The organism is Ralstonia sp. 25mfcol4.1, from assembly GCF_900104095.1.
Classification (GTDB): Bacteria; Pseudomonadota; Gammaproteobacteria; order Burkholderiales; family Burkholderiaceae; genus Cupriavidus.
Genome location: NZ_FNJO01000014.1, coordinates 110,835 through 165,404, shown reverse-complemented (window position 1 = coordinate 165,404; position 54,570 = coordinate 110,835). Strand labels below are relative to the sequence as shown.

The 54,570-nt window shown below is 64.1% G+C and carries 62 protein-coding genes and 1 pseudogene (1 of these 63 cut by a window edge); 56 read left to right on the top strand and 7 right to left on the bottom strand.

Annotated elements, in window-relative coordinates; genetic code table 11:
* Positions 1 to 368, top strand: a pseudogene (gene tuf / locus BLQ58_RS22625) (elongation factor Tu); the annotation flags it as partial.
* A gap of 79 nt (positions 369 to 447) precedes the next feature.
* Complete coding sequence (rpsJ, locus tag BLQ58_RS22620) at positions 448 to 756, top strand: 30S ribosomal protein S10 (RefSeq protein WP_006160488.1); 309 nt, start codon at positions 448 to 450, stop codon at positions 754 to 756.
* A gap of 107 nt (positions 757 to 863) precedes the next feature.
* Here rpsJ and BLQ58_RS22615 read toward each other — a convergent pair whose 3' ends face one another.
* Positions 864 to 1,877: an AraC family transcriptional regulator gene (locus BLQ58_RS22615; protein ID WP_092602212.1), complete on the bottom strand. Its 1,014-nt coding sequence runs from the start codon at positions 1,875 to 1,877 to the stop codon at positions 864 to 866.
* Between the two features lie 322 nt (positions 1,878 to 2,199).
* Between BLQ58_RS22615 and BLQ58_RS22610 the strand changes: the two genes are divergently transcribed.
* The 34 genes from BLQ58_RS22610 (at position 2,200) to dsbD (ending at position 23,206) form a co-directional block, all read left to right on the top strand.
* Positions 2,200 to 3,429, top strand: coding sequence for a dienelactone hydrolase family protein (locus tag BLQ58_RS22610; RefSeq protein WP_092602210.1), 1,230 nt, complete (start codon positions 2,200 to 2,202; stop codon positions 3,427 to 3,429).
* Between the two features lie 81 nt (positions 3,430 to 3,510).
* A complete protein-coding gene (locus BLQ58_RS22605) occupies positions 3,511 to 4,299 on the top strand; it encodes an SDR family oxidoreductase (protein WP_092602208.1) in 789 nt (262 codons plus the stop codon).
* A gap of 30 nt (positions 4,300 to 4,329) precedes the next feature.
* The gene (locus BLQ58_RS22600; RefSeq protein ID WP_092602206.1) at positions 4,330 to 5,571 is read left to right on the top strand and encodes a styrene monooxygenase/indole monooxygenase family protein; all 1,242 of its coding nucleotides are present in this window, start codon (positions 4,330 to 4,332) and stop codon (positions 5,569 to 5,571) included.
* Between the two features lie 16 nt (positions 5,572 to 5,587).
* Entirely contained in the window at positions 5,588 to 6,088 is a 501-nt protein-coding gene (locus BLQ58_RS22595) for a flavin reductase family protein (RefSeq protein ID WP_092602226.1), read from the top strand.
* A 268-nt stretch (positions 6,089 to 6,356) separates the two neighbouring features.
* On the top strand, positions 6,357 to 7,001 hold the full coding sequence (rplC, locus tag BLQ58_RS22590; protein WP_066731279.1) for a 50S ribosomal protein L3: 645 nt from the start codon (positions 6,357 to 6,359) through the stop codon (positions 6,999 to 7,001).
* Positions 7,002 to 7,013: 12 nt separating this feature from the next.
* Positions 7,014 to 7,634, top strand: coding sequence for a 50S ribosomal protein L4 (gene rplD / locus BLQ58_RS22585; protein ID WP_092602204.1), 621 nt, complete (start codon positions 7,014 to 7,016; stop codon positions 7,632 to 7,634).
* Entirely contained in the window at positions 7,631 to 7,945 is a 315-nt protein-coding gene (rplW, locus tag BLQ58_RS22580) for a 50S ribosomal protein L23 (protein WP_061956557.1), read from the top strand. Before rplD ends, rplW begins: the two co-directional genes overlap by 4 nt.
* Positions 7,946 to 7,947: 2 nt before the next feature.
* On the top strand, positions 7,948 to 8,778 hold the full coding sequence (gene rplB / locus BLQ58_RS22575; RefSeq protein ID WP_092602202.1) for a 50S ribosomal protein L2: 831 nt from the start codon (positions 7,948 to 7,950) through the stop codon (positions 8,776 to 8,778).
* A 22-nt stretch (positions 8,779 to 8,800) separates the two neighbouring features.
* Positions 8,801 to 9,076, top strand: a complete 276-nt coding sequence (gene rpsS / locus BLQ58_RS22570; protein WP_092602200.1) for a 30S ribosomal protein S19 — start codon at positions 8,801 to 8,803, stop codon at positions 9,074 to 9,076.
* A 9-nt stretch (positions 9,077 to 9,085) separates the two neighbouring features.
* Positions 9,086 to 9,415: a 50S ribosomal protein L22 gene (gene rplV / locus BLQ58_RS22565; RefSeq protein ID WP_092602198.1), complete on the top strand. Its 330-nt coding sequence runs from the start codon at positions 9,086 to 9,088 to the stop codon at positions 9,413 to 9,415.
* A gap of 9 nt (positions 9,416 to 9,424) precedes the next feature.
* Positions 9,425 to 10,222, top strand: a complete 798-nt coding sequence (gene rpsC, locus BLQ58_RS22560) for a 30S ribosomal protein S3 (protein ID WP_092602196.1) — start codon at positions 9,425 to 9,427, stop codon at positions 10,220 to 10,222.
* A 2-nt stretch (positions 10,223 to 10,224) separates the two neighbouring features.
* On the top strand, positions 10,225 to 10,641 hold the full coding sequence (gene rplP / locus BLQ58_RS22555; RefSeq protein ID WP_006576240.1) for a 50S ribosomal protein L16: 417 nt from the start codon (positions 10,225 to 10,227) through the stop codon (positions 10,639 to 10,641).
* 10 nt (positions 10,642 to 10,651) lie between these two features.
* Complete coding sequence (gene rpmC / locus BLQ58_RS22550; RefSeq protein WP_039007569.1) at positions 10,652 to 10,846, top strand: 50S ribosomal protein L29; 195 nt, start codon at positions 10,652 to 10,654, stop codon at positions 10,844 to 10,846.
* Entirely contained in the window at positions 10,843 to 11,121 is a 279-nt protein-coding gene (gene rpsQ, locus BLQ58_RS22545) for a 30S ribosomal protein S17 (RefSeq protein ID WP_066731249.1), read from the top strand. The genes rpmC and rpsQ overlap by 4 nt, the downstream gene beginning before the upstream one ends.
* A gap of 272 nt (positions 11,122 to 11,393) precedes the next feature.
* On the top strand, positions 11,394 to 11,762 hold the full coding sequence (gene rplN, locus BLQ58_RS22540) for a 50S ribosomal protein L14 (RefSeq protein ID WP_006576237.1): 369 nt from the start codon (positions 11,394 to 11,396) through the stop codon (positions 11,760 to 11,762).
* A gap of 9 nt (positions 11,763 to 11,771) precedes the next feature.
* Entirely contained in the window at positions 11,772 to 12,080 is a 309-nt protein-coding gene (gene rplX, locus BLQ58_RS22535; RefSeq protein ID WP_066731247.1) for a 50S ribosomal protein L24, read from the top strand.
* 25 nt (positions 12,081 to 12,105) lie between these two features.
* Positions 12,106 to 12,648 (top strand): 50S ribosomal protein L5, encoded by a 543-nt coding sequence (gene rplE / locus BLQ58_RS22530; RefSeq protein ID WP_008642941.1) that lies wholly within the window; start codon positions 12,106 to 12,108, stop codon positions 12,646 to 12,648.
* A gap of 9 nt (positions 12,649 to 12,657) precedes the next feature.
* Positions 12,658 to 12,963: a 30S ribosomal protein S14 gene (gene rpsN / locus BLQ58_RS22525; protein ID WP_008642942.1), complete on the top strand. Its 306-nt coding sequence runs from the start codon at positions 12,658 to 12,660 to the stop codon at positions 12,961 to 12,963.
* Between the two features lie 27 nt (positions 12,964 to 12,990).
* Positions 12,991 to 13,386: a 30S ribosomal protein S8 gene (rpsH, locus tag BLQ58_RS22520; RefSeq protein ID WP_019451029.1), complete on the top strand. Its 396-nt coding sequence runs from the start codon at positions 12,991 to 12,993 to the stop codon at positions 13,384 to 13,386.
* A gap of 9 nt (positions 13,387 to 13,395) precedes the next feature.
* Positions 13,396 to 13,929: a 50S ribosomal protein L6 gene (gene rplF / locus BLQ58_RS22515; RefSeq protein ID WP_092602194.1), complete on the top strand. Its 534-nt coding sequence runs from the start codon at positions 13,396 to 13,398 to the stop codon at positions 13,927 to 13,929.
* Between the two features lie 11 nt (positions 13,930 to 13,940).
* Complete coding sequence (gene rplR, locus BLQ58_RS22510; protein ID WP_066731243.1) at positions 13,941 to 14,297, top strand: 50S ribosomal protein L18; 357 nt, start codon at positions 13,941 to 13,943, stop codon at positions 14,295 to 14,297.
* Positions 14,298 to 14,318: 21 nt separating this feature from the next.
* Positions 14,319 to 14,837, top strand: a complete 519-nt coding sequence (gene rpsE / locus BLQ58_RS22505) for a 30S ribosomal protein S5 (RefSeq protein ID WP_066731242.1) — start codon at positions 14,319 to 14,321, stop codon at positions 14,835 to 14,837.
* A 10-nt stretch (positions 14,838 to 14,847) separates the two neighbouring features.
* Positions 14,848 to 15,030: a 50S ribosomal protein L30 gene (gene rpmD, locus BLQ58_RS22500; RefSeq protein ID WP_008642953.1), complete on the top strand. Its 183-nt coding sequence runs from the start codon at positions 14,848 to 14,850 to the stop codon at positions 15,028 to 15,030.
* A gap of 19 nt (positions 15,031 to 15,049) precedes the next feature.
* Positions 15,050 to 15,484, top strand: a complete 435-nt coding sequence (gene rplO, locus BLQ58_RS22495) for a 50S ribosomal protein L15 (RefSeq protein WP_008642954.1) — start codon at positions 15,050 to 15,052, stop codon at positions 15,482 to 15,484.
* Positions 15,485 to 15,533: 49 nt separating this feature from the next.
* Entirely contained in the window at positions 15,534 to 16,877 is a 1,344-nt protein-coding gene (gene secY / locus BLQ58_RS22490) for a preprotein translocase subunit SecY (RefSeq protein ID WP_092602192.1), read from the top strand.
* Between the two features lie 30 nt (positions 16,878 to 16,907).
* Entirely contained in the window at positions 16,908 to 17,126 is a 219-nt protein-coding gene (gene infA / locus BLQ58_RS22485; protein ID WP_019451035.1) for a translation initiation factor IF-1, read from the top strand.
* A 31-nt stretch (positions 17,127 to 17,157) separates the two neighbouring features.
* Positions 17,158 to 17,274, top strand: a complete 117-nt coding sequence (rpmJ, locus tag BLQ58_RS22480; protein ID WP_008642959.1) for a 50S ribosomal protein L36 — start codon at positions 17,158 to 17,160, stop codon at positions 17,272 to 17,274.
* 19 nt (positions 17,275 to 17,293) lie between these two features.
* The gene (rpsM, locus tag BLQ58_RS22475) at positions 17,294 to 17,659 is read left to right on the top strand and encodes a 30S ribosomal protein S13 (protein WP_011299299.1); all 366 of its coding nucleotides are present in this window, start codon (positions 17,294 to 17,296) and stop codon (positions 17,657 to 17,659) included.
* Between the two features lie 24 nt (positions 17,660 to 17,683).
* Positions 17,684 to 18,085 carry a 30S ribosomal protein S11 gene (gene rpsK, locus BLQ58_RS22470; protein ID WP_066731240.1) on the top strand — a complete coding sequence of 134 codons (402 nt, stop codon included), beginning with the start codon at positions 17,684 to 17,686 and terminating at the stop codon, positions 18,083 to 18,085.
* A 282-nt stretch (positions 18,086 to 18,367) separates the two neighbouring features.
* Positions 18,368 to 18,991 carry a 30S ribosomal protein S4 gene (gene rpsD / locus BLQ58_RS22465; protein WP_092602190.1) on the top strand — a complete coding sequence of 208 codons (624 nt, stop codon included), beginning with the start codon at positions 18,368 to 18,370 and terminating at the stop codon, positions 18,989 to 18,991.
* A 175-nt stretch (positions 18,992 to 19,166) separates the two neighbouring features.
* Complete coding sequence (rpoA, locus tag BLQ58_RS22460; protein ID WP_066731234.1) at positions 19,167 to 20,147, top strand: DNA-directed RNA polymerase subunit alpha; 981 nt, start codon at positions 19,167 to 19,169, stop codon at positions 20,145 to 20,147.
* 158 nt (positions 20,148 to 20,305) lie between these two features.
* Positions 20,306 to 20,701 (top strand): 50S ribosomal protein L17, encoded by a 396-nt coding sequence (gene rplQ / locus BLQ58_RS22455; RefSeq protein WP_008642987.1) that lies wholly within the window; start codon positions 20,306 to 20,308, stop codon positions 20,699 to 20,701.
* Positions 20,702 to 20,801: 100 nt separating this feature from the next.
* On the top strand, positions 20,802 to 21,182 hold the full coding sequence (gene cutA, locus BLQ58_RS22450) for a divalent-cation tolerance protein CutA (RefSeq protein WP_092602188.1): 381 nt from the start codon (positions 20,802 to 20,804) through the stop codon (positions 21,180 to 21,182).
* Between the two features lie 29 nt (positions 21,183 to 21,211).
* On the top strand, positions 21,212 to 23,206 hold the full coding sequence (gene dsbD, locus BLQ58_RS22445) for a protein-disulfide reductase DsbD (RefSeq protein WP_254776065.1): 1,995 nt from the start codon (positions 21,212 to 21,214) through the stop codon (positions 23,204 to 23,206).
* A 38-nt stretch (positions 23,207 to 23,244) separates the two neighbouring features.
* Here dsbD and BLQ58_RS22440 read toward each other — a convergent pair whose 3' ends face one another.
* The 3 genes from BLQ58_RS22440 to yihA all read right to left on the bottom strand — a co-directional run bounded on the left by BLQ58_RS22440 (position 23,245) and on the right by yihA (position 26,514).
* Positions 23,245 to 24,528, bottom strand: coding sequence for a magnesium transporter CorA family protein (locus BLQ58_RS22440; RefSeq protein ID WP_092602184.1), 1,284 nt, complete (start codon positions 24,526 to 24,528; stop codon positions 23,245 to 23,247).
* Positions 24,529 to 24,545: 17 nt separating this feature from the next.
* Complete coding sequence (hemB, locus tag BLQ58_RS22435) at positions 24,546 to 25,544, bottom strand: porphobilinogen synthase (protein WP_092602182.1); 999 nt, start codon at positions 25,542 to 25,544, stop codon at positions 24,546 to 24,548.
* Positions 25,545 to 25,830: 286 nt separating this feature from the next.
* Positions 25,831 to 26,514, bottom strand: coding sequence for a ribosome biogenesis GTP-binding protein YihA/YsxC (gene yihA, locus BLQ58_RS22430; RefSeq protein ID WP_092602180.1), 684 nt, complete (start codon positions 26,512 to 26,514; stop codon positions 25,831 to 25,833).
* Between the two features lie 327 nt (positions 26,515 to 26,841).
* On the opposite strand from yihA, the gene BLQ58_RS22425 reads away from it, so the two are divergent.
* From BLQ58_RS22425 to msrQ, 8 genes are all read left to right on the top strand, one after another.
* Positions 26,842 to 27,501: a c-type cytochrome gene (locus BLQ58_RS22425; RefSeq protein WP_092602178.1), complete on the top strand. Its 660-nt coding sequence runs from the start codon at positions 26,842 to 26,844 to the stop codon at positions 27,499 to 27,501.
* A 198-nt stretch (positions 27,502 to 27,699) separates the two neighbouring features.
* Complete coding sequence (locus BLQ58_RS22420) at positions 27,700 to 29,952, top strand: cytochrome c biogenesis protein ResB (RefSeq protein ID WP_092602176.1); 2,253 nt, start codon at positions 27,700 to 27,702, stop codon at positions 29,950 to 29,952.
* A 106-nt stretch (positions 29,953 to 30,058) separates the two neighbouring features.
* Entirely contained in the window at positions 30,059 to 31,282 is a 1,224-nt protein-coding gene (gene ccsB, locus BLQ58_RS22415) for a c-type cytochrome biogenesis protein CcsB (protein WP_092602174.1), read from the top strand.
* Between the two features lie 196 nt (positions 31,283 to 31,478).
* Positions 31,479 to 31,904 (top strand): COG4315 family predicted lipoprotein, encoded by a 426-nt coding sequence (locus tag BLQ58_RS22410; RefSeq protein ID WP_092602172.1) that lies wholly within the window; start codon positions 31,479 to 31,481, stop codon positions 31,902 to 31,904.
* 35 nt (positions 31,905 to 31,939) lie between these two features.
* The gene (locus BLQ58_RS22405) at positions 31,940 to 32,473 is read left to right on the top strand and encodes an RNA polymerase sigma factor (protein ID WP_092602170.1); all 534 of its coding nucleotides are present in this window, start codon (positions 31,940 to 31,942) and stop codon (positions 32,471 to 32,473) included.
* Entirely contained in the window at positions 32,470 to 33,303 is an 834-nt protein-coding gene (locus BLQ58_RS22400) for an anti-sigma factor family protein (RefSeq protein WP_092602168.1), read from the top strand. The genes BLQ58_RS22405 and BLQ58_RS22400 overlap by 4 nt, the downstream gene beginning before the upstream one ends.
* A 106-nt stretch (positions 33,304 to 33,409) precedes the next feature.
* Positions 33,410 to 34,420, top strand: coding sequence for a protein-methionine-sulfoxide reductase catalytic subunit MsrP (msrP, locus tag BLQ58_RS22395; protein WP_092602166.1), 1,011 nt, complete (start codon positions 33,410 to 33,412; stop codon positions 34,418 to 34,420).
* Positions 34,420 to 35,118: a protein-methionine-sulfoxide reductase heme-binding subunit MsrQ gene (msrQ, locus tag BLQ58_RS22390; RefSeq protein ID WP_092602164.1), complete on the top strand. Its 699-nt coding sequence runs from the start codon at positions 34,420 to 34,422 to the stop codon at positions 35,116 to 35,118. Before msrP ends, msrQ begins: the two co-directional genes overlap by 1 nt.
* 59 nt (positions 35,119 to 35,177) lie before the next feature.
* Here msrQ and lysA read toward each other — a convergent pair whose 3' ends face one another.
* Positions 35,178 to 36,440 (bottom strand): diaminopimelate decarboxylase, encoded by a 1,263-nt coding sequence (gene lysA / locus BLQ58_RS22385; RefSeq protein WP_092602162.1) that lies wholly within the window; start codon positions 36,438 to 36,440, stop codon positions 35,178 to 35,180.
* A 14-nt stretch (positions 36,441 to 36,454) separates the two neighbouring features.
* The gene (locus tag BLQ58_RS22380) at positions 36,455 to 36,706 is read right to left on the bottom strand and encodes an LPS translocon maturation chaperone LptM (protein ID WP_254776063.1); all 252 of its coding nucleotides are present in this window, start codon (positions 36,704 to 36,706) and stop codon (positions 36,455 to 36,457) included.
* A gap of 132 nt (positions 36,707 to 36,838) precedes the next feature.
* On the opposite strand from BLQ58_RS22380, the gene cyaY reads away from it, so the two are divergent.
* Entirely contained in the window at positions 36,839 to 37,174 is a 336-nt protein-coding gene (cyaY, locus tag BLQ58_RS22375; RefSeq protein WP_092602158.1) for an iron donor protein CyaY, read from the top strand.
* A 70-nt stretch (positions 37,175 to 37,244) separates the two neighbouring features.
* Here the strand turns inward: cyaY and BLQ58_RS22370 are convergent, their stop codons facing one another.
* The gene (locus tag BLQ58_RS22370) at positions 37,245 to 39,623 is read right to left on the bottom strand and encodes a penicillin-binding protein 1A (protein ID WP_092602156.1); all 2,379 of its coding nucleotides are present in this window, start codon (positions 39,621 to 39,623) and stop codon (positions 37,245 to 37,247) included.
* 464 nt (positions 39,624 to 40,087) lie between these two features.
* On the opposite strand from BLQ58_RS22370, the gene pilM reads away from it, so the two are divergent.
* The 11 genes from pilM to BLQ58_RS22315 all read left to right on the top strand — a co-directional run.
* Positions 40,088 to 41,158, top strand: coding sequence for a type IV pilus assembly protein PilM (pilM, locus tag BLQ58_RS22365; protein WP_092602154.1), 1,071 nt, complete (start codon positions 40,088 to 40,090; stop codon positions 41,156 to 41,158).
* 18 nt (positions 41,159 to 41,176) lie between these two features.
* Positions 41,177 to 41,824, top strand: a complete 648-nt coding sequence (locus BLQ58_RS22360) for a PilN domain-containing protein (RefSeq protein WP_092602152.1) — start codon at positions 41,177 to 41,179, stop codon at positions 41,822 to 41,824.
* A gap of 2 nt (positions 41,825 to 41,826) precedes the next feature.
* On the top strand, positions 41,827 to 42,501 hold the full coding sequence (locus tag BLQ58_RS22355) for a type IV pilus inner membrane component PilO (RefSeq protein WP_092602150.1): 675 nt from the start codon (positions 41,827 to 41,829) through the stop codon (positions 42,499 to 42,501).
* A gap of 26 nt (positions 42,502 to 42,527) precedes the next feature.
* On the top strand, positions 42,528 to 43,037 hold the full coding sequence (locus tag BLQ58_RS22350; protein WP_092602148.1) for a pilus assembly protein PilP: 510 nt from the start codon (positions 42,528 to 42,530) through the stop codon (positions 43,035 to 43,037).
* A complete protein-coding gene (gene pilQ, locus BLQ58_RS22345) occupies positions 43,034 to 45,163 on the top strand; it encodes a type IV pilus secretin PilQ (RefSeq protein WP_092602146.1) in 2,130 nt (709 codons plus the stop codon). Before BLQ58_RS22350 ends, pilQ begins: the two co-directional genes overlap by 4 nt.
* Before the next feature lie 214 nt (positions 45,164 to 45,377).
* Positions 45,378 to 45,977 carry a shikimate kinase gene (locus BLQ58_RS29555; protein ID WP_092602224.1) on the top strand — a complete coding sequence of 200 codons (600 nt, stop codon included), beginning with the start codon at positions 45,378 to 45,380 and terminating at the stop codon, positions 45,975 to 45,977.
* Entirely contained in the window at positions 45,974 to 47,080 is a 1,107-nt protein-coding gene (gene aroB, locus BLQ58_RS22335) for a 3-dehydroquinate synthase (protein WP_092602144.1), read from the top strand. Before BLQ58_RS29555 ends, aroB begins: the two co-directional genes overlap by 4 nt.
* A gap of 55 nt (positions 47,081 to 47,135) precedes the next feature.
* A complete protein-coding gene (locus BLQ58_RS22330) occupies positions 47,136 to 48,296 on the top strand; it encodes a deoxyguanosinetriphosphate triphosphohydrolase (RefSeq protein WP_092602142.1) in 1,161 nt (386 codons plus the stop codon).
* Between the two features lie 69 nt (positions 48,297 to 48,365).
* Positions 48,366 to 49,100: a transposase gene (locus BLQ58_RS22325; RefSeq protein WP_092602140.1), complete on the top strand. Its 735-nt coding sequence runs from the start codon at positions 48,366 to 48,368 to the stop codon at positions 49,098 to 49,100.
* A gap of 389 nt (positions 49,101 to 49,489) precedes the next feature.
* Positions 49,490 to 54,157, top strand: coding sequence for a glutamate synthase-related protein (locus BLQ58_RS22320; protein WP_254776069.1), 4,668 nt, complete (start codon positions 49,490 to 49,492; stop codon positions 54,155 to 54,157).
* Positions 54,158 to 54,269: 112 nt separating this feature from the next.
* Positions 54,270 to 54,570 carry the 5' end (the start) of a glutamate synthase subunit beta gene (locus BLQ58_RS22315; protein ID WP_092602136.1) on the top strand. The gene runs 1,163 nt beyond the window's last position, so 301 of the gene's 1,464 nt are visible here — the first part of the coding sequence; it begins with the start codon at positions 54,270 to 54,272; its stop codon lies beyond the right edge, outside the window.

Below are 54,570 nucleotides of genomic sequence, written 5' to 3'. Positions count from 1 at the left end.
ACAACGTGGGCCTGCTGCTGCGCGGCACGAAGCGCGAAGACGTTGAGCGTGGTCAAGTCCTGTGCAAGCCGGGCTCGATCAAGCCGCACACGCACTTCACGGGTGAGGTCTACATCCTGTCGAAGGACGAAGGTGGCCGTCACACGCCGTTCTTCAACAACTACCGCCCGCAGTTCTACTTCCGTACGACCGACGTGACTGGCTCGATCGAGCTGCCGAAGGACAAGGAAATGGTCATGCCGGGTGACAACGTGTCGATCACCGTCAAGCTGATCGCCCCGATCGCCATGGAAGAAGGCCTGCGCTTCGCAATCCGCGAAGGCGGCCGTACCGTCGGCGCCGGCGTTGTGGCAAAGATCCTCGACTAAGCAACCTTCCTGGGACATGCCTGCAGGCATGTCCCCTATAATCCGGGCTCACTGCCCATCGCTCTTTTAAGGAACAATCATGCAGAACCAGAAGATCCGTATCCGCCTGAAGGCTTTCGACTATCGCCTGATCGACCAGTCGGCCGCCGAAATCGTGGATACCGCCAAGCGTACCGGCGCGATCGTCAAGGGCCCGGTGCCCCTGCCGACCCGCATCCAACGCTTCGACATCCTGCGTTCGCCGCACGTCAACAAGACCAGCCGCGATCAGTTCGAGATCCGCACTCACCAGCGCCTGATGGACATCGTCGATCCGACGGACAAGACCGTCGACGCGCTGATGAAGCTCGACCTGCCGGCCGGCGTGGACGTCGAGATCAAGGTGTAAGTATGTTTCGGACCGCTCCGGCGGCCTGATGCAGCAAAAAACGGCGAACTTCGGTTCGCCGTTTTGTTTTTGTGGGCCGTTACCGTTCCTTGGGCAAGATCAACCGATCAGCCCCGCCCGCGCCGCCGCAACGTCTCGGCCGGGCACTCTCCAAACGTACGCCGATACTCGGCGCTGAACCTCCCCAGGTGGGAAAATCCCCAGCGCAACGCAGCGGCCGTGACCGACGATAGCGTCGTGTCATTGAGCAGATCCTGCCGTACCCGTTCCAGCCTGACCGTGCGCAGATAGGCCATGGGGCTGAGGCCGCGATGTTCGCGGAATCCGGCATAGAGGCTGCGCAGGCTGACACCGGCCATCTCGGCCAGCTGCGCTGGCGTCAACGCCGCGTCGGCATGCGCATGGATATATTCCTCGACCACTTTCACATGGCGCGGCGCCAGCGGCTTGCCGTGCTGGCGCAACGTTTCCGACAGGCTGTGCGGCTGGCAGGTCAGCAGCGTCCCGATCACCAGTTGTTCGAGCTGGCAGGCTGTCAGTGGATGGCTTGCCGCCTCGGGCGTGCACGCGAGGGCTTCGGCCAGGTAATGGATCAGCGCGTGCCAGCCGGCGCCGCGCCAGGCCATGTCCAGCTGAAAGCGCAGCGGCTGGTACGGCTTGTGTCCCAGGTAGGCGCTGCAGACCCGCTCCAGCGCGCTGCGTTCGATGCGGACGATCAGCTGATCGTTGTCGGCGCTCCAGCGCATGCGCAGCGGCTCGCTCGGGGTCAGCACCGAGGCCAGTCCTACGTCGGAAACGATGTGCTGTCCGCCGCAATGGATGTCGGCCTGGCCAGCCATCGGCATCTGCACCAGCAGGAAATCACCAAGGGGACCGGGGTCGATTGTCACGTCGCCGCCGTAGGCCAGCCGGTTGAAAGATACGGCGCCAAGCGGCGCGTGATGCATGCGCGCATGCAGCGCGCTGCCATGCAGGGTGAGCCGATGAGGCTTGAAGACGGCGCCGACCCGGGTGCGCGTGGTGTCCAGATCGTCGGAATCGAACACGAGTCGCGCGGGGTCGTGAAGCAGGGCACCCGCCAGCGTTGGCGCGGCCGGGGCAGTGGGGGGCAGCTGCAGCATGTCTCGCTCCTGGCGGGCCGGCCCGGGTGCTGCCGCTTCCGCTGGGGATTGGCCGTCCCCCGGCACCGCGTGCGCGCCACTTGATTCCGGCGGCGATTCTGACGGCTGGCACGGTGCGCGGCGGCGGAATCGCTGCGCACCACTATAGCGGATTCGCCAGTCCCCTCGTCGCGCGGCTTGAACAGCGACGCAGTTTCCTGCACTAATCGGATAGTCGCTGCAGCCGGCGGCTAGTTTGCTGCACTGCGGGTCTCCGATCATGAAGGCAGGGGCGGAGACCCGTCGCAGCCAAATCCACCGAATCCCACAGGAGCAAAAAGGCATGGGCCAGACCATCCAGATCGAGACCCAGGACGGCAGTTTCAGCGGATACCTCGCCACCCCGGCGGCCGGCAAGGGCCCCGGCATTGTGCTGTGCCAGGAGATTTTTGGCGTAAATACGACGATGCGCGAAGTGGCCGACTACTACGCCGAGGAGGGCTACACGGTGCTGGTGCCGGACCTGTTCTGGCGCATCGCGCCCGGCATCGAACTGACCGACCGGGGCGACGATTTCCAGCGCGCACTCGGGCTGTACCAGCAATTCGACGAGGACAAGGGCGTGCAGGATGTCGGTGCCGCCCTCGCCGCGCTGCGCCAGCGCCCGGAGTGTGTGGGCCAGACCGGCGTGCTCGGCTTCTGCCTCGGTGGCAAGCTGGCATACCTGGCGGCATGCCGGCTGCCCGACGTGGCCTGCGCGGTGGGTTACTACGGCGTGGGCATCGAGCAGGCGCTGGCCGAGGCCGACAAGATCCGCGGCCGTCTGGTGCTGCACGTGGCTGAGCGCGACGGATTCTGCCCACCCGAAGCGCAGGCACGCATCGGGCAGGCGCTGGGCGGCCGCGCCAACGTCGAGCTGTATGTCTATCCCGGCATGGATCACGCGTTCGCGCGGGTCGGCGGCGAACACTTCGACAAGGCGTCGGCGCTGATGGCGCACCAGCGGTCCATCGCGGCACTGCGCGCCGAAATGGGTCCGCATTACGACTTCTCCGGTCTGTGGGACAAGCACTGCGAATACGAATTCGCAACGCGCGACGTGGACGCGACCATGGCCACCATGGTGCCGCAGCCCTACGTCAACCACATCCCCACCATGACCGGCGGGGTCGGCTATCGCGAGCTCAAGCGTTTCTATCAGCATCACTTTGTGCACAGCAATCCGCCCGATACCACACTGATTCCGCTGTCGCGCACGATCGGCGCCAGCCAGGTGGTGGACGAGATGCTGTTCTGCTTCACCCACACCTGCGAAATCGACTGGATGCTGCCCGGCGTGCCGCCGACCGGCAAGCGGGTGGAGGTGCCGCTGATCGCCATCGTCAAGTTTCGTGGCGACAAGCTTTATCACGAGCACATCTACTGGGACCAGGCCAGCGTGCTGGTGCAGGTGGGACTGCTGGACCCCACGGGTTTGCCGGTGGCCGGCGTGGAAACGGCGCGCAAGCTGCTCGACGAAACGCTGCCGTCGAACACGCTGATGGCGCGCTGGCAGCAGAGCGAAGGCAAGTAGCCGCCCGTCGCAAGGCATCGTGCGGCACCGTCAGGGCGGCGCGCCAGAGGCCGCCCGGCATCTCAAAAGGGAGACACCATCATGAAGGGCTTGCAGGACAAGGTTGCCGTCATCTCGGGCGGGGCCACGCTGATCGGCGCGGGCGTCGCACGCGCCTTTGTGGCAGCGGGCACGCGCGTGGCGATCCTCGACATCGATGCCGAGGGCGGCGAGCGGGTTGCCGCCGAACTGGGGCCCATGGCCATGTGCGTCCACGCCGATATCACGCGCGATGATCAGGTGGGCAGTGCCGTGGCGCAGGTTGCCAGGCGGTTCGGCCGAATCGATTTCCTGGTCAACTTGGCCTGCACCTATCTGGACGACGGCTTTCGCTCCACGCGGGCCGACTGGCTGGCCGCGCTGGATGTAAACGTGGTGTCGGGCGTCATGTTGGCTCAGGCCGTGCATCCGCACATGGTGGCGCGCGGCGGCGGGGCCATCGTCAACTTCACGAGCATTTCGGCCCGCGTGGCGCAGACCGGGCGGTGGCTCTATCCGGTGTCGAAGGCGGCCATGGCGCAGCTGACGCGCAGCATGGCGATGGATCTGGCGCCCGACCACATCCGCGTCAATGCCGTGTCGCCGGGATGGACGTGGTGCCGGCTGATGGACGAAGTGAGCGGCGGCAATCGCGCGCGCACCGATGCAGTGGCCGCGCCATTCCACCTGCTGGGCCGCGTTGGCGAGCCCGACGAGGTGGCCCAGGTGGTGCTATTCCTGTGCTCCGATCACGCGAGCTTCGTGACCGGCGCCGACTATGCCGTGGACGGTGGCTACGCCGCCATGGGCCCAGAGCAGAATGTGCCGGCCATCGGCAAGCTGGCAGGCTGAACCCTTCGCACACAGACTACGGAGACAACCATGAGCCAACGCATTGCCATCGTCGGGGCCGGCCAGTCCGGACTGCAGATGGCCCTGGGCCTGCAGGCCAGGGGCTATCGGGTGACGCTGCTGTCGAACCGCACGCCGGACCAGATCCGGGCGGGCAAGGTGATGTCCAGCCAGTGCATGTTCGACCGGGCGCTGCAAACGGAGCGCGAACTGGGCCTGAACTGGTGGGACGACGCCTGCCCGCCGGTGGAAGGTATCGGCCTGGCCGTGCCCTATCCCGAGCAGCGCGGCGCGAAAGTCATCGACTGGGCGGCGCGGCTCAACCGTCCGGCACAGGCCGTGGACCAGCGCCTGAAGATGCCGGCGTGGATGGAGGCTTTCGTCGCGCGTGGCGGCGACCTGCGCATTGTCGATGTGGGCCTCGACGAGCTGGAAGACCTGGCGCGGGAGCACGACCTGGTGCTGCTGGCCGCCGGCAAGGGCGACATCGTGAGCCGGTTCGAGCGTGACGCGTCGCGCAGCCCGTTCGCCACGCCGCAGCGCGCGCTGGCGCTGACGTACGTCACGGGGATGAGGCCCGGCACGCCGTTCTCGCGCGTCTGCTTCAACCTGATCCCCGGTGTGGGCGAATACTTCGTGTTTCCGGCGCTGACGCTGTCGGGCCCATGCGAAATCATGGTGTTCGAAGGGATTCCGGGCGGCCCGATGGACCGCTGGTCCGACGCCCGTACGCCCGAAGCGCATCTTGACGAGAGCCTGCGCATCCTGCGTACCTATCTGCCCTGGGAGGCCGGGCGGTGCGAACACGTGGCGCTGACGGACGCCAACGGCATCCTGTCCGGCCGTTTCGCACCGACCGTGCGCAAGCCGGTCATGAAGCTGCCCTCGGGACGGGCGGTCTTCGGCATGGCCGATGCGGTGGTGGTCAACGACCCCATCACGGGGCAGGGCTCGAACAACGCGGCCAAATGCTGCAAGGTGTATCTGGACGCCATCCTCGCCCGGGGCGACCGGCCGTTCGATGCCGACTGGATGAACGCCACGTTCGACGCCTACTGGCAGTACGCGCAATCCGTGGTGACCTGGACCAACTCGCTGCTTACGCCGCCCCCGCCGCATATTCTCGGGCTGCTCGGCGCAGCGGGCCAGTCGCCGGCGCTCGCCGCGCGCATCGCCAACGGTTTCGACAATCCGCCCGACTACTTCCCGTGGTGGACCGATCCGACCGCCTGCCAGCAACTGATCGACGAGCAACTGGCCAAGGCCGCCTGACATGGAGCCGGCAATCATGACCCACACTGTCGCCGCGTCCGCGGTGCCCGATGCCCGCGCCTTGCGCCGGGTTTGTGGACGTTTTGCTACCGGGGTGGCCATCATCGGTGCCTGCGGCGCGGAGGGCAGGCCGATCGGCCTGACCATCAATTCGTTCGCATCGCTGTCGCTGGAGCCGCCGCTGATCTTGTGGAGCCTGGCCCGGCATTCCCCGAATGCGGGGCTGTTCGCGCCGGGCGGCGCCTTTGGCGTGAGTATCCTGCGCGCGGGCCACGGCGACCTGGCGCGCCGTTTCGCCACGCCCCAGCCAGACAAGTTCGCCGATGTTCCCCACTGGCGGTGCCCGGCCGGCGTGCCCTACCTTGACGAAGCGCTGGCCACGCTGTCATGCCGCGTCCAACGGGCCGATGCGCTGGGCGACCACCTGCTGATCGTCGGTGCCGTCACCGGATTTTCCGCCTCCGAAGGCGACCCGCTGGTGTTCTATGGCGGCGACTTCGTCCGCGTGGCCGCCTGAATTGCCCGCATCGGCGGCCATCGCGCCGCCGCAAGTCGGCTTCGCGCCGCAATTTCGCCAATTTCTGTCGCTACCTGTGGGGTCAGGCGCGGAAATCGGCAAATCATCTTGCCCTTTCCAAACCGCTGGGTTATATTGTAAGGCTACCCGTTTCTCCGGGTAGTGGGGGCCGTTTTGGTCAGCGCAATCCTTTTCGCGCAACCCGCAAATCGCACAGTTTCGTGTATCAATCAGCCCCGGCCAATCGCAGCTGGGAATGGAGCAAACCATGAGCCTTGGCCTTGTAGGTCGCAAGGTTGGCATGACCCGTATTTTCACGGACGACGGTGATTCGATTCCCGTTACCGTGGTCGAGGTCGGCGACAACCGCGTGACGCAAATCAAGACGGACGAGACCGACGGTTATACCGCGGTTCAAGTCACCTTCGGCAGCCGGCGCGCAAGCCGCGTCACCAAGCCGCTGGCGGGTCATCTCGCCAAAGCCGGCGTGGAAGCTGGCGAAATCATCAAAGAATTCCGCATCGATGCAGCCAAGGCTGCCGAACTGCAAGCTGGCGGTTCGCTGTCGGTCGACCTGTTCCAGGTCGGTCAGAAGATCGACGTGCAGGGCGTGACCATCGGTAAGGGCTACGCCGGTACCATCAAGCGCTACCACTTCGCTTCGGGTCGTGCCACCCACGGTAACTCGCGTTCGCACAACGTGCCGGGTTCCATCGGTATGGCGCAGGATCCGGGCCGCGTGTTCCCGGGCAAGCGCATGACGGGTCACCTCGGTGACGTCACCCGCACGGTGCAAAACCTCGAGATCGCCAAGATCGACGCAGAGCGCAAGCTGCTGCTGGTCAAGGGCGCCATCCCCGGTTCCAAGGGCGGCAAGGTCATCGTGACCCCGGCCGTCAAGGCCAAAGCTTAAGGAGCGCATGTAATGGAACTCAAGCTCCTCCAGGACAACGGTCAAGTCGGTGCAGGCGTTGCAGCCTCGGCCGAAGTGTTCGGCCGTGACTACAACGAAGCTCTGGTTCACCAGATCGTCGTTGCCTATCAGGCTAACGCCCGTAGCGGTAACCGCAAGCAGAAGGACCGCGAAGAGGTCAAGCACACGACCAAGAAGCCGTGGCGCCAGAAGGGTACGGGCCGTGCTCGTGCCGGTATGTCGTCCTCGCCGCTGTGGCGTGGCGGTGGCCGTATCTTCCCGAATTCGCCGGAAGAGAACTTCAGCCAGAAGGTCAACAAGAAGATGTTCCGTGCCGGTATGCGCTCGATTTACTCGCAGCTCGCACGTGAAGGTCGTATCAACGTAGTGGACGGTTTCGCTGTCGACGCACCCAAGACCAAGCTGCTGGCCGACAAGTTCAAGGCCATGGGCCTGGACTCGGTGCTGATCATTACCGACAGCCTCGACGAAAACCTCTACCTGGCTTCGCGCAACCTGCCGAACGTGGCAGTCGTGGAGCCGCGTCACGCTGATCCGCTGTCGCTGGTGCACTACAAGAAGGTGCTCGTGACGAAGGCAGCTGTCGCGCAGATCGAGGAGTTGCTGAAATGACGCAAGTAGCCAAGAACGATCATCGTTTGATGCAGGTGCTGCTCGCGCCGGTGGTTTCCGAAAAGGCAACCCTGGTGGCCGACAAGAACGAACAGGTTGTGTTCGAAGTGGCTCGCGATGCCAACAAGGCAGAAGTGAAGGCCGCCGTCGAACTGCTGTTCAAGGTCGAGGTGCAGTCCGTTCAGATCCTGAACCAGAAGGGCAAGCAAAAGCGCTTTGGCCGCTTCATGGGCCGTCGCAACCACGTCAAGAAGGCATACGTGGCGCTGAAGCCGGGTCAGGAAATCAATTTTGAAGCGGAGGCCAAGTAATCATGGCACTCGTCAAGACCAAGCCGACTTCCCCGGGTCGTCGCTCGATGGTGAAGGTGGTCAACAAGGACCTTCACAAGGGCGCCCCGCACGCTCCGCTGCTGGAAAAGCAATTCCAGAAGTCGGGTCGTAACAACAACGGTCATATTACCACCCGCCACAAGGGCGGTGGTCATAAGCACCACTACCGCGTGGTCGACTTCAAGCGCAGCGACAAGGACGGCATCGCCGCCAAGGTCGAGCGCCTGGAATACGATCCGAACCGCAGCGCGAACATCGCGCTGGTGCTGTTCGCCGACGGCGAGCGCCGCTACATCATCGCCACCAAGGGCATGGTAGCTGGCCAGGCCCTGATGAACGGCTCGGAAGCCCCGATCAAGGCCGGTAACAACCTGCCGATCCGCAACATCCCGGTTGGTACCACGATCAACAACGTGGAAATCCTGCCTGGCAAGGGCGCGCAAGTTGCCCGTGCCGCTGGTGGTTCCGCCGTGCTGCTGGCCCGTGAAGGCCTGTACGCTCAGGTTCGTCTGCGCTCCGGTGAAGTGCGTCGCGTGCATATCGAATGCCGCGCCACCATCGGTGAAGTGGGCAACGAAGAGCACAGCCTGCGTGTGATCGGCAAGGCCGGTGCCACGCGCTGGCGCGGTATTCGCCCGACCGTTCGCGGCGTGGTGATGAACCCGGTGGACCACCCGCATGGTGGTGGTGAAGGCAAGACTGCTGCTGGTCGCGACCCGGTTTCGCCGTGGGGTACCCCGGCCAAGGGTTACCGTACCCGCAGCAACAAGCGCACGGACAGCATGATCGTCCAGCGCCGCCACAAGCGCTAATCGGTAGGTAGGAGCTAAAGATATGACTCGTTCCGCAAAAAAGGGTCCGTTCTGCGACGACCACCTGCTGAAGAAGGTGGAAACGGCCGTAGCCGGCAAGGACAAGAAGCCCATCAAGACATGGTCGCGTCGTTCGACGATCATGCCTGATTTCATCGGCCTGACGATCGCCGTGCACAACGGCCGTCAACACGTGCCGGTGTACGTGACGGAAAACATGGTCGGCCACAAGCTCGGCGAATTTGCGATCACTCGCACGTTCAAGGGCCACGCGGCTGACAAGAAAGCGAAGAGGTAAGGTGCCATCATGGAAGTGAAAGCGATTCATCGCGGTGCCCGTATCTCCGCCCAGAAGACGCGTCTGGTCGCTGACCAGATCCGCGGTCTGCCGATCGAGCGCGCGCTCAACATCCTGACGTTCAGCCCGAAGAAGGCCGCCGGGATCGTGAAGAAGGTGGTCGAATCGGCCATCGCCAACGCCGAGCACAACGAAGGCGCCGACATCGACGAACTGAAGGTCAAATCGATCTTCGTCGACAAGGCAACCTCGCTCAAGCGCTTCACCGCACGGGCGAAGGGCCGCGGCAACCGCATCGAGAAACAAACCTGTCACATCACTGTGACGCTCGGCAACTAAGGAGTCACGATGGGACAGAAGATTCATCCGACTGGCTTCCGTCTGGCCGTCAGCCGTAACTGGGCTTCGCGTTGGTACGCCAACAACACGAAGTTCGCCGGCATGCTGAAAGAAGACATCGAAGTTCGCGACTTCCTGAAGAAGAAGCTCAAGAACGCATCGGTTGGCCGTGTTGTGATCGAGCGTCCGGCCCGTAATGCACGTATCACCATTTACAGCTCGCGTCCGGGCGTGGTGATCGGCAAGAAGGGTGAGGACATCGAACTGCTGAAGGCCGAACTGCAACGTCGCATGGGTGTGCCCGTGCACGTGAACATCGAGGAAATCCGCAAGCCGGAAACCGATGCGCAGCTGATCGCCGATTCGATCACGCAGCAGCTCGAGCGCCGCATCATGTTCCGTCGCGCCATGAAGCGCGCGATGCAGAACGCGATGCGTCTGGGTGCCCAGGGCATCAAGATCATGAGCTCGGGTCGTCTGAACGGTATTGAAATCGCACGTACCGAGTGGTACCGCGAAGGCCGTGTGCCCCTGCACACCCTGCGTGCCGACATCGACTACGGCTTCTCCGAAGCCGAAACCACCTACGGCATCATCGGTGTCAAGGTGTGGGTCTACAAGGGCGATCACCTGGGCCGCAACGACGCGCCCGTGGTGGAAGAGCCGCAAGAAGACCGTCGTCGTCGTCCGGGTCGCCCGGAAGGCCGCCGCCGTGAGGGCGAAGGCCGTCCGTCGGGCAACCGCCGCGGTGGTGCCGGTGCTGGTCGTCGCGCTGCGCCTGGCGCAGACGCGAAGAGTGGAGAATAAGAATGCTGCAACCTAAGCGTAGGAAGTATCGCAAGGAGCAGAAGGGCCGCAACACGGGTAAGGCTACCCGTGGTAACGCCGTGTCTTTCGGCGAATTCGGCCTGAAGGCAATGGGCCGTGGCCGTCTGACCGCTCGTCAGATCGAGTCGGCACGTCGTGCGATGACCCGTCACATCAAGCGTGGCGGCCGCATCTGGATCCGGATTTTCCCGGACAAGCCGATTTCGAAGAAGCCTGCCGAAGTCCGTATGGGTAACGGTAAGGGCAACCCGGAATACTACGTGGCTGAGATTCAGCCGGGCAAGATGCTGTACGAAATGGATGGCGTGAGCGAAGAGCTGGCGCGTGAGGCGTTCCGCCTTGCCGCCGCCAAGCTGCCGATCGCCACGAATTTCGTGGTGCGTCAGGTCGGTACGTAAGGAGATTGGGATGAAAGCATCCGAACTGCGCGGCAAGGACGCCGCAGGCCTGAACCAGGAGCTCTCCGAGCTGCTGAAGGCTCAATTTAGCCTGCGCATGCAAAAGGCCACCCAACAGCTGCAGAACACCAGCCAGCTGAAGAAGGTGCGCAAGGACATCGCGCGCGTGCAAACCGTGCTGAACGAGAAGGCGAACGCGAAATGACCGAAGCTGCGAAGACTGAAGCAAAGCTTCACCGGACCCTCGTGGGCCGCGTCGTGAGCGACAAGATGGACAAGACCGTCACGGTCCTGATCGAAAACCGCGTCAAGCATCCCCTGTACGGCAAGTACGTGCTGCGTTCGAAGAAGTACCACGCACACGACGAAGCCAACCAGTACAAGGAAGGCGACAAGGTCGAAATCCAGGAAACGCGTCCGCTGTCGCGGACCAAGTCCTGGGTGGTTTCCCGGCTGGTAGAAGCTGCGCGCGTCATCTAAGTACAACAGTACTTTGCTGACTTGCAAGTCCAGGATTATGTTGCTATAATCCTGGACTTCCGCTTTATTGCGTTCGCCTTAGCAGTACCACCCAGGCGGGCCTGTGGAGCGAGCAAGGGCTGGCATCCGGTAGTTCAGGGTGCGGGCACTACCGACTTCCAAGTTGATCAACCCAAGCGGCGCTGGCGCAATGCCTGGCTCCGACGGGACCAAGACTGACCGACGGGCTTCATATCCGAAGACCTGACGGATTAAGTTGGGAAGATAACACCATGATTCAGACAGAAAGCCGGCTCGAAGTGGCCGATAACACCGGTGCGCGCGAAGTGCTGTGCATCAAGGTACTGGGTGGGTCCAAGCGCCGCTACGCGAGCGTGGGCGACATCATCAAGGTGACCGTGAAGGACGCAGCGCCGCGCGGTCGCGTGAAGAAGGGCGACATCTATAACGCAGTCGTCGTGCGTACCGCCAAGGGCGTGCGCCGCGCTGACGGTTCGCTCGTCAAGTTCGACGGCAATGCCGCCGTACTGCTGAACAACAAGCTCGAGCCGATCGGCACCCGTATCTTCGGGCCGGTGACTCGTGAACTCCGTACCGAGCGATTCATGAAGATCGTGTCGCTCGCTCCGGAAGTGCTGTAAGGAGCCGCCATGAACAAGATTCGCAAAGGCGACGAAGTCATCGTGCTGACCGGCAAGGACAAGGGCAAGCGCGGTGCCGTCCAGGCAGTGCAAGGCGACAAGGTCGTGGTTGAAGGCGTGAACGTTGCCAAGAAGCACGCTCGCCCGAACCCGATGCTGGGCACCACCGGTGGCGTGGTCGACAAGCTGATGCCGCTGCATATTTCCAACGTTGCGCTCGTGGATGCCAATGGCAAGCCGTCGCGTGTCGGTATCAAGGTCGAAGACGGCAAGCGCGTGCGCGTGCTGAAGACGACCGGTGCCGTCCTGGCCGCTTGATTCTGGGCACAGATAGGAGTTGAGCATGACAGCACGTCTGCAAGAGTTTTACAAAGAACAGGTTGTGCCGGCGCTGATGAAGCAGTTCGGCTACAAGTCGGTCATGGAAGTGCCGCGTTTCACCAAGATCACCCTGAACATGGGCCTGGGCGAAGCGATCAATGACAAGAAGGTCATTGAACTGGCAGTCGGTGACCTGACCAAGATCGCCGGTCAGAAGCCCGTTGTGACGAAGGCCAAGAAGGCCATCGCCGGCTTCAAGATCCGTCAGGGCTACCCCATCGGCGCGATGGTGACCCTGCGCGGTGAGCGTATGTTCGAATTCCTGGACCGTTTCGTGACCGTGGCCCTGCCGCGCGTGCGTGACTTCCGTGGTGTGTCGGGCAAATCGTTCGACGGTCGTGGCAACTACAACATCGGTGTGAAAGAGCAGATCATTTTCCCCGAAATCGAGTACGACAAGATCGACGCACTGCGTGGTCTGAACATCAGCATCACGACGACGGCTAAGAACGACGAGGAAGCCAAGGCTCTCCTGAACGCGTTCAAGTTCCCGTTCCGTAATTAAGGGGTAACCGTGGCTAAACTGGCTCTGATTGAACGTGAGAAGAAGCGCGCAAAGCTCGTGGCGAAGTACGCCGACAAGCGCGCAAACCTCAAGGCCATTATTGACGACCAAGAAAAGTCGGAAGAAGAGCGTTATCTGGCGCGTCTCGAGCTGCAGAAGCTCCCGCGCAACGCTAACCCGACTCGCCAGCGTAACCGCTGCGCGATCACCGGTCGTCCCCGCGGTACCTTCCGCAAGTTTGGCCTGGCGCGTAACAAGATCCGCGAAATCGCCTTCAAGGGCGAAATCCCGGGTCTGACGAAAGCCAGCTGGTAATTACGCACAGGCTACAGGAGAAACAGTATGAGCATGAGCGATCCTATCGCCGATATGCTGACGCGCATTCGCAACGCCCAGGGCGTGCAGAAGGCGTCGGTGGTCATGCCCTCGTCCAAACTGAAGGTTGCGATCGCCAAAGTCCTGAAGGATGAAGGCTACGTCGACGACTACTCGGTTCAGGAAGATGGCGGCAAGGCGCAACTGACCATTGGTCTGAAGTATTACGCCGGCCGTCCGGTGATCGAGCGCATCGAGCGCGTTTCGAAGCCCGGTCTGCGCGTGTACAAGGGCCGCAGCGACATCCCCCAAGTGATGAACGGCCTGGGTGTGGCGATCATCTCGACCCCGCAGGGTCTGATGACCGACCGCAAGGCACGTGCCACTGGCGTGGGCGGCGAAGTTCTCTGCTACGTCGCGTAAGGAGCAAACATGTCCCGTGTAGGTAAGGCTCCCATCGCGCTGCCGAAAGGCGCGGAAGTAAATGTGGCGGCTGGCGTGCTCTCCGTTAAGGGCCCGCTCGGTACGCTGACGCAGCCGATTCACAGCCTCGTGAAGGCCAACGTTGCCGATGGCACGCTGACTTTCGAACCGGCTGACGAATCGCGTGAAGCAAACGCCCTGCAAGGCACCATGCGCGCCCTGGCGGCAAACATGGTCAAGGGCGTGACCACCGGTTTCGAGCGCAAGCTGAACCTGGTTGGCGTGGGTTACCGCGCTCAGCTGCAAGGTTCCGCGCTGAAACTCCAGCTTGGTTTCTCGCACGACGTGATTCACGAAATGCCGGAAGGCGTGAAGGCCGAAACGCCGACGCAGACCGAAATCGTGATCAAGGGTGCTGACAAGCAGAAAGTCGGTCAGGTTGCCGCGGAAGTCCGCGCGTACCGTCCGCCCGAGCCCTACAAGGGCAAGGGTGTTCGCTACGCTGACGAGCGCGTCATCCTGAAGGAAACCAAGAAGAAGTAAGGGGTCCAGAGATGAACAAGAAAGACGCTCGTTTGCGCCGTGCACGTCAGACCCGCGCGAAAATCGCGGAATTGAAGATCAATCGTCTGACCGTGTTCCGTACGAATACGCATATTTACGCTCAGGTGTACTCGCCGTGCGGCACGCAAGTGCTGGCTTCGGCTTCGACCGCCGAGGCAGAAGTGCGCAAGGAACTGACTGGCAGCGGTGCTACCGTTGCCGCCGCCACCCTGGTGGGCAAGCGCGTTGCCGAGAAGGCAAAGGCAGCTGGCGTGGAAACCGTCGCGTTCGATCGTGGTGGCTTCCGCTTCCACGGCCGCGTGAAGGCCCTGGCTGACGCCGCGCGTGAAGCCGGCCTCAAGTTCTAAGCGCTCAAAGAGAGATACGTCATGGCAAAGATGCAAGCAAAAGTCCAACAGGACGAACGCGACGACGGCCTCCGCGAGAAGATGATCTCGGTCAACCGTGTCACCAAGGTGGTGAAGGGTGGCCGTATCCTCGGTTTCGCTGCGCTGACCGTGGTTGGTGACGGCGATGGCCGCATCGGCATGGGCAAGGGCAAGGCCAAGGAAGTTCCGGTGGCCGTGCAGAAGGCAATGGACGAAGCCCGTCGCAAGATGGTCAAGGTCTCGCTGAAGAACGGCACGCTGCAACACGAAGTTGTTGGCCGTCACGGCGCCGCCAAGGTGCTGATGATGCCCGCCAAGGAAGGTACCGGCGTGATCGCTGGTGGTCCGATGCGCGCGATCTTCGAAGTGATGGGTGTGACGAACGTTGTGACCAAGTCGCACGGTTCGACGAACCCGTACAACATGGTTCGCGCCACCATCGATGGTCTGACCAAGATGAGCACGCCGGGCGAGATCGCCGCCAAGCGTGGCAAGTCGGTCGAAGACATCCTCGGCTAAGGTGAACGAAATGTCGCAGAAAACCGTAAAAGTGCAGCTCGTGCGTAGCCTGATCGGTACGCGCGAGGATCATCGCGCCACCGTACGTGGCCTGGGCCTGCGTCGCCTGAACTCCGTTTCGGAGCTGCAGGACACGCCCGCCGTGCGCGGCATGATCAACAAGGTCTCGTACCTGGTCAAGGTTCTGGCCTGATCGGGACTCGGAGAGCAACATGCAACTGAACAACCTGAAACCGGCCGACGGTTCGAAGCACGCCAAGCGTCGCGTCGGCCGCGGTATCGGCTCCGGCCTGGGCAAGACGGCTGGTCGTGGTCACAAGGGTCAGAAGTCGCGTTCGGGCGGCTTCCACAAGGTTGGCTTCGAAGGCGGTCAAATGCCGCTGTATCGTCGCCTGCCGAAGCGTGGTTTTACCTCGCTGACCAAGGCCTTCACCGCTGAAGTGACCCTGCGCGACATCGAACGCCTGGAAGCTGCCGAAGTGGACCTGCTGGTCCTGAAGCAAGCTGGCCTGGTGGGCGAGCTGGTCAAGAGCGCAAAGGTCATCAAGGCTGGTGAACTGTCCCGCAAGGTGACGATCAAGGGTCTGGGCGCCACCGCTGGCGCCAAGGCTGCGATCGAAGCCGCTGGCGGCCAGATCGAAGCGTAATTACGCAGTAGCATTCGCAGCATAGGCGAAGTCACAGTCGGAGCATCGTTTGGCCACGGCGAAACCCAATGCAAGCGCGCAGGCCAGGAACACGGCTAAGTACGGCGATCTCAAGCGCCGGCTGATGTTCCTGGTGCTGGCCCTGATCGTCTACCGCATCGGTGCACATATTCCGGTGCCGGGAATCGATCCGGACCAGCTTGCGAAGCTTTTCCAGAGTCAGTCGGGTGGCATCCTCGGGATGTTCAACCTGTTCTCGGGCGGTGCGCTGTCGCGCTTTACCGTCTTCGCGCTCGGCATCATGCCGTACATCTCGGCGTCGATCATCATGCAGTTGCTGACGATCGTGCTGCCGCAGCTGGAGTCGTTGAAGAAGGAAGGGCAGGCGGGGCAACGGAAGATTACGCAGTACACACGCTACGGCACCGTGGTTCTGGCCACGTTCCAGGCGTTGTCGATTGCGGTGGCGCTGGAGTCGCAACCAGGGCTGGTTATTGATCCGGGTCTGATGTTCCGGGCCACGGCGGTAATCACGCTGGTGACCGGCACGATGTTCCTGATGTGGCTGGGTGAGCAGATTACCGAGCGCGGTCTGGGCAACGGTATTTCGATCATCATCTTCGGTGGTATCGCGGCGGGCCTGCCCAATGCGATCGGCGGACTGTTCGAACTGGTCCGTACGGGTTCCATGAGCATCATCGCGGCGATCCTGATCGTGGCGATCGTGGCTGGTGTGACCTACGCCGTGGTGTTTATCGAGCGTGGCCAGCGCAAGATCCTGGTGAACTATGCCAAGCGTCAGGTCGGCAACAAGGTGTACGGCGGTCAGTCGTCGCACCTGCCGCTGAAGCTGAACATGGCAGGGGTGATTCCGCCGATCTTTGCATCGTCGATCATCCTGTTCCCGGCGACGATTGCAGGCTGGTTCACGTCTGACTCGACGGGTGCGGTTGGCCGGTTCATCAAGGACCTGGCTGCCACGCTGTCGCCGGGCCAGCCGGTCTACATCCTGCTGTATGCGACTGCGATTGTATTTTTCTGCTTCTTCTATACGGCTCTGGTCTATAACAGCCGGGAAGTGGCAGACAACCTGAAGAAAAGTGGAGCCTTCATTCCGGGCATCCGTCCGGGCGAGCAAACGACGCGCTATATCGACAAGATCCTGGTGCGCCTGACGCTGGCTGGTGCGATTTACATCACACTGGTCTGCCTGTTGCCGGAATTCCTGGTGCTGCGCTGGAACGTTCCGTTCTATTTCGGCGGAACCTCGCTGCTGATCATCGTGGTCGTCACGATGGACTTCATGGCACAGGTACAGTCCTATGTCATGTCGCAGCAGTACGAGTCGCTGCTGAAGAAGGCGAATTTCAAGGGTAACCTGACCTTGCGCTAACGAAAGCTGGGGTCGGGGCGGGCACCAGGTATGGCAAAAGACGACGTCATCCAGATGCACGGGGAGGTCCTGGAAAATCTCCCCAACGCGACGTTCCGCATCAAGTTGGAGAACGGCCACGTAGTACTAGGCCATATCTCCGGCAAGATGCGAATGAACTACATCCGGATTCTTCCGGGTGACAAGGTGACGGTTGAGCTGACTCCATATGATCTGTCTCGCGCACGTATCGTCTTCCGGACGAAGTGAAGCGAACTGGAATTGAAGGAAGAGGAAAATCATGAAAGTGCTGGCTTCTGTTAAGCGCATTTGCCGCAACTGCAAAATCATCAAGCGCAACGGTGTCGTGCGCGTGATCTGCTCGTCGGATCCCCGCCACAAGCAACGCCAAGGCTAATCGGAAAGAGGATTGACGAATGGCACGTATCGCAGGGGTTAACATCCCGAACCACAAGCACACCGAAATCGGCCTGACGGCTATTTATGGTGTCGGCCGCTCGCGCGCCCGCAAGATTTGCGAGGCCACCGGTGTACCGTTTGACAAGAAGGTCAAGGATCTGACCGACGCCGACCTGGAAAAGCTTCGTGACGAAGTGGGCAAGGTCACGGTCGAGGGTGACCTGCGTCGTGAAACCACGATGAACATCAAGCGTCTGATGGACCTTGGTTGCTATCGTGGCATGCGTCACCGCAAAGGTCTGCCGCTCCGCGGCCAGCGTACCCGCACCAACGCCCGTACCCGTAAGGGTCCGCGCAAGGCCGGCGTGGCACTGAAGAAGTAAAGCCGAAGGCAGAGGAATAGACGAATGGCAAAAGGTCCGAATAACGCCGCCCAGCGCGCGCGTAAGAAGGTCAAGAAGAACGTTGCCGACGGCATTGCGCACGTCCACGCTTCGTTCAACAACACCATCATCACGATCACCGACCGTCAGGGCAACGCCCTGTCGTGGGCGACCGCTGGTGGCCAGGGCTTCAAGGGTTCGCGCAAGTCGACCCCGTTCGCAGCCCAGGTTGCCGCCGAGAACGCCGGCCGCGTTGCGCAAGACCAGGGTATCAAGAACCTGGAAGTGCGCATCAAGGGCCCGGGCCCGGGTCGCGAATCGGCTGTCCGTGCGCTGAACGCGCTGGGCATCAAGATTTCGGTGATCGAAGACGTGACGCCGGTGCCGCACAACGGCTGCCGTCCGCCGAAGCGCCGCCGTATCTAAGCGCGAGGCTTGCCGGGGATACGATCAGGGTCTTACCCCGTATCTCCGGGTTGTGGTAGTATCCCGCGTTGGCCTGCTGCAATTTTTTGCGGCGGGCTTTCGTTTTGCGTCCGCGTCTTGAGGCTGCCGCCTCGGCAAGGGCGATGTTCATCATGCTTTTGCGTTGCCTCCGCGTGGCCTTGGTCATTGCGGATGAAGAACCATAAGCCCACCGTCCGTCACGACAGGTGACGGACTCGCGGCGCGTCCTGATGGCGCCGCGATCGATCAAAGGAAGATAAAGTGGCACGTTATACCGGCCCGAAGGCCAAACTTTCCCGCCGCGAAGGCACCGATCTGTTCCTGAAGAGCGCACGTCGCTCGCTGGCCGACAAGTGCAAGCTGGACAGCAAGCCGGGCCAGCACGGCCGCACCTCGGGTGCCCGTACGTCCGACTACGGCAACCAGCTGCGCGAAAAGCAGAAGGTCAAGCGCATCTATGGCGTGCTGGAGCGTCAGTTCCGCCGCTACTTCGCTGAAGCCGACCGCCGCAAGGGCAACACCGGCGAGAAGCTGCTGCAACTGCTGGAATCGCGCCTGGACAACGTCGTGTACCGCATGGGCTTCGGCTCGACCCGCGCCGAAGCGCGCCAGCTGGTTTCGCACAAGGCGATCCTGGTGAACGGTCAGCCGCTGAACGTGCCGTCGGCCCAGGTCAAGGCTGGTGACATCGTGTCGATCCGCGAACAGTCGAAGAAGCAGGTTCGTATCGCCGAGGCCCTGTCGCTGGCCGAGCAGTCGGGCTTCCCGACCTGGGTGAACGTGGATGCCAAGAAGTTCGAAGGCACGTTCAAGCAGGCTCCGGATCGCGCCGATATTTCGGGCGACATCAACGAAAGCCTGATCGTCGAACTGTATTCGCGTTAATCGCGGACCGAGATTCGAACGGTTCAGCGCTTGCCTTATCCACAAGGCTTCGCTTTCAGCCCGGTGCGCCACGCGGCGCGCCGGGCTTATTGCCCATCATGCGATGGGTTTTCTCAGGTTCCAAACGTCAGCCTTATCGGTGTAACGAGCCGAGGGTATTGAAAAGGACAACCTAATGCAAACAGCACTCCTCAAGCCAAAAATCATCGCCGTCGAACCGCTGGGCGACCACCACGCCAAAGTCGTGATGGAGCCGTTTGAACGTGGTTACGGGCATACGCTTGGTAACGCGCTGCGTCGCGTCCTGCTGTCGTCGATGGTCGGCTATGCGCCGACTGAGGTCACGATCGCTGGGGTCGTCCACGAGTATTCCACCATCGATGGCGTGCAGGAAGACGTCGTCAACCTGCTCCTCAACCTGAAGGGCGTGGTCTTCAAGCTGCACAACCGCGACGAAGTCACGGTGTCGCTGCGCAAGGATGGCGAAGGCGTGGTCACGGCAGCCGATATCGAGCTGCCGCACGATGTCGAGATCATCAATCCGGGTCACGTCATTGCCCACCTGTCCGCAGGCGGCAAGCTCGACATGCAGATCAAGGTCGAACAAGGCCGTGGTTACGTGCCGGGCAACGTGCGCAAGTTCGGCGACGAGTCGGGCAAGGTGATCGGCCGCATCGTGCTGGACGCCTCGTTCTCGCCGGTCCGCCGTGTTTCGTACGCCGTGGAATCGGCGCGTGTGGAACAGCGTACCGATCTGGACAAGCTCGTGATGAACATCGAAACCGACGGCGTGATCTCGCCGGAGGAAGCGATTCGCCAGTCGGCCCGTATCCTGGTTGACCAACTGTCGGTGTTTGCTGCGCTGGAAGGCACCGAGTCGGCCGCCGAGGCTGCTTCGAGCCGCGCTCCGCAGATCGATCCGATCCTGCTGCGCCCGGTGGACGACCTCGAGCTGACGGTGCGTTCGGCCAACTGCCTGAAGGCCGAAAACATCTACTACATCGGCGACCTGATCCAGCGTACCGAGAACGAACTGCTCAAGACCCCGAACCTGGGTCGCAAGTCGCTCAACGAGATCAAGGAAGTCCTGGCTTCGCGTGGCCTGACGCTCGGCATGAAGCTCGAGAACTGGCCGCCTGCAGGTCTGGAGAAGTAATTGGCGGGTGGAGCCGTCGAAAGGCCGCTCCACTGTCAACGCGCCACAGGCAATTCCGCCCGTGGCACCGTAGCACTACCGGCCCGCGCCCGAGCCCGCTTCCAGCTGGCCAAGGCGATAGAAGAGCTGGTCAAACACTGTAATCGAAAGGAATCATCATGCGTCACCGTCATGGTCTGCGGAAACTGAACCGCACCTCGTCGCACCGTCTCGCGATGCTGCGCAACATGTCCAACTCGCTGTTCCAGCACGAGCTGATCAAGACCACCCTGCCCAAGGCCAAGGAACTGCGCAAGGTTGTCGAGCCGCTCATCACGCTGGCCAAGAAGGACACCGTTGCCAACCGTCGTCTGGCTTTCGCCCGTCTGCGCGACCGCGACATGGTCACCAAGCTGTTCACCGAACTGGGCCCGCGTTACGCCACCCGTCCGGGCGGCTACACCCGTATCCTGAAGTTCGGCTTCCGTCAGGGCGACAACGCGCCGATGGCGCTGGTCGAGCTGGTGGACCGTCCGGAAATCACCGAAGCCCCGGCTGAAGAAGCTGCGGAATAAGTGATGACCGAGCCCGTCCCCGCTGACGGGTTATCGGACACAGCACTACAATCGAGCCAGGCTTCTGCCTGGCTCTTTTGTTTTGTGCCCCTATCCACGCATGACTTGTTCAGATTCCTCCCATAGCGCGACGTGCCCGGACCCGGCAGAATCGGTCTGGATGGCGATGACCAACCTGCCTGACGAGGCGTCGGCGGCGCGGGTGGCACGGGCCGTCCTGGAAGCCCGGGTCGCGGCCTGCGTGAACCGGCTGGCGCCGTGCCAGTCCGAGTACTGGTGGCAAGGCAAGCTCGAACAGGCGCAGGAATGGCCGCTGCTGATCAAGACCACGCAGGGCCAGTACGCGGCGCTGGAAGCCGTGATCCGCGCCGAGCATCCCTACGACGTGCCAGAACTGATTGCGTGGCCGCTGGCGGCGGGGCTGCCCGCCTATCTGGGCTGGGTCCGCGCGGAAGCCAGCGGGGCCGCCACCCAGTCCTGAAGCCAGAACAACATGTATCGGAACAACTCATGGGAATGACGGGGATCAGCGGAAACGGAACGTGGCTTGACGGTGCCACGCCAGCCATCGGCCAACTGCCCGGTGCGGCGTGGGGCGAACGTCCGTCGGGGCGTTCGGGGCTGCGTCATATCGTCGCAATCGCCCTGGTATTCCTCGTGTGTCTCGTGACCTGGGGCAGCGCCCGTGCGGCGTCGGAAGACGACTTCCTGCCGCCCGAACAGGCGTTCAAGTTTGCCGCCAGGCAGGTCGATCCCCAGACCATCGAAGTCCGATTCGATGTGGCCGACGGCTATTACCTGTACCGTGAGCGATTCGCCTTTGCCGCACAACCGGCTGGCGTGAAGCTGGGTACCCCGGCCATGCCGCAGGGCAAGGTGCATTTTGACGAGACCTTCGGCAAGGACATGGAGACCTACCGCGGCGCCGTCGTCGTCAAGGTACCCGTCGAACAGGCGCCGCCCGATGGCCGCTGGACGCTTGTGGTGACCTCGCAGGGGTGTGCGGACAAGGGCCTGTGCTACCCGCCGATGGAGAGCATCTACAAGGTGGGTGGGTCGGCACTGGGCAATCTATTCGGCGATCGCAGCGCGCCCGCACGGTCGACGCCCGCCGCGCCCCAGGCGGACAGTCCGGCCGGCGAACCGCGCGAGGCACCCGCCGTGCGCGGTCCGCAAATCGACGAAAACGACCGTATCGCCGGTGCGCTGGCCAGCCGCAACCTGCCGCTGATCGGCGCGCTGTTCTTCGGGCTCGGGCTGCTGCTGACCTTCACCCCGTGTGTGTTGCCGATGGTGCCCATCCTGTCGTCGATCGTGGTCGGCGAGCACGTGACGCGGGGCCGCGCTTTCGTCGTGTCGCTGGCCTATGTGCTGGGCATGGCCGTGGTCTATACCGCCGTCGGCGTGGCCGCGGGACTGGCCGGCGAAGGCCTGTCCGCCGCGCTGCAAACGCCCTGGGTGCTGGGTCTGTTCGCGTTGCTGATGATCGGCCTGTCGCTGTCGATGTTCGGCCTCTACGAGCTGCAGCTGCCGCAGCACTGGCAGACCCGGTTGACCCAGTCTTCCAACCGCAGGCAGGGTGGCCAGGTGGCTGGCGCCGTGGCGATGGGGGCGATTTCGGCCCTGATCGTCGGACCATGCGTGACCGCGCCCCTGGCTGGCGCGCTGGCCTATATCGCCCAGACCGGCGATGCCGTGACCGGCGGCGCAGCGCTGCTGGCCATGGCGCTGGGCATGGGCGTGCCGCTATTGCTGGTGGGCGTCGGCGCAGGCAACCTGCTGCCGCGCGCGGGCAAATGGATGGAGGCAACCAAGCGATTCTTCGGCTTCCTGCTGCTTGGCGTGGCGATCTGGATGGTCACGCCGGTGCTCCCGGCGTGGGTGGTGATGGTCGCGTGGGCAGCCTTGCTGATTGTCGCGGCCGTGTATCTTGGGGCGTTCGACTCGCTCGGCCCCGACCCGCGCGGGTTGTTGCGCCTGGGCAAGGGCCTGGGCCTGGTTGCCGCGCTGGCGGGCGCCATCCAGATGGTCGGCGTGGCTTCCGGTGGACGCGATCCGCTGCAGCCGCTGTCCCATCTCGGAACCTTCCCAGGCGCGTCGACGGCAGGGGCAGCCGGCAAGGACGCAGCCGTCCGTTTCGAACGCGTGCGAAGCGTTGCCGAACTGGACGCACGCGTGGCGCAGGCCGCCGCGGCGGGCCGCCCGGTGTTGCTCGATTTCTATGCCGACTGGTGCGTCAGCTGCAAGGAAATGGAAAAGCTGACGTTCCCCGACGCCAAGGTCAAGGCGCGTCTGGCCAATGTCGTGCTGCTGCAGGCCGATGTCACGGCCAACAATGCCGACGACAAGGCGCTATTGAAGCGATTCGGCCTGTTTGGGCCGCCGGGAATCATCCTGTTTGGTGCGGACGGCCGCGAGCGGCCGGTTCGCGTGATCGGCTATCAGTCGGCGAACCGCTTCCTGGACAGTCTGGAGCGTGCGTTCGGCAAGGCGCCCCAGACCTGAGTTAGCGCGCCCTGGGGCGTCGTCGGATCGGGCGGAGACTATCGGTCGAGCCAGCGTCCCAGCGCCCAGATGCCACCAATGGCGGCCACCACGCCGCCCATCAATCCGATCGACCACCAGAACCCGTTCGGCTCCTGCAGCCACGGCATGCGGGCGAAGTTCATGCCGAACACGCCCGTAATCAGCGTGAGCGGCATAAACAGGGCTGTGATGATCGTCAGGGCCCGCATGGTGCGGTTGGTGCGGTGCGCCACGGCCGAGAAGTGGATCTGCACGGCCGATTCGATCGAATCCTCAAGCCGCCGCGCGTGCGCGAGAACCCGCATGATGTGCTCCATCAGGTCGGTCAGCCGCACCAGCAGCACTTCATCGCGGCTGGCCGCGCCGGGGTCGCCGTCGCCGGCGCTGTAGCGGTTGTCCAGCAGGCTGTCGCGGAATTCCTGCAACGCGTCGCGCTGTTCCTCGCTCAGGTTTTCAAGCCGGCGCAGCTGGATACGTGCGTCAAGCAGTCCTTCCCAGCTCGAAAAGCTCTGCCTGGTGCTCAGCAGGGCGCGCTGCCAGCGGTCTAGCTGACGCGTCAGCGGCGTCCGCAGGTCCAGGTAGCGGTCAACCACCGCGTTCAGCAGCCGCAGCATCAGGTCTTCCGGGCGCGTGGGCGGGCGAACGCCATGCATCAGCGACGCAGCGCCATTGGCGCGTGCCGGTGCGGATTGCGGCGAGCCGCAGGTGTCCAGCAGCCGCTGCCTGACCTGATCGATGGTGCGAGACGGCGATGGCCGCACGGTGACCAGGACGTTGTCGAATACGAAAAAGGCCACCGGCTGCGTGTCGATGCGCGCCAGCGCGGGCAGGAAGCCCGGCGGGTACTTGCGCGAGGCCTTGCGAGGGCCGGGCGTCGGTGCCGCTTCCGGGCCCATGGGCGGCGGCGTGGCGGTGCCTGCAACCGGGGCGGCCGCCGGCGCGGCGGCCATCGCAACCGGCGCGGCGGTGTCGCCGCCGGCCTGCGCGGCATCCGCCTCGGCAAACTGCCGGCTGGTCTCGAAGGTCAGCTTGCGGAAGATCACCATGTCATACGCATTGGTCGTGTCGAAGAACGACGGATGCGCAGGGTTGGTGGCATCGGCCAGATGAAGGTCGAGGATGGGCGCGCCGGTCAGCGCCACCAGGCGGTCGCGCCACGCGCCGGGCGCGGGCGTCACCTCCTCGGTGGCAAAGTCGGCCCAGACAAAGCGCGCGGCGGCGTTGCCGGAGAGAAAGTCCCGTGCGGCGTCGAGCGTCGCGAGCGGGTGTACCTGGCTGGCCGAGAAGCCCAGTAGTTGCATGCGGCGGCGTTGGCCGGTCAGCCGGCGGCCTTCAGCAGGCGTGCGGCATCGCGGGCGAAGTACGTGAGGATGCCGTCGGCGCCGGCGCGGCGGAATGCCAGCAGCGATTCCATCATGACCTTGTCGTGGTCCAGCCAGCCGTTCTGGGCGGCGGCCTTCAGCATCGCGTATTCGCCACTGACCTGGTAGACGTAGGTCGGGTAGCGGAATTCGTCCTTCACGCGGCGCACGATGTCCAGGTACGGCATGCCCGGCTTCACCATCACCATGTCGGCGCCTTCCATGATGTCCTGGCCGACTTCGCGCAGCGCCTCGTCGGTGTTGGACGGGTCCATCTGGTAGGTCATCTTGTTGCCCTTGCCCAGATTGGCGGCCGACCCGACTGCATCGCGGAACGGGCCGTAGAAGGCCGACGCGTACTTGGCCGAGTAGGCCATGATGCGCGTGTGGATGTGGCTGGCCTCTTCCAGCGCGGCGCGCACGGCGCCGATGCGGCCGTCCATCATGTCGGACGGCGCGACGATATCGACGCCTACTTCAGCCTGCACCAGCGCCTGCCTGACCAGGATGTCGACGGTGACGTCGTTGATCACGTAGCCGTTGTCGTCCAGCACGCCGTCCTGGCCGTGGCTGGTGTACGGGTCGAGCGCCACGTCGGTCAGCACCCCGAGTTCGGGAAAGCGGTCCTTCAGCGCGCGCACGGCGCGGGGTACCAGACCCTCGGCGCGCGTGGCCTCGATGCCATCGGGCGTCTTGAGCGACGGATCGATGACCGGGAACAGCGCGATTACCGGGATGCCCAGCTTTACGCAGTCTTCGGCCACCGGCAGCAGCAGGTCCACCGATACGCGCTCCACACCGGGCATCGACGCCACGGACTCGCGCCTGTTCTGGCCGTCCAGGATGAACACCGGATAAATCAGGTTATCGGGCGACAGGCGGTTCTCGCGCATCATGCGGCGCGAGAAGTCATCGCGACGCATGCGGCGGGGACGGTACTCGGGAAACGTGGACATAGCGGAATCGGGGGAGGAGAAGTCGTGGACGGATGCGTGGCGCACGTCACCGCAGCGGGCTGCAGGCCATGAAGAAATGCGTGCGCCAAAAGAAGAAAGAACTTTTGTGCGTGCCCGCTATCATACTCGCGGACACTCTGTGTTGCTTCGCGCAGCGCGGTGTCCCCCGCTACTCCTCCCTGAGCGGGTACCCGCCCTGAACCGGTGGGAAAGTTCGTCCCCGTTGCTTGCAACGGGGCTTTTTTTTTGGTCGGTCCGGATGCGGAGGAATGGAAGTCGGGCGTACCTACGCCTGCGGGGCGCCAGCCGGCGCCTCGGGTGCCGCGGGCGGCTGGGCCTCGGGCAATGCCAGCCATCCCGCCACCACGCGCTGGGCTTCCTCGATGCCGCGCCGCTTCAGGCTGGAGAACAGCTGGGCGGTCATGGCCGGCGGATTGTCCATCTGGGCCGCATAGTCGGCCAGCATCCGCTTCGTTTCGCGCAATGCCGTGGCGTTTTCGCTATTGGTCAGCTTGTCGGCCTTGGTCAGCAGCACATGAATCGGCTTGCCGGTGGGCAGGAACCACTCGACCATCTGGCAATCGAGGTCCGTAAACGGGCGGCGCGCGTCCATCATCAGGATCAGCCCGGCCAGCTGGGTGCGGCTCTGGACGTAGTCGGACAGCAGGCCTTGCCAGTGGTACTTGGCGCTGCCCGAGACCTCGGCGTAGCCGTAGCCCGGCAGGTCGACCAGGAATCCGACCGGATCTGGCGCCTTGACGGGGGCCACGGTGAAGAAGTTGATATGCTGCGTGCGGCCCGGCGTGCGGGACGAGAACGCCAGCCGTTTCTGGCTGCACAGCGTATTGATGGCCGTCGACTTGCCGGCGTTGGAACGCCCGGCGAACGCCACCTCGGGAACCGCCGTGGCCGGCAGGTCGCGCAGATGGTTGACGGTATTGAAGAAACGGGCCTGTTGTAGAAGGGACATGCGTGAATACTTTGAGCCGGCGGACAGGGCCCTGGCAAAGGCCAGTGCAGACGTCGCCACAGACACTGACCTAAGTCAATCCGGAAAGCGATTTATTGTACAATAACCCGGTTTACGGTCTCCTGAGCGGGTGACGTGTGGCATCCTTGCCGGATGTCATCGGCGAACTCTGAAATTGGGTCGGGAATATTGTCCCCGATCAAGAATAGGACGTCGCGCATACGCGTTACCAGCTCCTGCCCCATGGCGCCTCCTCACCGCCGGCAGGGGATAAAGGCGACCGGCATGCATTACGGTGTTCATAACAAAATCTGACAAGGTGTAAGGATGAACCGCATTGCGAAACTTTTGGGAGTCATGGCACTGGCAGTTCCGCTGGGCGCAATGACAGGGCTGGTATCTGCCGCAGAGCAGGCCCACGCCAAGGCGGATCCCGCCAAGGGCGAGACGCTTTACACGCAAGGTGTTCCCGATCGCAATGTCCCGGCATGCTTCTCCTGCCACGGCACCGCCGGCAACAGCACGGCTGCCGTCAATCCCAAGTTGGCTGGCCAGCAGGGCGATTACGTTCACAAGCAGCTCGCCGATTTCAAGGCCAAGTCGCGTGACAACCCCATCATGTCGCTGTACGCCCAGGCGTTGAGCGACCAGGACATGAAGGACATCGGCGCCTACCTGGCCAAGCAGCAGCTCAAGCCTGCCACGGCCAAGAACAAGACGACGATCGAGGAAGGCCAGAAGATCTACCGCGGGGGTATCGCCGCCAAGGGCGTGCCGGCCTGTGCTGGCTGCCACGGACCGACCGGCGCCGGCATTCCGGCCCAGTATCCGCGCATTGGAGGCCAGTATTCCGAGTACACCGAAGCGCAACTGGTGGCATTCCGCCAGGGCACCCGAAAGAACAATTCGGTCATGAGCACGATTACCGCCAGGATGTCGGATGCCGAGATCAAGGCGGTGGCGGATTACGTCGCCGGCGTCCGTTAAGTCGTATCGGGCCTGCATGTCCGGGGAATCCCTTGGGGGATGAACCGGACGCGTGGGCGACAATCGAAGAGGGTGGCCTGCTTGCCAAAGCATGTCCACCCTTTTTCATTTTGAGCGGCACCACATCGCGTCACATCGGCGCGCAACACTGGCGCCAACCACAATTAGCGCCACACCGGCTTTCAGGCTTTACCGCACATGTCGACCCCATCCACTTCAGGGCTGCACCTGAAGACCCAACACCGCGTGCTGCGCGATGCCGTCGAGTTGCTGTCCTCGATGCGCTTCGCGATCACGCTGCTGACGGTGATTGCCATCGCCAGCATCATCGGCACCGTGCTCAAGCAGAACGAACCGTACCCGAACTACGTGAACCAGTTCGGGCCGTTCTGGGCGGACCTGTTCCACGCGCTGTCGCTGCAGAAGGTGTACAGCTCGTGGTGGTTCCTGCTGATCCTGGCATTCCTGGTGATCTCCACGTCGTTGTGTATTGCGCGCAACGCGCCGAAGATGATCGTCGACATGCGCTCGTGGAAGGATCACGTGCGCGAGCGCAGCCTGCGGGCGTTCCATCACCGGGGAGAATACGAGGTGCCGCGCGGCCGCGCGGAAGCCGCAGGCCGCCTCGGCGCGCTGCTGCGCAACCGCGGATACCGCGTCAAGCCGGTGGAACATGATGGCGCAACGCTGCTGGCCGCCAAGGCGGGCGCTGCCAACAAGCTCGGCTACATCCTGGCGCACACGGCCATCGTCGTGATCTGCGTGGGTGGCCTGCTGGACGGCGATATGCTGATTCGCGCGCAGATGTGGTTCGGCGGCAAGACGCCGATCGCCGGCAACGCCATCATCAGCGAGATTCCGGCGAAGCACCGGCTGTCGCCCGCCAACCCCGGATTCCGCGGCAATGCGTTCGTGCCGGAAGGGGCCACCGTCTCCACGGCCATCCTGAACATTGCCGATGGCGCGCTGGTGCAGGACCTGCCGTTCACGATCATGCTCAAGAAGTTCACGGTCGATTACTACTCCACCGGCATGCCCAAGCTGTTCGCGTCGGATGTGGTCGTGACCGATCGCGCTACCGGCAAGCGGACCGAGGCGACGATCAAGGTGAACGAGCCGCTGATCGTCGATGGCGTGGCCATCTACCAGTCCAGCTTCGAGGACGGCGGCTCGAAACTGAAGTTCGTCGGCTATCCGATGACGGGCAGCAGCCATGGGACGTTTCCCATCGCGGGCACGGTGGGCGGCAATGTGGCACTGACCGGCACCGGCACGGCTGCCGACCAGGACAGCCTGACCGTCGAATTCAGCGATTTCCGGCAAATCAACGTCGAGACCGTGACCGATGCGTCGGGCAAGGCCGATGTGCGCGGTGTGGCGCGCAAGTCGTCGCTGGGTGCGCTGGAGCAGCATCTGGGAGCGGCGGCCAGCCTGGACAAGGACAAGAACCTGCGCAATGTCGGCCCGTCGGTCCAGTACAAACTGCGTGACCGCACCGGGCAGGCGCGCGAGTTCAACAACTACATGCTCCCGGTGCAACTCGACGGCCAGACCGTGTTCCTGGCCGGCATGCGCGACTCGCCGAGCGAACAGTTCCGCTATCTGCGTATTCCCGCCGACGACCAGCGCACCGTGGCCGACTGGATGCGCTTGCGCGCCGCGCTGCAAAGCAGTGCCATGCGCGGCGAGGCGGCGCGTCGCTTTGCGGCCGTGTCGATGCCCGGCGACGACAAGGCGACGCTGCGCAAGCAACTGGCCGAAAGCGCCCAGCGCGCCATGGACCTGTTTGCCGGCGCCACGCGTTCGTCGCCCGATGCGCCGCCCGGGGGCTTCACCGCGATCGCGGCTTTCCTGGAAAAATCGGTGCCGCAGGGCGAGCAGCAGAAGGCGGCCGACGTCCTGCTGAAGATTCTCAATGGATCGATGTGGGAACTGTGGCAACTGGCACGCGAGCAGGACAAGCTGCCCGTGATCCCCAACGACGCACAGAGCGGTCAGTTCCTGCAGCAGGCCATCAACGCGCTGTCGGACAGTTTCTTCTACGCGGCGCCCGTATTTTTGCAGCTCGACGACTTCCAGGAGGTCAAGGCCAGCGTGTTCCAGATGACCCGTGCGCCGGGCAAGAACATCGTGTATCTTGGCTGCCTGCTGCTGGTGCTGGGCGTGTTCGCGATGTTCTATATCCGCGAGCGCCGCGTCTGGATCTGGATCAAGGACAAGCAACCTGACGACGCCGGAAACTCCGCGGGCAGTCATGTGCTGATGGCCATGTCGACGCAGCGCCGCACGATGGATTTCGAGAAGGAATTCGTCACATTGCGCGACGACGTCGGCCGTGCCGTGGGCGCGGAAGTGACGCCGTTGCCAGCGGACGGCGACTCGCCGATGACGCACGCGGCACCGCGATCCGACGCATCAGGGCCCGATGATAAGCAGGGGCCGTCGCTATAGTAGAAAGAGGGCTTTCCGGCGGCCGGACGTACAACAATCCCGGCCTGCCGCGCCATGTTGATACCGCAGACATTACAGGTGCGTCGCACCGCAGAGCAGGAATGCCATGTCCTCCAATCTCAACCACGCCTCCTCGGGCCTGACGCCGCGACAAAATGCCGCGGCGGGCAATGTGTCGCACGACCCGCTGCAGCTGGAAGCCGATTTCCTCGAACCGTCCTTTCTGCGCCGCCTGACCTGGGTTGACTGGGCGTTTGCCGTGCTGCTGGTGCTGGGCGCCGGGTTTGCGCTTGCGCGGTACGGCCACTGGATGAACGTGTACGACAAGGCCGTGCTGATTGCCGCCGTGCCCACGTTCGCGCTGCTTGGCTGGCACTGGAAGGCGGTGCGGCCGCTGATGGTCGGCATCGCGGTGCTGTCGCTGCTTGCCATCCAGATGTACCAGGGCAACCTGGCGCGCGCCGAGCAGGCGTTCTTCCTGAAGTACTTCCTGTCGAGTCAGTCGGCCATCCTGTGGATGAGCGCCCTGGTGTTCCTGTCGACGATGTTCTACTGGGTCGGCTTTGCGTCCCGATCCGACACCGGGTCGAGCCTTGGCAGCAAGCTGTGCTGGGCGGCCGTGGTCCTGGGCTTTACGGGCCTGATGGTGCGCTGGTACGAGTCGTACCTGATCGGCGCCGATATTGGCCATATTCCTATCTCGAACCTCTACGAGGTGTTTGTTCTCTTCACGCTGATCACGTCGCTGTTCTACCTGTACTACGAGCGCCGCTACGCCACGCGGGCGTTGGGGCCGTTCGTGATGCTGCTGGTGTCGGCGGCCGTGGGCTTCCTGCTCTGGTACACGGTCAGCCGCAATGCGCAGGAGATCCAGCCGCTGGTGCCGGCGCTGCAAAGCTGGTGGATGAAGATCCACGTACCGGCCAACTTCATCGGCTATGGCACGTTCGCGCTGGCTGCGATGGTGTCGGTGGCGTACCTGCTCAAGCAGCGGGGCATCCTGTCGGAGCGCCTGCCGTCGCTGGAGCTGCTCGACGATGTGATGTACAAGGCCGTCGCGGTCGGTTTCGCGTTCTTCACGATCGCCACGATCCTGGGTGCGCTGTGGGCGGCCGAGGCGTGGGGCGGCTACTGGAGCTGGGACCCGAAGGAAACCTGGGCGCTGATCGTCTGGCTGAACTACGCGGCATGGCTGCACATGCGGCTGATGAAGGGGCTGCGCGGTACGGTGGCCGCGTGGTGGGCGCTGGTTGGCCTGCTCGTCACGACCTTTGCGTTCCTCGGCGTGAACATGTTCCTGTCCGGCCTGCATAGCTACGGCGAACTCTGATTCGCTATCCGTCTCCGGCTCGAAAAGCCTGTCGTTGCGACAGGTTTTTTGTCTTTTCGGGCGTCTTAAGATGCACACGAAGACAGAGAGCGCCACTTTTTTTCGATCCAAAGGGAATAAGGACGTCACATCGGGTGTTTACTGAAGGTACACGGCGCCGACGGTCGGCACCGCCCCCGGAGAAGGAGACCTGAAGATGAATACTCGTCACACTGCTGCATCCGTATTTCGCCCGCTCGTCATCGCCGCTGGCGCTGCAACGATCCTGCTGGCCGGCTGTTCCAGCATGGGCATGGGCGGGGCCGGCGAAATGCCGCCGACCGTGAAGGTGACCAACGGCGTGCTGACCGATCCGCAGGGCCTGACGCTCTACACGTTCGATCGCGACCCCGCCCACGGCGGCAAGAGCGTCTGCAACGGCATGTGCGCCACCAACTGGCCGCCGCTGCTGGCAGAGCCGGGCAAGTCGGCTTCGGGCAGCTACTCGGTCATCACGCGTGACGACGGTACGCGCCAGTACGCCTACAAGGGCATGCCCCTGTACCGCTTTGCGAAGGACGCCAAGCCCGGCGACCGCACTGGCGACAACCTCAACAGCGTCTGGCACGTGGCCAAGCCCTGATTTTTCCGGGCGCCTGAACGCAAGGCAACCAGCGCATGGATGGATTCGAGCGCCAACTGGTGGCGCTGGCGCCGCGGCTGCGGCGCCACGCGCGCGGCCTGACTGGCGACGCCGCGCTGGCCGACGATCTGGTGCAGGACACGCTGGAGCGCGCACTGCGCTTCCGTTGGCGATTCCGCCTGCGTCCCGGATCGCTCTGGGGCGACGGTGCCGACGGCCTGCTGCCCTGGTTGCTGACGCTGATGCACCGGTTGCGCCTGAACGGGCTGCGCCGTGCGGATCTGGTCAGCGCAACCGACGATCCGCCGGACGTGGCGGTTCCCGGCGACGATCCGGGCCTGCGGCGCGACCTGATCAGGGCGCTGGCCGCATTGCCGGAGGCCCAGCGGGCCGTATTGCTGCTGGTCAGCCTGGAGCAGTTTTCGTATGCGGAAGCGGCCCAGGTGCTTGAAGTCCCGGTCGGCACGGTGATGTCGCGCCTGAGCCGCGCGCGTGAACAAATGCGCCGCCTGCTCGACGGCGGCGCGAAGGACGTTGCGGCGCCGAATGTGCTGCAACGGGTGAAATGATGAGCCCCCAGACGCCGGTGAGCGAAGCCGATCTTCACGCCTATGCCGATGGCCAGTTGCACGGTCCGCGCCGCGCCGCAGTCGAGGCATTCCTGGCTGCCGATGCCGAGGCCGCGAGCAAGGTGGAAGCCTGGCGGCAGCAGGCCGCCGCGCTGCATGCCGGGCTGGATGGCGTGCTCAACGAGGCCGTGCCGCTGGCTGCGCTGCCGCGCGAACTGCGTGGGCAGGACGGCCGCGCGACCACGGCGCGCCTGGCGTGGCCGCTGGCGCTGGCTGCCAGCCTGTGTGCGCTGGCGGTGGGGGCCGCCGGCGGCTGGTACGCCCGCGATCATGTCGGGGCCGATGCCGCGGCCATCGCACCGATGGAGCGTTTCGCGCGCGAGGCGCTGGCCAGCTATGTGGTCTATGCACCCGAAGTCAGGCACGTCGTCGAGGTGCCCGCCACCGACGAGGCCCATCTGATTGCCTGGCTGTCGAAACGGCTCGGTGCGTCGTTGCAGGTGCCCGACCTGCACCCGCAGGGATTCCGGCTGATTGGCGGGCGCCTTGGCGCTTCCGAGGGCGGCCCGATGGCCATCCTGATGTACGAGGACGACGCCGGCACGCGCGTGTCGCTGCAACTGCGACGCATGGCGCAGGGCACGCCGGACACCGCATTCCGGCTCGAACGGCTGCCGCCGCGCACGCCCGCACGAAATCCCGCCGGACACCCTACCATGGCGTTCTATTGGGTCGATCGCGATCTCGGCTTCGCCTTGGCGGGTCCGCTGGAGCGCGAACGGTTGCTGGCGCTGGCCCAGGTGGTCTACCAGCAATACCAACGGGGTTAGCCCGGGCACATGACCGTCCGCCTGCTCACCCGATATCCGGGCGGCTCCGCACCTTCCGGCAGCTTTTGATGTCCAATGCTGCAAGTCCTACCCAACGCTGCGAAACATGCTGATTCCTTCCCCCAAATGGTTGCGCGGTGACGATGTCGCCGCGTCGGAAATCACGCCCGAACCGTTGTATCGGTCGCGTCGGCGCCTGCTGACGATGGGCGGCGCCGCTGCCGCCGCGGGTCTGGCCTCGCCGTGGTTTTCGCGCCAGGCGTTTGCCCAGGAGGCGCCGGGCAAGCTGCCGAAGCTGCCCGCCACGCTCAACAACGCCTACGCCGTGACCGAAAAACGCACGCCGTACACGGACGTCACGACCTACAACAATTTCTACGAGTTCGGCACCGACAAGTCAGACCCGGCCCGCAACGCCGGCACGCTGCGGCCGCGCCCGTGGCAAGTGGCCGTGGAAGGGCTGGTCAAGCACCCCAAGGTGTACGACCTGGACGAACTGCTCAAGGTCGCGCCGATGGAAGAGCGTGTCTACCGCCTGCGCTGCGTCGAAGGCTGGTCGATGGTGATTCCGTGGATCGGCTATCCGCTGGCCGAGCTGATCAAGCGCGTCGAACCGCAGCCGGGGGCGAAGTTCGTGCAGTTCATCACGCTGGCGGACAAGAAGCAGATGCCCGGCCTGAGCAGCGGCGTGCTCGACTGGCCGTATAGCGAGGGCCTGCGCATGGACGAGGCGATGCATCCGCTGGCGCTGCTGACGTTCGGCCTCTATGGCGAGGTGCTGCCGAACCAGAACGGCGCGCCGGTGCGGATGGTTCTGCCGTGGAAATACGGCTTCAAGAGCGCCAAGTCGATCGTGAAGATCCGCTTCGTCGACAAGCAGCCGCCCACCAGCTGGAACCTGGCCGCCGCCAACGAATACGGCTTCTATTCGAACGTGAATCCGGACGTCGACCATCCGCGCTGGAGCCAGGCCACCGAACGCCGGATCGGCGAAGACAAGGGCGGCGGCGGCTTTTCCGCGCTATTCGCGCCCAAGCGCAAGACGCTGCCGTTCAACGGCTACGGCGCGCAGGTGGCATCGCTCTATCAGGGCATGGATTTAAGGAAGAACTTCTGATGGCCGAGCGCGATCCGCGCGCGGCGGCGCAGGCACGTACGCCCCAGGCCAGCAGGCCCGGGCCCGGGAGCCTGGCCATGCTCGCGCCGGCGAGGGTGAAGACGCTGAAGGGGCTGGTCTGGCTGCTGGCGCTGCTACCGTTCCTGCGGCTGATGTATCTGGGGGCGACCTCGCAGTTCGGCGCCAATCCGCTCGAATTCGTCACCCGGTCCACCGGTACCTGGACGCTCGTCATGCTCTGCGTGACGCTCGCCGTCACGCCGCTGCGCCGGCTCACGGGCTGGCACTGGCTGCTGCGCCTGCGCCGCATGCTGGGCCTGTTCACGTTCTTCTACGCCGTGCAGCATTTCCTGCTCTGGCTCGCCGTGGATCGCGGGTTTGACGTGGCCTACATGATCAAGGACATCGGCAAACGGCCATTTATCACGATGGGGTTCGCGGCGTTCGTGCTGATGATTCCGCTGGCCGTCACATCGGCCAACGCCATGGTCCGCTGGCTCGGCGGCAAGCGTTGGCAGGCGCTGCATCGGTCGATCTATGCCATCGCCGTGCTGGCCATCCTGCACTACTGGTGGCACAAGGCCGGCAAGCACGATTTTGGAGAAGTTTCGATCTACGCGGCGGTGGTGTTCGTGGTGCTGGCCATGCGGATCTGGTGGTGGTTGCGCAGGCCGCGCGCCCCCGTGGCAGCACAATAGACAAAGGGCGACACCAACGGCGTCGCCCATTCCTTATTTTTCGGCCTGCGCCGGCGCCATCAGTCCTTCAGCAGGCGCTCGGCGCGGAACAGGTCCGCCGGCAGTTCGCGCTCGCGCACCAGGTGCACGGTGTCGCCATCGACCATCACTTCGGCCGCGCGGCCGCGCGTGTTGTAGTTCGAACTCATCACGAAACCGTAGGCGCCGGCCGACATCACGGCCAGCAGGTCGCCGGGCTGCACCGCCAGCGCGCGGTCGCGGCCGAGCCAGTCGCCCGATTCGCATACCGGACCCACCACGTCGTACGTGACGGCGGCGTCGGCACGCGGCGCCACCGGCTCGATGCGGTGGTAGGCCTCGTACATGGCCGGTCGGGCCAGGTCGTTCATCGCGGCATCGACGATGCAGAAGTTCTTGGCCGCGCCGGGCTTCAGGAATTCCACGCGCGTCAGCAGCGCGCCGGCATTGCCCACCAGCGAGCGGCCCGGCTCGAACAGTACCTCGCGATGGCCGTGGCCGCGTGCGGCCACGCGATCGATCAGCGTCGTGGCGAAGCCGGTAATGTCCGGCGGGGTCTCGTCGTCATAGGTGATGCCCAGGCCACCGCCCACGTCGATATGTTCGAGCCTGATGCCCTCGGCCTCGAGCGATTCCACCACGTCCAGCACCTTGTCCAGCGCCTCCAGGTACGGCGCCACTTCGGTGATCTGCGAGCCGATATGGCAATCGATGCCTGTCACCTCCAGGTGCGGCAGCGCGGCGGCGGCACGGTAGGTGGACAGCACGTCCTCGAATGCCACGCCGAACTTGTTGCCCTTGAGGCCGGTGGAGATGTAGGGGTGGGTCTTCGCGTCGACGTCGGGGTTGATGCGCAGCGACACGCGGGCGCGCTTGCCCAGGCGGCCGGCCACGGCGTTCAGGCGATCCAGTTCCGGGATCGATTCCACGTTGAAGCCGCGCACGTCATGTTCGAGCGCCAGCGCCATATCGGCTTCGCTCTTGGCCACGCCCGAAAAAACCACCTTGCGCGGGTCGCCGCCGGCGGCAATCACGCGCAGCAGCTCGCCGCCCGACACGATGTCGAAGCCGGCGCCCAGCTTCGCGAACACCTGCAGCACGGCCAGGTTGGAGTTGGCCTTGACCGCGTATTGCACGTGCGCGTTGCGTCCCTTGCAGGCGGCGGCATACGCGTTGTAGGCCTTGGTCAGCGCAGCGCGCGAATAGACGTAGGTAGGCGTGCCGAATTCGGCGGCAATGCTCGCCAGCGGTACCTGTTCGACGGTCAGGGTGCCGTCTTCGCGGCGATGGAAAAAATCAGTCATGTTTCGGCATGCACTCAGCGTGCGGAGGGGGCGGAACTGCCCTTGGCGGGTTCGGCAACGGCGGGCGTCGATGTGGCGGGCTCGCCCATCGGACGCGCCGCGGGCGGGGTGGCGCCCGGCTGGCCCAGGCCCGGATCGGCCACGGTGGGCGGCGTCGGCTCCGGCGGTACGCGGGGCATATAGAGCGGGCCGCGAATGCCGCACCCGGCAAGGGGCATCGCGAGCAGGGCGGCAAACGCCGATACAATCGCACCACGACGCAGCATCGGGGAGTCCTTCATTGTCTGGATGGCTTTCGGATGGCTGTGGAAAGCGCACGGCTTTCCCGTTTTCCATCAATCTGATTTGCCGGTCCGAATGCCCGTGGAAACGGGCTGCCGGCGGCCTTGGAGTGTAGCATGCCCCCCCTCAACGAGACCGAGTTCCTGGCACTGGCCGGCGCGGCCCTGGACAAGCTGGAAGCCGATATCGAAGCGGCTGCCGATGCGGCCGACGCCGATGTGGAGATCAACCGTACCGGCAATGTGATGGAGCTGGAGTTCGAGGACGGCTCCAAGATCATCGTCAACAGCCAGGCGCCGATGCAGGAACTTTGGGTGGCGGCCAAGGCCGGCGGCTTCCATTTCCGCCACGACGGCGCCCGCTGGGTGGACACGCGCAGCGGCGCCGAGCTGTACGCGGCGCTGTCCGGCTACATGAGCCTGCAGGCCGGCACCAAGCTGACGCTGAAGTAAGCGCGCGCGGCACAACAAAAAACCGGCCACCAGGGCCGGTTTCTTTTTGCTGGCGATGGCCGGCAGGCCGTCAGGCGCCGCCGAACATTTCCAGGATCTTCTTCTTTTCCTGCTCGGTGTCCTGTGGCGGACGCGAGCTTTCTTCCGGCTTGCCCGGCCACGGATCGCCCAGGCCCACCGACGCCACGCCGGCGCCGGCGGCATTCTCTTCCAGCGTCCAGTCGCCGGCCGCCATGACTACGCCCTCCGGCGGCTGGCGGTCCGGGCTCTCGGGCACGCCCTTGAGCGCCTTGCTCATGTAGCCGACCCAGATCGGCAGCGCCAGGCCGCCGCCGGTTTCGCGCACACCCAGGCTCTTGGGCTGGTCGTAACCCATCCACGCGATGGCCACCAGCTTGGGCGTGTAGCCAGCAAACCACGCATCCACGGCGTCGTTGGTGGTACCGGTCTTGCCCGCCAGGTCATTGCGGCCCAGGCGCTGCTTGGCCGGGTTGGCCGTGCCGCTACGCACCACTTCACGCAGCATGCTGTCGGCGATGAACGCGGTGCGGGCGTCCAGCACGCGCACGGCGTCTTCGCCGGCCTTCTGCGGATGAGTCTCGGAAATGACCTTGCCGCGCGAGTCTTCCACGCGCTGGATCAGGTACGGATTCACGCGATAGCCGCCGTTGGCGAACACCGAGTAGGCACCCGCCATCTGCAGCGGCGTCACGCTGCCGGCGCCCAGCGCCATCGGCAGATAGGCCGGGTGCTTGTCGGCCTCGAAACCGAAGCGCGTGATGTAGTCCTGGGCGTACTGCGTGCCGATGGCGCGCAGAATCCGCACCGACACCAGGTTCTTCGACTTGGCCAGCGCGCGGCGCATGGTCATCGGGCCTTCGAACTTGCCATCGTAGTTCTTCGGTTCCCAGACCTGCCCGCCGGTGTCCGGGCCGATCGTCAGCGGCGCATCATTGATCACCGTGGCCGGCGAGAAGCCCTTTTCCAGCGCCGCCGTGTAGATGAACGGCTTGAAGCTGGAACCCGGCTGGCGCCAGGCCTGCGTCACGTGGTTGAACTTGTTGCGGTTGTAGTCGAAGCCGCCCACCATCGAACGGATCGAACCGTCCTCGGGGCTCAGCGAGATGAACGCGGCGGCCACTTCGGGCAGCTGCGTGACCGACCACGAGTTGTCCTTCGGATCCTGCGTCACGCGAATGATCGCACCCGGACGGATCTTGACCTTCGGCTGGGCACTGGCCGACAGCGACGGCGCGATGAAGCGCAGCGCCGTGCCTTCGATCGTGGCCACTTCGCCGGACAGCAGCGTCGCCTTCACCTGCTTGGGCGATACGCTGGTCACCACGGCGGACCGCAGATCGTCGCTGCCCGGATGCTCCACCAGCGCGTCGTCGATGGCCTGTTCGCGGTCGGCCGGATCGGACGGCAGGTCGATGAATGCCTCGGGTCCGCGGTAGCCGTGCTTGCGCTCGTAGGTCATGATGCCGTTGCGTACGGACTCGTAGGCGGCGTCCTGGTCGGCCTTGTTCAGCGTGGTGTAGACGGTCAGGCCGCGCGTGTAGGTTTCTTCGCGGTACTGCGCGTACATCAGCTGGCGCACGATCTCGGCCACGTACTCGGCGTGCGTCGAGAATTCGTTGCCCTCGCTGCGCACCTTCAGTTCCTCGCGCACTGCCTGGTCATACTGCTCGGGCGTGATGTAGCGCAGGTCGCGCATGCGCTGCAGGATGTACTCCTGACGCACCTTGGCGCGGCGCGGATTCACCACCGGGTTGTAGGCCGACGGCGCCTTCGGCAGCCCGGCCAGCATCGCGGCCTCGGCCGGGGTGACGTCCTTGATCGACTTGCCGAAGTAGACGCGCGCGGCGCTGGCAAAGCCGTAGGCGCGCTGGCCCAGGTAGATCTGGTTCATGTACAGCTCGAGAATCTGGTCCTTGGTCAGGTTCGCCTCGATCTTGTACGCCAGCAGCATCTCGTAGATCTTGCGCGTGTAGGTCTTCTCGCTCGACAGGAAGAAATTGCGCGCCACCTGCATCGTGATGGTCGATGCACCCTGCGACAGGCCGCCACGCAGGTTGGCCAGCCCGGCACGCATCACACCGACGAAGTCCACGCCGCCGTGTTCGTAGAAGCGATCGTCCTCGATGGCCAGCACGGCCTTCTTCATGACGTCGGGGATCTCGGTGATCGGCACGAAGTTGCGGCGCTCTTCGCCAAACTCGCCAATCAGCACGTTGTCGGCCGTATAGATGCGCAACGGAATCTTCGGCCGGTAGTCGGTGATGGTGTCCAGCGACGGCAGGTTGGGGGCGGCCACGACCAGCGCATACCCCACCAGCAGCGCCACGGCGACGACGCCGGCAGCAAGCAGCCCGAATACCCAGAACGTGATGCGCGCCCACAACGGACGGCGGACGGGAAGGGACGGCTTCTGTTGTGCTGTGGCCATAAGGGTTTACCTAACAAGAGTGCCCGGATTATATCGTCGGTACCCGGCCGCTCCCGGCGGGCAGTGGCGCGAAAGTCGCTACCGTGCTGTTACAAGATGTAATGTCGTGGAGATCGGACTGTCGCGCGCTGCGGGACCCAGGTGTGGTGCGGGCTGGCGGGCGATGCTTCAGGGAGGCGTGCGCGTGGCCGGTGCGAGCGGAAGCTGGCGTACCAGGATCATGTCCGGACGATCCCACCCGATCGCGGGGTTGCAGACCGTCGGATTTTGGCAACGGATTTCCGGGGACCTTCTGAAAAAGAAAGCGTGGTCAAACCGGCACATTGCCAGCGCCTCCGGATTTTGTAAGAATCGACGAACATAAAAGAGCAAACGTTTCATCCAAGAAACTGGCTCGCACCATTAGAGCGGACATGCCGTGGGCGAGTTCAAATGTCAGGGGGTCAACCTTGCGACGGGGCATCTTGTCGGGTCTTCTGCGCCAGACTACGGTCGGCGTGGATATTGGTTCGTCCAGCGTCAAGGTCGTTGAGCTGTCCGTTGGGATGGGCAAAAACGACTATCGGCTGGAGAAATGCGCCAGCGAACTGCTGGACCGCAATGCCGTTGCCGATGGCAACGTGGTCAACATCGAAGCCGTGGGAATCGCGCTCAAGCGCGCGCTCGGCAAGGCCGGCATCCGGACCAAGGACGTGGTCCTGGGCGTGCCGTCCATGCTGACGGAATCCCAGACGGTCAGTCTGCCGGACAACCTGTCCGAAGACGAACTCTATTCGCAGGTCGAATCCGAGGCGCACCGCCTCTATCCGCCGTCGCAGGCGGTCAATTTCGACTTCGCGGTGATTGGTCCCAGCGAAACGGAAGGCGGCATTGGCGTACGCGTCACGGCCGCCAACAGTGATCGTGTCCAGGAGCGCGTGACGGCTGCCGAACTGGCAGGCCTGAAGCCGCAGGTGATGGACGTGGAAGAATACGCCGTACAGCGATCGGTCGTGCAGATGCTCGGCGTCCCCGCCGGCCTGAACGAAACCGATGCCAAGGACCTGCCCGTGGTGGCCGTGGTCCATCTGGGCGGCAGCCGTTCCAAGGCCATCTTCTACCAGGGCTGGAAGGAACTCTACGAGCAGCCGCTGAACAGCTATGGCGACCAGCTGACGCAAAGCGCCGCACGCATGTTCACGCTCGATGCGCTCAAGGCCGAAATCAAGAAGCGCAAGAACACGCTGCCCGAAGCGTGGCGAGGGCAATTGCTCAAGCCGTCGCTGGAGGCGCTGGCCATGGAGGTGCAGGGCGCCATCGGCAATTTCATTGCCAGCTCCAGCCTCGGCCGCGTCGACGAGATCCTGCTTTCCGGCGGGCACGCCTCGCTGCTTGGAGTCCAGGCGGCAATCCAGCAACAGACGCAGATCACGACCACGCTGGCCAATCCCTTCGCAAACATGACGACCGCCGGCAAGGTCAACGAGCGCTATCTCCAGCGCGACCTGCCTGCCTACATCGTCAGTGCGGGACTGGCGCTGCGCGGCCTCCAATAAGTCACCGGGGGGACTCGCATGTCCACGACGACGAATACCATTCCGTCGGTCAACCTGCTGCCGTATCACGAGGCGCGCAAGGCAGCCCGGCGCAAGAAGGTCTACAGCATGCTGGGCGGTGCGGCGGGCGCGGGCGCGCTCGTGGTGCTGATCGGCGGCTTCTACATCGATTCCCAGATCGATGAGATGACCCATCTCAATCAGACGCTGACAGCCGAGAACTCCCGGATGGACGGGCAGATCAGGGAAGTCACGACGCTCAAGAAGGATATCGAGGCGCTGCTCGATCGCCAGCGTGCCATCGAAAGCCTGCAGGCCGAGCGCAACATGCCCGTGCAGCTGCTTGAGGAACTGGTGCGCCAGGTGCCAGAAGGCGTGTACCTGACCACGCTCAAGCAGTCGGGCGACACGTTCGTCATCACTGGCGTGGCGCAATCCAACGAACGCGTGTCGGAACTGCTGCGCAACTTCAGCCAGGTGCAATGGCTGGACCGCGCCGAGCTGGTGGAATCGAAGGCCATCATGATGACCAACAACCTGCGCGAACAGCGCCGGCTGTTCGATTTCTCCATGCGTTTCGCCTATCGCGCGCCGGAGCAACCGGCTGACAAGAAGAGGGCAGGCGCATCGGCTGCTGCGGCCAAGCCGGCGGGAGGCAAGGTCTGATCATGGCGCTGAATTCGAATATCTCCCTGCAGGACCTGACCGCGCAGTTCCGCGGCCTGAACCTGAACGAGCCCGAAACCTGGCCGGCCGCGCCCCGCGTGCTGTTCTCGATTCTGGCGGCCGTTATCGTGCTGATGCTGGGCTGGCAGTTCTACTGGAGCGACAAGAGCGACGAGCTAGACCGCAAGCACGCCGAACACGAACAGCTGAAGCAGCAGTTCAAGTCCAAGGTGGCGCAGGTGGCCAATCTGGACGCATTGCGCACGCAGAAGGCCGAGGTCGAAAAACGCGTGGCGCTGGCCGAGCGGCAATTGCCGAACAGCACCGAAATGGACGCGCTGCTGGCCGATGTCAATCACGCCGGCGTGGCGCGCGGTCTCCAGTTCGAACTGTTCAAGCCGCAGGCGGCAGCCATCAAGCCATACTTTGCCGAAATCCCGGTCAACCTGAAGGTCACCGGCCGCTACCACGACGTCGCGCTTTTCAACGCCGACGTGGCGGCCCTGTCGCGGATCGTCTCCATGCGCAACCTGAACATGTCGGTCGGCAAGGACGGCACGCTGTCGATGGAAGGGATGGCGATGGCCTATCGCGCACTGGATCCGGACGAGCAGGCCGCGCAGCGCAAGGCCGCCGCCGACGCCGCCGCGAAGAACAAGAAGGGAGGCGCCAAGTGAGCCGCCTGACCCGACCCCAGCCTGCCATGGCGCAGGCGCTTGCCGCCGCCGCGCTGGCCGTGGTGGCCCTGGCCGGCTGCGGCCAGAGCGATGACGACGGTCTGCGTCAATGGATGACGCAGACGCGCGCCGCCAAGGCTCCGCCGCCGGAACCGTTGCCCGAGGTCAAGTCGTACACGCCACGCGAGTACGGCGGGCGCGCATCGCCGGAACCGTTTGCGCAGACGAAGATCGGCGAACTGAACAAGACGATGTCTGAGTCGCCGGAGGCCGGACGGCGACACGAGCCGCTTGAAGACTATCCGCTGGAGAACTTCAAGATGCTCGGCATGCTGAAGAAAAACGGCGAGACCTACGGTGTCATACGCGTAGATAACAAGATCCATCACGTCAAGGTGGGTCAGTATCTCGGCCAGAGCTATGGCCGGGTGGTCCGCATCAGCGATCAGGAGATCGTGTTGCGCGAATTGGTTCGGGAAGGGGTCTCAGATTGGAAAGAGAAAATGACCAGCCTGAAGCTGGAGGCATCCGCATGATCACGGCACGTTGGGTCCGGGCGCTTGCGGGCGCTTCAGCGATGGCGCTGGTGCTGGCCTCTCCGGCCGCACTGGCACAAAACAACCAGATCAAGCAGGTGGAAGCCAACGTGGTTGGCGAGCAGACCGTTTTCACGGTCGACCTGCAGGGGCCGCTTGCGCAGAAGCCAGCGGACTTCTCCACGCAGAATCCTGCAAAGATCGCGATCGATTTCTTCGATACGGGATTCGCGCAGGGCCGTGCGCAATATGAATACGCGGGCAAGCTCCTCAAGAGCGCCAACGTGATGCAGATCGGGGACCGCACCCGCGTGGTGCTGAACCTGGCCCGCAACGCCACGTATCGCACGGAAATGCGGGGCAAGCAGTTCGTGGTGCTGATGGACAACGTGACGCAGTCGGCGGCCGCGGCCGCGCCGACCTTCGCGCCGGCGGCGTCCGCGATGCAGCCCGTGGCGGCCAACCGCACGCTGATCCGCAATATCGACTTCCGGCGTGGCACCGACGGTTCGGGCCGCGTGGTGGTGGACCTGTCGTCGCGGGATTCCGGCGTCAATATCCAGCAGCAGGGCCAGAACCTGGTGGTTGACTTCATTGGCACCGGGCTGCCGAACGACCTGCGCCGCCGCTTCGACGTGACCGACTTCGGCACGCCGGTGCAGGCCATGCGCGCCACCGACGCCAACGGCGCCGCACGGCTGACGATCGAGCCGCGCGGCAACTGGGAATACAGTTCGTACCAGACGGACAACCAGTTCGTGGTCGAGGTGCGCCAGGTCAAGGAAGACCCGAACAAGCTGATCTCTGGCCAGGGCTACCGGGGCGAGCGCCTGTCGCTGAACTTCCAGAACATCGACATCCGCTCGCTGCTGCAGGTCTTTGCCGATTTCACGAACCTGAACATCATCACCAGCGATACCGTGCAGGGCAACCTGACGCTGCGCCTGAAGGATGTGCCGTGGGATCAGGCGCTGCAGATCGTGCTCGATTCCAAGGGGCTGGCTTCGCGCCGCAACGGTAACGTGCTGTGGGTGGCGCCCAAGGCCGAGCTGGCCACGAAGGAAAAGCTCGAACTTGAAGCGCAGCAGCAGATTAACGAGCTTGAGCCGATCCGCAGCCAGGTGTTCCAGCTGAACTACCAGCGTGCCGACGACGTTCGCCGCATGCTGCTGGGGCTGGCAGTCACCGGTGGAGCGGGGGGCGGGTCTGCGGTCCCGGCGGGTGGCGGCGCTGCGGGTGCAGCGGGCGTCACGCGCATGCTGTCCAAGCGCGGCTCGCTGACGGCGGATCCGCGTACCAACCAGCTGTTCGTGTCCGACATCGGTTCGAAACTGGAGGAAGTGCAGGGCTTCCTGCAGAAGATCGATATTCCGGTGCGTCAGGTGATCATCGAGGCACGTATCGTGGAAGCCAGCGATACGTTCAGCCGCAATCTCGGTGTCAAGCTGGGCTTTGCGTTGCCGAAGTCGGGCAGTTCGCTGAGCAGCAACTACGGCAACTCGCTGCCGGGCGCCACGAACGACCTGTCGCCGGCGCTGAGCCTGCCGGCAGCAGCCATCAACGGCACGAATCCGGCCACCGCGGCATTCAGCATCTTCAATGCTGCGGCGGGCCGGTTCCTGGATGTGGAACTGTCCGCGCTGGAAGCCGACGGCAAGGGCAAGATCATCTCCAGCCCCCGTGTCGTGACTGCCAACAACATCAAGGCGCTGATCGAACAGGGTACCGAACTGCCGTACCAGTCCGCCACGTCGAGCGGCGCCACGTCAGTCCAGTTCCGCAAGGCGAACCTGAAGCTGGAGGTCACGCCGCAGATCACGCCGGAAGGCAACGTGCTGCTTGACGTCGACGTCAATAAGGACAGCGTGGGTATCCAGACCGTCAACGGCTTCGCCATCGACACCAAGCACGTGCAGACCCAGGTGCTGGTGGAGAACGGCGGCACCGTGGTGATCGGCGGCATCTACAGCCAGGACGAGTCGAATACCGTCAACAAGGTGCCCTGGCTGGGCGACATCCCGGTGCTGGGCAACCTGTTCAAGAACAACGCCAAGGTCAACAACCGGACCGAGCTGCTGGTGTTCCTGACGCCGCGCATCCTGAACGACAGCGTATCGTTGAAATAACACCGTTCGGGTGCAGCAGGGCGCCCGGATGCAGTAGACTGGCAGGCCGCGTCGGTATGCGACGCGGCCTTTTTTCCTTTTCGCGGCATCGTTGGCGGAACCGACGGCCAGCCGGATCCGGGACCGCAATGATGCAAAATGGCGTATGAATCACGCCAGCGAGGTGCCCGGGCGGCGTGCCAATGCCCCGAGCCTTTTCGCGCAAGACAGTCCAGTGACAGCCAATCGCCCGAATCTATTCTTTGTTGGCCTGATGGGCGCCGGCAAGACCACCGTCGGCCGCTCGGTGGCCCGACGCCTCGATTACCCGTTCTTCGACTCCGACCACGAGCTTGAAGCGCGTTGCGGCGTGAAGATTCCGGTGATCTTCGAGCACGAGGGCGAGGCCGGGTTTCGGGATCGCGAAGAGCAGATGATTGCCGAGCTGACCGGCCGCACCGGCATCGTGCTGGCCACGGGCGGCGGCGCCGTGCTGCGCGACGCCAACCGGGCGGCCCTGAAAGCCAACGGCACCGTGGTCTACCTGCGCGCGAGTCCGCATGACCTGTGGCTGCGTACGCGCCATGACCGCAACCGTCCGCTGCTCCAGACCGAAGACCCAAAAGGCCGGCTGGAGGCGCTCTACGATCAGCGCGACCCGCTCTACCGGGAAGTGGCGGATTTCATTATCGAAACCGGCAAGCCGACCGTGGCACAGCTTGCTAATATGGTTCTCATGCAACTTGAAATGGCCGGCTTCACGTTTCCATCGGTGGAAGCGGCGCCCGACACCGATCCGGTGGCTGGGCAGCCGGCGCAGGACACCCATTCATGATCACGCTGGAAGTCGATCTCGGGGCGCGTAGCTACCCCATCCATATCGGCGGCGGCCTGCTGGACCGCGCCGACCTGCTGCAGCCGCACGTGCGAGGCCAGCATGCCGTCATCGTCACCAACGAGACCGTCGGCCCGCTGTATGCGGCCCGCGTCGAAGCGGTGCTGGCCGGCCTGGGCAAGACTGTCCGGACGGTAGTGCTGCCGGACGGCGAACGCTTCAAGCAGTGGGAAACGCTGAACCTGGTCTTCGACGCACTGCTGCAGGCGGGCGCCGACCGCAAGACCACGCTGGTCGCGCTGGGCGGTGGCGTGGTGGGCGACATGACCGGCTTTGCCGCCGCCTGCTACATGCGCGGAGTGCCGTTCGTCCAGATGCCGACCACGCTGCTGTCACAGGTGGATTCGTCGGTCGGTGGCAAGACCGGCATCAACCACCCGCTCGGCAAGAACATGATCGGGGCGTTCCACCAGCCCAACGCGGTGATCGCCGACATCGACACGCTGAAGACGCTGCCGCCGCGCGAGCTGGCCGCCGGCCTGGCCGAGGTGATCAAGCACGGCGCGATCGCCGATGCGGATTACTTTGCCTGGATCGAGGACAACATCGCCGCGCTCAACGCCTGTGACACTGGCACGATGGCCGAGGCGGTGCGGCGCTCGTGCGAGATCAAGGCCGGCGTGGTGGCCCAGGACGAGCGCGAAGGCGGCCTGCGGGCGATCCTGAATTTCGGACACACGTTCGGCCATGCCATCGAAGCCGGCATGGGCTATGGCGAGTGGCTCCACGGCGAGGCGGTGGGCTGCGGCATGGTGATGGCGGCCGATCTGTCGCATCGCCTGGGATTCATCGACGTCGAGACCCGTGCGCGTATCCGTACGCTGACGCAGGCGGCGCTGCTGCCCGTGGTGGCGCCGGACCTGGGTATCGACCGCTATATCGAACTGATGAAGGTGGACAAGAAGGCAGAGGCAGGCAGCATCAAGTTCATCCTGCTGCGCAAGCTTGGCGAGGCGTTCATTACCACCGTGCCCGATCCGGACCTGCGTGACACGCTGCGCCACGCCGTCCTGAAACCTCCCGTAGAGGCGCCGGTCGCGTAAGCGCCTGGTTATGCCTTGCAACCCTGAACCAGCAACGGAATAACGGATTGCCCGCATGACCACCGCTCCTGCGACTGACCTCGAAGCCCATCTCGCCCCTTATGCCGCGCGCTCCGCAAAGACGCGCGGCCGGGTGCATGCCGAACCAGCCTCGTCCTCGCGCAGTGAATTCCAGCGCGACCGCGACCGCGTGATCCACAGCACGGCCTTCCGCCGGCTCGAATACAAGACGCAGGTCTTCGTCAACCATGAAGGCGACCTGTTCCGCACGCGGCTGACGCACAGCCTGGAGGTGGCGCAGATCGCCCGCTCCATCGCGCGCAACCTGCGGCTCAACGAAGATCTGGTCGAGGCGATCTCGCTGGCCCACGATCTGGGCCACACGCCGTTCGGCCACGCGGGACAGGACGCGCTGAACGGCTGCATGAAGAACCACGGCGGATTCGAGCACAACCTGCAGAGCCTGCTGGTGGTCGACGAGCTGGAGGAACGCTACGGCGGCTTCAACGGGCTGAACCTGACGTTCGAGACGCGCGAGGGCATCCTCAAGCATTGCTCGCGCGTCAATGCTGCGGCGCTCGGCGAGCTGGGGCGGCGTTTCCTGGAGGGTGCGCAGCCGTCGCTGGAGGCTCAGCTGGCCAATCTGGCCGACGAGATTGCCTACAACAACCACGATATCGACGACGGCCTGCGCTCCGGCCTGCTGACGCTGGAGCAGCTGGACGAAGTGCCGATGTGGGGCCGCCATCGCGCAGAGGTGGCAGCGGCGTTCCCGGGCATCAACGGGCGCCGGGCGATCAACGAGACGGTCCGGCGCATGATCAATACGCTGATCGTCGATCTGATCGAGACGACCGGCCGCAATATCGCCGCCGCCAATCCGAAGTCGATTGCCGACGTGCGCGCTGCCGGGCCGCTGGTCTCGTTCAGCCCGAAGATCCACGAAGAAGCCGCGGCGCTGAAGCGTTTCCTGTTCCGCCACCTGTACCGGCATTACCTGGTCATGCGCATGTCGGCCAAGGCGCAGCGCATCATCACCGACCTGTTCGGCGCCTTCATGCAGGACTCGCGTCTGCTGCCGCCGCAGTACCAGGCCGGCCACGGCGCCGACCAGCCGCGCCTGATCGCCCACTACATCGCCGGCATGACGGATCGCTATGCCATCCGCGAGCACCGGCGCATCTTCGCGGTCAGCGAGAGCAACTCGATCGGCTGAGAAAAGCAGTCCGCCAAAAACGGGGACAGATCAGGTTATCATGCGGGCATCTTTCCTCCGGGATGCCCGATGGCCCGCCTTCCCCGTTTCTCCCCCGCCGGCCTGCCGACCATGGTGTTGCAGCGCGGCAACAACCGCCAGCCCGTCTTTCTGGGTACGGACGACTACCTGCACTACCTCGACTGCCTGCGCATGGCGGCTCGCGAGCATGAGCTGGCCATCCACGCCTATGCGCTGCGGCCTAACCATATCCATCTGGTAGCGACCCCGAAGGGCCCCGATTCGCTGAGCCTGACCATGCAGGCGGTAGGGCGGCGCTACGCCCGCCACTTCAACCGCGTGGCCGATCGCACGGGCACCCTCTGGGAGGGCCGCTTCCGATCGGCGGTCATCGAGGCCGAGACCTGGCTGCTGCCGGCGATGCTCTATGTGGAAGGCAATGCCGTGCGCGCCGGCGACGTGACCGCGCCAGAGGCGGATCGCTGGAGCAGCTACCGGCATCACGCTGGCTTTGAGTCCCAGCCGATTGTGAGTGATCACTCCATTTATTGGGACCTCGGCAATACGCCATTCGAGCGACAGTCCAACTACCGCGCGTTGACGTCGGAGGGTTTGTCCGGCCGCACGCTCGCCACGCTGCAGAAGCACGCCCATAGCGGCTGGCCTTTGGGCAGCGATGCGTTCCTGGTGCAACTCGAGCGTCACGCCACGCGCCGCGTGCAGCCCCTGCCAAAAGGCCGACCAAGAAAGTCGGTTATTTCAGATGCCGAAGTCGCGGAGGCGGCTGTCTCCAGGGAAAGCTGACGATGCGCACTACTTCAGTGCAAATATGCGTCGAAACTAATATGTCCCCATTTAAAATGGCGTTGGCGATGGTGCAATATTTAATGTGTTCTGACCCCATTTAATAATTTTGCGAGGCTCGGACGATTCTCTTATAGTTGCTCCACCCACAGTCATTGTGCGGCGCGTCACGCTCGTGTACGCCGCTGCGGTCCCAGCTGTCTGCCACGCCCGATCAAGAGGCCCCCCGCGACAGCCCATCCCGTTCGGTCTATGCCCTTGCTGGCTGCGCAGCCTTCACCGGAATTCAGCCCGTGGACCACTCGCAACAATCTTCCGACCTCGCCGCCCGCCCCCAGGCCCAGGGCCTGTACGACCCCACCAACGAGCATGACGCCTGCGGCGTCGGCATGGTGGCGCATATCAAGGGCAAGAAATCCCACGAGATCATTTCGCAGGGTCTGAAGATCCTTGAGAACCTGGACCACCGGGGCGCAGTCGGCGCAGACGCTCTGATGGGCGATGGCGCCGGTATCCTGATCCAGATCCCCGACCAGTTCTACCGCGAAGAAATGGCCAGGCAGGGCGTGACGCTGCCGCCCAGCGGCGAATACGGCGTCGGCATGATCTTCCTGCCGAAGGAACACGCCTCGCGCCTGGCCTGCGAGCAGGAGCTTGAGCGTACCGTGCGCCTGGAAGGCCAGGTCGTACTGGGCTGGCGCGACGTGCCGGTGGACTGCAACATGCCGATGTCCCCGACCGTGCGCACCACCGAGCCGGTGATCCGCCAGATCTTCATCGGTCGTGGCCGCGACATCATGACCACCGACGCGCTGGAGCGTAAGCTCTACGTGATCCGCAAGACGGCCAGCCACGCCATCCAGGCGCTCAAGCTCAAGCACGGCAAGGAATACTTCGTGCCGTCGATGTCGGCCCGTACCGTGGTGTACAAGGGCCTGCTGCTGGCCAACCAGGTGGGCGAGTACTACCTGGACCTGCAGGATTCGCGCGCCGTGTCGGCCCTGGCTCTGGTGCACCAGCGTTTCTCGACCAACACGTTCCCGGCCTGGGAACTGGCCCACCCGTACCGCATGGTCGCCCACAACGGCGAAATCAACACGGTCAAGGGCAACGTGAACTGGGTGAACGCGCGTACCGGCGCTATCTCGTCGCCGGTGCTGGGCGACGACCTGCCCAAGCTCTGGCCGCTGATCTATCCGGGCCAGTCGGATACGGCATCGTTCGACAACTGCCTCGAACTGCTGACGATGGCCGGCTACCCGCTCGTCCACGCGATGATGATGATGATCCCGGAAGCCTGGGAACAGCACACGCTGATGGACGACAACCGTCGCGCCTTCTACGAATACCACGCCGCGATGATGGAGCCGTGGGACGGCCCCGCCGCCATCTGCTTCACCGACGGCCGCCAGATCGGTGCCACGCTGGACCGTAACGGCCTGCGTCCGGCCCGCTTCTACGTGACCGAGGACGACTTCGTCGTGCTGGCGTCGGAAGCCGGCGTGCTGCCGTTCCCCGAGTCGCGCATCGTCAACAAGTGGCGCCTGCAGCCGGGCAAGATGTTCCTGATCGACATGGAGCAGGGCCGCATCATCGACGACAAGGAACTCAAGGACAACCTGGCCAACGCCAAGCCGTACAAGAGCTGGATCGACGCCGTGCGCATCAAGCTCGACGAGCTGGAAGCCAAGCCGGAAGACGTGGCCGCCGAGAAGAAGCCGGTGTCGCCGCTGCTCGACCGCCAGCAGGCGTTCGGCTACACGCAGGAAGACGTCAAGTTCCTGATGGCGCCGATGGCGCTGGCCGGCGAGGAAGCCACGGGCTCGATGGGAAACGACTCGCCCCTGGCCGTGCTGTCGTCGAAGAACAAGACGCTGTACCACTACTTCCGCCAGCTGTTCGCGCAGGTGACCAACCCGCCGATCGACCCGATCCGCGAGAACATGGTCATGTCGCTGGTGTCGTTCATCGGTCCGAAGCCGAACCTGCTGGAACTGAACAACATCAACCCGCCGATGCGCCTCGAAGTGTCCCAGCCCGTGCTGGACTTCAAGGACATCGCCAAGATCCGCAACATCGAGCACTACACCGGCGGCAAGTTCCGTTCGTACGAACTGAACATCTGCTACCCGGTGGCGTGGGGCAAGGAAGGCATCGAAGCCCGCCTGGCATCGCTGTGCGCCGAAGCCGTGGACGCCGTGCGTTCGGGCTACAACATCCTGATCGTGTCGGACCGCCGCGTCGACGACACCCAGGTTGCCATTCCGGCGCTGCTGGCCACGTCGGCCATCCACCATCATCTGGTGGAAAAGGGCTTGCGCACGTCGGCCGGCCTGGTGGTCGAAACCGGCTCGGCCCGTGAAGTGCATCACTTCGCGCTGCTGGCCGGCTACGGCGCCGAGGCCGTGCACCCGTACCTGGCCATGGAAACGCTGGCCGACATGGCCTCGGGCCTGTCGGGCGACCTGTCGCCGGAAAAGGCGGTCAAGAACTTTGTCAAGGCAATTGGCAAGGGCCTGTTCAAGGTGATGTCGAAGATGGGCATCTCCACGTACATGTCGTACACGGGCGCCCAGATCTTCGAAGCCATCGGCCTGTCGCGCGAACTGGTGCAGAAGTACTTCCACGGCACGCCGTCGAACGTCGAGGGCATCGGCATCTTCGAGGTGGCCGAAGAGGCGCTGCGCCTGCACACCGACGCGTTCGGCAGCAACCCGGTGCTGAGCAACATGCTCGACGCCGGCGGCGAATACGCGTTCCGGATCCGCGGTGAAGAACACATGTGGACGCCGGATTCCATCGCCAAGCTGCAGCACTCCGTGCGTGCCGACGATGGCCGCGGGCAGTACCAGACTTACAAGGAATACGCGAACATCATCAACGACCAGAGCCGCCGTCACATGACGCTGCGCGGCCTGTTCGAGTTCAAGGTCGACCCGGCCCGCGCGATTCCGCTGGAAGAAGTGGAGCCGGCCAAGGAAATCGTCAAGCGTTTTGCCACGGGCGCCATGTCGCTCGGCTCGATCTCGACCGAAGCCCACGCCACGCTGGCCGTGGCGATGAACCGCATCGGCGGCAAGTCGAACACCGGCGAAGGCGGCGAGGACGAGAAGCGCTACCGCAACGAACTGCGCGGCATTCCCATCAAGCAGGGCGACTCGCTCAAGAGCATCCTGGGCGACCACGTGATCGAGAAAGACCTGGAACTCCAGGCCGGCGATTCGCTGCGCTCGAAGATCAAGCAGGTGGCATCGGGCCGTTTCGGCGTGACCGCCGAATACCTAGCATCGGCCGACCAGATCCAGATCAAGATGGCGCAGGGCGCCAAGCCGGGCGAAGGCGGCCAGCTGCCGGGCCACAAGGTGTCCGACTACATCGGCAAGCTGCGTTACTCGGTGCCGGGCGTGGGCCTGATCTCGCCGCCGCCGCACCACGACATCTACTCGATCGAGGATCTGGCACAGCTGATCCACGACCTGAAGAACGTGAACCCGGCGTCGGACATCTCGGTGAAGCTCGTGTCCGAAGTGGGCGTGGGTACCGTGGCCGCTGGCGTGGCCAAGGCCAAGGCCGATCACGTGGTGATCGCCGGGCATGACGGCGGCACTGGCGCATCGCCGTGGTCGTCGATCAAGTACGCCGGTTCGCCGTGGGAACTGGGTCTGGCCGAAACGCAGCAGACGCTGATGCTGAACGGCCTGCGCAACCGCATCCGCGTGCAGGCCGACGGCCAGATGAAGACCGGCCGCGACGTGGTGATCGGCGCGCTGCTGGGTGCCGACGAGTTCGGCTTCGCCACGGCACCGCTGGTGGCCGAGGGCTGCATCATGATGCGCAAGTGCCACCTGAACACCTGCCCGGTGGGCGTGGCCACGCAGGATCCGGCGCTGCGCAAGAAATTCCAGGGCAAGCCCGAGCACGTGGTGAACTTCTTCTTCTTCGTTGCGGAAGAAGCACGTGAAATCATGGCCCAGCTGGGTATCCGCACGTTCGACGAACTGATCGGCCGCGCAGACCTGCTCGACATCCGTAACGGCATCGAACACTGGAAGGCACGCGGCCTGGACTTCAGCCGCATCTTCTTCCAGGCCCCGATCCCGGCCGATGTGCCGCGCTACCACACCGACGTGCAGGATCACGGCCTGTCGGTGGAAGCCGGCAAGGCGCTGGACCACACGCTGATCGCCAAGGCCCGCCCGGCCATCGACAAGGGTGAGCGCGTGTCGTTCATCCAGCCGGTCAAGAACGTGAACCGCACGGTGGGTGCGATGCTGTCCGGCGTGGTGGCCAAGCAGTACGGCCACGAGGGCCTGCCCGACGACACGATCCACATCCAGTTCCAGGGCACGGCCGGCCAGTCGTTTGCCGCGTTCCTGGCGCACGGCATCACGATGGACCTCGTGGGCGACGCCAACGACTACGTGGGCAAGGGCCTGTCGGGCGGCCGCGTGATCGTGCGCGCACCGCACGAATTCCGTGGCGACCCGACCCGCAACATCATCGTGGGCAACACCGTGCTGTACGGCGCGCTGGCTGGCGAGGCGTTCTTCAACGGCGTGGGCGGCGAGCGTTTCGCGGTGCGTAACTCGGGTGCCACCGCCGTGGTGGAAGGCACCGGCGACCACGGCTGCGAATACATGACCGGCGGTACCGTGGTCGTGCTGGGCGGCACGGGCCGCAACTTCGCGGCCGGCATGTCGGGCGGCGTGGCCTACGTCTATGACGAGGACGGCCTGTTCGACAAGCGTTGTAACACGTCGATGGTGGCGCTGGAGGCGGTGCTCGCGTCGGCCGACCAGCAGAAGGGCCAGCCGGAATCGCAATGGCACAAGTTCAACGGCACGCGCCAGCTGGACGAAGTGATCCTGCGCAACCTGATCGAGCAGCATTTCCGCTACACCGGTTCGGAGCGCGCCAAGGCGCTGCTGGCCGACTGGACCACGGCGCGCCGCAAGTTCGTCAAGGTCTTCCCGACCGAGTACAAGCGCGCCCTGGGCGAGATGTTCGAAAAGGAACAGGCCGCCCGCGACAGCGATCGCGAAGCGGTAGCCGCCTGACCGGCAGCCACACCACGAGAGGCGCCGCGGCTACGCCTGCGGCGCCAACAAGATACTGACCCCACGCGAGGCCGGCCCGGCCGCCTCGCGCCAGCAAGACCAAGGATGCAACATGGGTAAGGCGACAGGCTTTCTCGAATTTCCGCGCCAGAACGAAGGCTACGAACCGGTAGTCAAGCGCGTGAAGCACTACAAGGAATTCGTGTTCGCGCTCTCGGACAGCGAAGCGAAGGTCCAGGGTGCCCGCTGCATGGACTGCGGTATCCCGTTCTGCAACAACGGCTGCCCGGTCAACAACATCATTCCCGACTTCAACGACCTGGTGTACCGCCAGGACTGGAAGTCGGCGATCGAAGTGCTGCACCAGACCAACAACTTCCCCGAGTTCACGGGCCGTATCTGCCCGGCACCGT

What these genes read in the sequence shown, in the direction of transcription:
- rpsJ (WP_006160488.1), top strand. Translation starts at nt 448, where the DNA reads ATGCAGAACCAGAAGATCCGTATCCGCCTGAAGGCTTTCGACTATCGC.
- BLQ58_RS22615 (WP_092602212.1), bottom strand. Translation starts at nt 1,877, where the DNA reads ATGCTGCAGCTGCCCCCCACTGCCCCGGCCGCGCCAACGCTGGCGGGT.
- BLQ58_RS22610 (WP_092602210.1), top strand. Translation starts at nt 2,200, where the DNA reads ATGGGCCAGACCATCCAGATCGAGACCCAGGACGGCAGTTTCAGCGGA.
- BLQ58_RS22605 (WP_092602208.1), top strand. Translation starts at nt 3,511, where the DNA reads ATGAAGGGCTTGCAGGACAAGGTTGCCGTCATCTCGGGCGGGGCCACG.
- BLQ58_RS22600 (WP_092602206.1), top strand. Translation starts at nt 4,330, where the DNA reads ATGAGCCAACGCATTGCCATCGTCGGGGCCGGCCAGTCCGGACTGCAG.
- BLQ58_RS22595 (WP_092602226.1), top strand. Translation starts at nt 5,588, where the DNA reads ATGACCCACACTGTCGCCGCGTCCGCGGTGCCCGATGCCCGCGCCTTG.
- rplC (WP_066731279.1), top strand. Translation starts at nt 6,357, where the DNA reads ATGAGCCTTGGCCTTGTAGGTCGCAAGGTTGGCATGACCCGTATTTTC.
- rplD (WP_092602204.1), top strand. Translation starts at nt 7,014, where the DNA reads ATGGAACTCAAGCTCCTCCAGGACAACGGTCAAGTCGGTGCAGGCGTT.
- rplW (WP_061956557.1), top strand. Translation starts at nt 7,631, where the DNA reads ATGACGCAAGTAGCCAAGAACGATCATCGTTTGATGCAGGTGCTGCTC.
- rplB (WP_092602202.1), top strand. Translation starts at nt 7,948, where the DNA reads ATGGCACTCGTCAAGACCAAGCCGACTTCCCCGGGTCGTCGCTCGATG.
- rpsS (WP_092602200.1), top strand. Translation starts at nt 8,801, where the DNA reads ATGACTCGTTCCGCAAAAAAGGGTCCGTTCTGCGACGACCACCTGCTG.
- rplV (WP_092602198.1), top strand. Translation starts at nt 9,086, where the DNA reads ATGGAAGTGAAAGCGATTCATCGCGGTGCCCGTATCTCCGCCCAGAAG.
- rpsC (WP_092602196.1), top strand. Translation starts at nt 9,425, where the DNA reads ATGGGACAGAAGATTCATCCGACTGGCTTCCGTCTGGCCGTCAGCCGT.
- rplP (WP_006576240.1), top strand. Translation starts at nt 10,225, where the DNA reads ATGCTGCAACCTAAGCGTAGGAAGTATCGCAAGGAGCAGAAGGGCCGC.
- rpmC (WP_039007569.1), top strand. Translation starts at nt 10,652, where the DNA reads ATGAAAGCATCCGAACTGCGCGGCAAGGACGCCGCAGGCCTGAACCAG.
- rpsQ (WP_066731249.1), top strand. Translation starts at nt 10,843, where the DNA reads ATGACCGAAGCTGCGAAGACTGAAGCAAAGCTTCACCGGACCCTCGTG.
- rplN (WP_006576237.1), top strand. Translation starts at nt 11,394, where the DNA reads ATGATTCAGACAGAAAGCCGGCTCGAAGTGGCCGATAACACCGGTGCG.
- rplX (WP_066731247.1), top strand. Translation starts at nt 11,772, where the DNA reads ATGAACAAGATTCGCAAAGGCGACGAAGTCATCGTGCTGACCGGCAAG.
- rplE (WP_008642941.1), top strand. Translation starts at nt 12,106, where the DNA reads ATGACAGCACGTCTGCAAGAGTTTTACAAAGAACAGGTTGTGCCGGCG.
- rpsH (WP_019451029.1), top strand. Translation starts at nt 12,991, where the DNA reads ATGAGCATGAGCGATCCTATCGCCGATATGCTGACGCGCATTCGCAAC.
- rplF (WP_092602194.1), top strand. Translation starts at nt 13,396, where the DNA reads ATGTCCCGTGTAGGTAAGGCTCCCATCGCGCTGCCGAAAGGCGCGGAA.
- rplR (WP_066731243.1), top strand. Translation starts at nt 13,941, where the DNA reads ATGAACAAGAAAGACGCTCGTTTGCGCCGTGCACGTCAGACCCGCGCG.
- rpsE (WP_066731242.1), top strand. Translation starts at nt 14,319, where the DNA reads ATGGCAAAGATGCAAGCAAAAGTCCAACAGGACGAACGCGACGACGGC.
- rpmD (WP_008642953.1), top strand. Translation starts at nt 14,848, where the DNA reads ATGTCGCAGAAAACCGTAAAAGTGCAGCTCGTGCGTAGCCTGATCGGT.
- rplO (WP_008642954.1), top strand. Translation starts at nt 15,050, where the DNA reads ATGCAACTGAACAACCTGAAACCGGCCGACGGTTCGAAGCACGCCAAG.
- infA (WP_019451035.1), top strand. Translation starts at nt 16,908, where the DNA reads ATGGCAAAAGACGACGTCATCCAGATGCACGGGGAGGTCCTGGAAAAT.
- rpmJ (WP_008642959.1), top strand. Translation starts at nt 17,158, where the DNA reads ATGAAAGTGCTGGCTTCTGTTAAGCGCATTTGCCGCAACTGCAAAATC.
- rpsM (WP_011299299.1), top strand. Translation starts at nt 17,294, where the DNA reads ATGGCACGTATCGCAGGGGTTAACATCCCGAACCACAAGCACACCGAA.
- rpsK (WP_066731240.1), top strand. Translation starts at nt 17,684, where the DNA reads ATGGCAAAAGGTCCGAATAACGCCGCCCAGCGCGCGCGTAAGAAGGTC.
- rpoA (WP_066731234.1), top strand. Translation starts at nt 19,167, where the DNA reads ATGCAAACAGCACTCCTCAAGCCAAAAATCATCGCCGTCGAACCGCTG.
- rplQ (WP_008642987.1), top strand. Translation starts at nt 20,306, where the DNA reads ATGCGTCACCGTCATGGTCTGCGGAAACTGAACCGCACCTCGTCGCAC.
- cutA (WP_092602188.1), top strand. Translation starts at nt 20,802, where the DNA reads ATGACTTGTTCAGATTCCTCCCATAGCGCGACGTGCCCGGACCCGGCA.
- dsbD (WP_254776065.1), top strand. Translation starts at nt 21,212, where the DNA reads ATGGGAATGACGGGGATCAGCGGAAACGGAACGTGGCTTGACGGTGCC.
- BLQ58_RS22440 (WP_092602184.1), bottom strand. Translation starts at nt 24,528, where the DNA reads ATGCAACTACTGGGCTTCTCGGCCAGCCAGGTACACCCGCTCGCGACG.
- hemB (WP_092602182.1), bottom strand. Translation starts at nt 25,544, where the DNA reads ATGTCCACGTTTCCCGAGTACCGTCCCCGCCGCATGCGTCGCGATGAC.
- yihA (WP_092602180.1), bottom strand. Translation starts at nt 26,514, where the DNA reads ATGTCCCTTCTACAACAGGCCCGTTTCTTCAATACCGTCAACCATCTG.
- BLQ58_RS22425 (WP_092602178.1), top strand. Translation starts at nt 26,842, where the DNA reads ATGAACCGCATTGCGAAACTTTTGGGAGTCATGGCACTGGCAGTTCCG.
- BLQ58_RS22420 (WP_092602176.1), top strand. Translation starts at nt 27,700, where the DNA reads ATGTCGACCCCATCCACTTCAGGGCTGCACCTGAAGACCCAACACCGC.
- ccsB (WP_092602174.1), top strand. Translation starts at nt 30,059, where the DNA reads ATGTCCTCCAATCTCAACCACGCCTCCTCGGGCCTGACGCCGCGACAA.
- BLQ58_RS22410 (WP_092602172.1), top strand. Translation starts at nt 31,479, where the DNA reads ATGAATACTCGTCACACTGCTGCATCCGTATTTCGCCCGCTCGTCATC.
- BLQ58_RS22405 (WP_092602170.1), top strand. Translation starts at nt 31,940, where the DNA reads ATGGATGGATTCGAGCGCCAACTGGTGGCGCTGGCGCCGCGGCTGCGG.
- BLQ58_RS22400 (WP_092602168.1), top strand. Translation starts at nt 32,470, where the DNA reads ATGATGAGCCCCCAGACGCCGGTGAGCGAAGCCGATCTTCACGCCTAT.
- msrP (WP_092602166.1), top strand. Translation starts at nt 33,410, where the DNA reads ATGCTGATTCCTTCCCCCAAATGGTTGCGCGGTGACGATGTCGCCGCG.
- msrQ (WP_092602164.1), top strand. Translation starts at nt 34,420, where the DNA reads ATGGCCGAGCGCGATCCGCGCGCGGCGGCGCAGGCACGTACGCCCCAG.
- lysA (WP_092602162.1), bottom strand. Translation starts at nt 36,440, where the DNA reads ATGACTGATTTTTTCCATCGCCGCGAAGACGGCACCCTGACCGTCGAA.
- BLQ58_RS22380 (WP_254776063.1), bottom strand. Translation starts at nt 36,706, where the DNA reads ATGCTGCGTCGTGGTGCGATTGTATCGGCGTTTGCCGCCCTGCTCGCG.
- cyaY (WP_092602158.1), top strand. Translation starts at nt 36,839, where the DNA reads ATGCCCCCCCTCAACGAGACCGAGTTCCTGGCACTGGCCGGCGCGGCC.
- BLQ58_RS22370 (WP_092602156.1), bottom strand. Translation starts at nt 39,623, where the DNA reads ATGGCCACAGCACAACAGAAGCCGTCCCTTCCCGTCCGCCGTCCGTTG.
- BLQ58_RS22360 (WP_092602152.1), top strand. Translation starts at nt 41,177, where the DNA reads ATGTCCACGACGACGAATACCATTCCGTCGGTCAACCTGCTGCCGTAT.
- BLQ58_RS22355 (WP_092602150.1), top strand. Translation starts at nt 41,827, where the DNA reads ATGGCGCTGAATTCGAATATCTCCCTGCAGGACCTGACCGCGCAGTTC.
- BLQ58_RS22350 (WP_092602148.1), top strand. Translation starts at nt 42,528, where the DNA reads ATGGCGCAGGCGCTTGCCGCCGCCGCGCTGGCCGTGGTGGCCCTGGCC.
- pilQ (WP_092602146.1), top strand. Translation starts at nt 43,034, where the DNA reads ATGATCACGGCACGTTGGGTCCGGGCGCTTGCGGGCGCTTCAGCGATG.
- aroB (WP_092602144.1), top strand. Translation starts at nt 45,974, where the DNA reads ATGATCACGCTGGAAGTCGATCTCGGGGCGCGTAGCTACCCCATCCAT.
- BLQ58_RS22330 (WP_092602142.1), top strand. Translation starts at nt 47,136, where the DNA reads ATGACCACCGCTCCTGCGACTGACCTCGAAGCCCATCTCGCCCCTTAT.
- BLQ58_RS22325 (WP_092602140.1), top strand. Translation starts at nt 48,366, where the DNA reads ATGGCCCGCCTTCCCCGTTTCTCCCCCGCCGGCCTGCCGACCATGGTG.
- BLQ58_RS22320 (WP_254776069.1), top strand. Translation starts at nt 49,490, where the DNA reads ATGGTGGCGCATATCAAGGGCAAGAAATCCCACGAGATCATTTCGCAG.